Annotated in this window: 47 protein-coding genes and 3 pseudogenes; 5 read left to right on the top strand and 45 right to left on the bottom strand. The window is 37.4% G+C overall.

Annotation, left to right across the window (positions count from 1 at the left end):
* Positions 1-43 precede the first annotated feature (43 nt).
* Positions 44-1,027 (top strand): MATE family efflux transporter, encoded by a 984-nt coding sequence (locus G4417_RS06860; RefSeq protein WP_330598204.1) that lies wholly within the window; start codon positions 44-46, stop codon positions 1,025-1,027.
* A gap of 22 nt (positions 1,028-1,049) precedes the next feature.
* Positions 1,050-1,681 (top strand): annotated as a pseudogene (locus G4417_RS17495) (MATE family efflux transporter); the annotation flags it as partial.
* On the opposite strand, the pseudogene G4417_RS17490 reads toward G4417_RS17495, so the two are convergent.
* From G4417_RS17490 to yfcC, 6 genes and pseudogenes are all read right to left on the bottom strand, one after another.
* A pseudogene (locus G4417_RS17490) lies at positions 1,669-1,854 on the bottom strand (cell filamentation protein Fic); the annotation flags it as partial. The pseudogenes G4417_RS17495 and G4417_RS17490 sit on opposite strands and share 13 nt — an antisense overlap.
* Before the next feature lie 34 nt (positions 1,855-1,888).
* Positions 1,889-2,506, bottom strand: a complete 618-nt coding sequence (gene fic, locus G4417_RS06845; protein ID WP_173683070.1) for a protein adenylyltransferase Fic — start codon at positions 2,504-2,506, stop codon at positions 1,889-1,891.
* Between the two features lie 354 nt (positions 2,507-2,860).
* Complete coding sequence (locus tag G4417_RS06840) at positions 2,861-3,292, bottom strand: flavodoxin family protein (RefSeq protein ID WP_173683069.1); 432 nt, start codon at positions 3,290-3,292, stop codon at positions 2,861-2,863.
* 45 nt (positions 3,293-3,337) lie between these two features.
* Positions 3,338-3,585 (bottom strand): annotated as a pseudogene (locus tag G4417_RS06835) (helix-turn-helix domain-containing protein); the annotation flags it as partial.
* A gap of 39 nt (positions 3,586-3,624) precedes the next feature.
* The gene (gene iadA / locus G4417_RS06830) at positions 3,625-4,782 is read right to left on the bottom strand and encodes a beta-aspartyl-peptidase (RefSeq protein WP_173683075.1); all 1,158 of its coding nucleotides are present in this window, start codon (positions 4,780-4,782) and stop codon (positions 3,625-3,627) included.
* A gap of 32 nt (positions 4,783-4,814) precedes the next feature.
* The gene (yfcC, locus tag G4417_RS06825) at positions 4,815-6,335 is read right to left on the bottom strand and encodes a putative basic amino acid antiporter YfcC (protein ID WP_173683068.1); all 1,521 of its coding nucleotides are present in this window, start codon (positions 6,333-6,335) and stop codon (positions 4,815-4,817) included.
* 380 nt (positions 6,336-6,715) lie between these two features.
* Here yfcC and G4417_RS16925 point away from each other — a divergent pair, with 380 nt between their 5' ends.
* Together G4417_RS16925 and G4417_RS06815 are read left to right on the top strand one after the other, a co-directional pair.
* Positions 6,716-7,186, top strand: a complete 471-nt coding sequence (locus G4417_RS16925) for a hypothetical protein (protein WP_274605760.1) — start codon at positions 6,716-6,718, stop codon at positions 7,184-7,186.
* Positions 7,187-7,556: 370 nt separating this feature from the next.
* The gene (locus tag G4417_RS06815; protein WP_173683066.1) at positions 7,557-8,633 is read left to right on the top strand and encodes a glycosyltransferase family 2 protein; all 1,077 of its coding nucleotides are present in this window, start codon (positions 7,557-7,559) and stop codon (positions 8,631-8,633) included.
* Between the two features lie 77 nt (positions 8,634-8,710).
* Here the strand turns inward: G4417_RS06815 and G4417_RS06810 are convergent, their stop codons facing one another.
* From G4417_RS06810 to G4417_RS06755, 13 genes are all read right to left on the bottom strand, one after another.
* The gene (locus G4417_RS06810) at positions 8,711-9,598 is read right to left on the bottom strand and encodes an ABC transporter permease (RefSeq protein ID WP_173683065.1); all 888 of its coding nucleotides are present in this window, start codon (positions 9,596-9,598) and stop codon (positions 8,711-8,713) included.
* Positions 9,595-10,599 carry an ABC transporter permease gene (locus tag G4417_RS06805; protein WP_173683064.1) on the bottom strand — a complete coding sequence of 335 codons (1,005 nt, stop codon included), beginning with the start codon at positions 10,597-10,599 and terminating at the stop codon, positions 9,595-9,597. The genes G4417_RS06810 and G4417_RS06805 overlap by 4 nt, the downstream gene beginning before the upstream one ends.
* Positions 10,596-11,510 (bottom strand): ATP-binding cassette domain-containing protein, encoded by a 915-nt coding sequence (locus G4417_RS06800; RefSeq protein ID WP_173683063.1) that lies wholly within the window; start codon positions 11,508-11,510, stop codon positions 10,596-10,598. Before G4417_RS06800 ends, G4417_RS06805 begins: the two co-directional genes overlap by 4 nt.
* Positions 11,503-12,516: an ABC transporter ATP-binding protein gene (locus tag G4417_RS06795; protein ID WP_173683062.1), complete on the bottom strand. Its 1,014-nt coding sequence runs from the start codon at positions 12,514-12,516 to the stop codon at positions 11,503-11,505. The genes G4417_RS06800 and G4417_RS06795 overlap by 8 nt, the downstream gene beginning before the upstream one ends.
* 74 nt (positions 12,517-12,590) lie before the next feature.
* The gene (locus G4417_RS06790) at positions 12,591-14,132 is read right to left on the bottom strand and encodes an ABC transporter substrate-binding protein (RefSeq protein ID WP_173683061.1); all 1,542 of its coding nucleotides are present in this window, start codon (positions 14,130-14,132) and stop codon (positions 12,591-12,593) included.
* Positions 14,133-14,357: 225 nt separating this feature from the next.
* The gene (locus tag G4417_RS06785) at positions 14,358-15,347 is read right to left on the bottom strand and encodes a guanosine polyphosphate pyrophosphohydrolase (RefSeq protein ID WP_173683060.1); all 990 of its coding nucleotides are present in this window, start codon (positions 15,345-15,347) and stop codon (positions 14,358-14,360) included.
* The gene (locus G4417_RS17715) at positions 15,331-15,387 is read right to left on the bottom strand and encodes a hypothetical protein (RefSeq protein WP_368197970.1); all 57 of its coding nucleotides are present in this window, start codon (positions 15,385-15,387) and stop codon (positions 15,331-15,333) included. Before G4417_RS17715 ends, G4417_RS06785 begins: the two co-directional genes overlap by 17 nt.
* 144 nt (positions 15,388-15,531) lie before the next feature.
* Complete coding sequence (locus tag G4417_RS06780; RefSeq protein WP_173683059.1) at positions 15,532-16,119, bottom strand: ATP-binding cassette domain-containing protein; 588 nt, start codon at positions 16,117-16,119, stop codon at positions 15,532-15,534.
* Positions 16,120-16,190: 71 nt separating this feature from the next.
* Complete coding sequence (locus tag G4417_RS06775; RefSeq protein WP_173683074.1) at positions 16,191-16,979, bottom strand: ABC transporter permease; 789 nt, start codon at positions 16,977-16,979, stop codon at positions 16,191-16,193.
* Entirely contained in the window at positions 16,957-17,928 is a 972-nt protein-coding gene (locus G4417_RS06770) for an ABC transporter substrate-binding protein (RefSeq protein ID WP_173683058.1), read from the bottom strand. Before G4417_RS06770 ends, G4417_RS06775 begins: the two co-directional genes overlap by 23 nt.
* A gap of 238 nt (positions 17,929-18,166) precedes the next feature.
* Positions 18,167-18,808, bottom strand: a complete 642-nt coding sequence (locus G4417_RS06765; protein WP_055149142.1) for a methylated-DNA--[protein]-cysteine S-methyltransferase — start codon at positions 18,806-18,808, stop codon at positions 18,167-18,169.
* Between the two features lie 259 nt (positions 18,809-19,067).
* Positions 19,068-20,090: a transglutaminase domain-containing protein gene (locus G4417_RS06760; protein WP_173683057.1), complete on the bottom strand. Its 1,023-nt coding sequence runs from the start codon at positions 20,088-20,090 to the stop codon at positions 19,068-19,070.
* Between the two features lie 29 nt (positions 20,091-20,119).
* Positions 20,120-20,392, bottom strand: coding sequence for a hypothetical protein (locus tag G4417_RS06755; protein WP_173683056.1), 273 nt, complete (start codon positions 20,390-20,392; stop codon positions 20,120-20,122).
* Positions 20,393-20,865: 473 nt separating this feature from the next.
* On the opposite strand from G4417_RS06755, the gene G4417_RS06750 reads away from it, so the two are divergent.
* The gene (locus tag G4417_RS06750) at positions 20,866-22,206 is read left to right on the top strand and encodes an MATE family efflux transporter (RefSeq protein ID WP_022380953.1); all 1,341 of its coding nucleotides are present in this window, start codon (positions 20,866-20,868) and stop codon (positions 22,204-22,206) included.
* Between the two features lie 119 nt (positions 22,207-22,325).
* Here G4417_RS06750 and G4417_RS16920 read toward each other — a convergent pair whose 3' ends face one another.
* From G4417_RS16920 to G4417_RS06630, 26 genes are all read right to left on the bottom strand, one after another.
* Positions 22,326-22,499 carry a hypothetical protein gene (locus G4417_RS16920; RefSeq protein ID WP_243872086.1) on the bottom strand — a complete coding sequence of 58 codons (174 nt, stop codon included), beginning with the start codon at positions 22,497-22,499 and terminating at the stop codon, positions 22,326-22,328.
* Positions 22,500-22,518: 19 nt separating this feature from the next.
* Complete coding sequence (locus G4417_RS06745) at positions 22,519-23,349, bottom strand: alpha/beta hydrolase (RefSeq protein WP_243872085.1); 831 nt, start codon at positions 23,347-23,349, stop codon at positions 22,519-22,521.
* Between the two features lie 79 nt (positions 23,350-23,428).
* Positions 23,429-24,787, bottom strand: a complete 1,359-nt coding sequence (locus G4417_RS06740) for an MFS transporter (protein ID WP_173683055.1) — start codon at positions 24,785-24,787, stop codon at positions 23,429-23,431.
* Between the two features lie 16 nt (positions 24,788-24,803).
* Positions 24,804-25,508, bottom strand: coding sequence for an inositol monophosphatase family protein (locus G4417_RS06735; protein ID WP_243872084.1), 705 nt, complete (start codon positions 25,506-25,508; stop codon positions 24,804-24,806).
* Between the two features lie 95 nt (positions 25,509-25,603).
* Positions 25,604-27,193, bottom strand: a complete 1,590-nt coding sequence (locus tag G4417_RS06730; RefSeq protein ID WP_173683054.1) for an AAA family ATPase — start codon at positions 27,191-27,193, stop codon at positions 25,604-25,606.
* A 152-nt stretch (positions 27,194-27,345) separates the two neighbouring features.
* Positions 27,346-28,149, bottom strand: coding sequence for an SDR family NAD(P)-dependent oxidoreductase (locus G4417_RS06725; protein WP_173683053.1), 804 nt, complete (start codon positions 28,147-28,149; stop codon positions 27,346-27,348).
* A gap of 108 nt (positions 28,150-28,257) precedes the next feature.
* Positions 28,258-28,623, bottom strand: a complete 366-nt coding sequence (locus G4417_RS06720) for a PAS domain-containing protein (RefSeq protein ID WP_055057484.1) — start codon at positions 28,621-28,623, stop codon at positions 28,258-28,260.
* A gap of 120 nt (positions 28,624-28,743) precedes the next feature.
* Entirely contained in the window at positions 28,744-29,232 is a 489-nt protein-coding gene (locus tag G4417_RS06715; RefSeq protein WP_173717671.1) for a hypothetical protein, read from the bottom strand.
* Between the two features lie 77 nt (positions 29,233-29,309).
* Positions 29,310-29,498 carry an AAA family ATPase gene (locus G4417_RS06710; RefSeq protein WP_173717670.1) on the bottom strand — a complete coding sequence of 63 codons (189 nt, stop codon included), beginning with the start codon at positions 29,496-29,498 and terminating at the stop codon, positions 29,310-29,312.
* A gap of 294 nt (positions 29,499-29,792) precedes the next feature.
* Positions 29,793-30,380, bottom strand: coding sequence for a group II intron maturase-specific domain-containing protein (locus tag G4417_RS17295; protein ID WP_330598195.1), 588 nt, complete (start codon positions 30,378-30,380; stop codon positions 29,793-29,795).
* Between the two features lie 141 nt (positions 30,381-30,521).
* The gene (locus G4417_RS17290; protein ID WP_330598193.1) at positions 30,522-31,094 is read right to left on the bottom strand and encodes a reverse transcriptase domain-containing protein; all 573 of its coding nucleotides are present in this window, start codon (positions 31,092-31,094) and stop codon (positions 30,522-30,524) included.
* A gap of 659 nt (positions 31,095-31,753) precedes the next feature.
* Positions 31,754-33,946 (bottom strand): hypothetical protein, encoded by a 2,193-nt coding sequence (locus tag G4417_RS16740; protein ID WP_202048499.1) that lies wholly within the window; start codon positions 33,944-33,946, stop codon positions 31,754-31,756.
* 9 nt (positions 33,947-33,955) lie between these two features.
* On the bottom strand, positions 33,956-34,924 hold the full coding sequence (locus G4417_RS06695) for an FRG domain-containing protein (protein WP_173683050.1): 969 nt from the start codon (positions 34,922-34,924) through the stop codon (positions 33,956-33,958).
* Positions 34,925-35,027: 103 nt separating this feature from the next.
* Entirely contained in the window at positions 35,028-36,413 is a 1,386-nt protein-coding gene (dcm, locus tag G4417_RS06690) for a DNA (cytosine-5-)-methyltransferase (RefSeq protein ID WP_173683049.1), read from the bottom strand.
* Between the two features lie 147 nt (positions 36,414-36,560).
* Entirely contained in the window at positions 36,561-37,028 is a 468-nt protein-coding gene (locus G4417_RS06685; RefSeq protein ID WP_173683048.1) for a very short patch repair endonuclease, read from the bottom strand.
* Between the two features lie 40 nt (positions 37,029-37,068).
* Entirely contained in the window at positions 37,069-38,622 is a 1,554-nt protein-coding gene (locus tag G4417_RS06680; protein ID WP_173683047.1) for a MutH/Sau3AI family endonuclease, read from the bottom strand.
* Positions 38,623-39,128: 506 nt separating this feature from the next.
* The gene (locus tag G4417_RS06675) at positions 39,129-40,379 is read right to left on the bottom strand and encodes a restriction endonuclease (RefSeq protein ID WP_173683046.1); all 1,251 of its coding nucleotides are present in this window, start codon (positions 40,377-40,379) and stop codon (positions 39,129-39,131) included.
* Positions 40,380-40,431: 52 nt separating this feature from the next.
* The gene (locus tag G4417_RS06670) at positions 40,432-41,925 is read right to left on the bottom strand and encodes an AAA family ATPase (RefSeq protein ID WP_173683045.1); all 1,494 of its coding nucleotides are present in this window, start codon (positions 41,923-41,925) and stop codon (positions 40,432-40,434) included.
* Between the two features lie 246 nt (positions 41,926-42,171).
* Complete coding sequence (locus G4417_RS06665; RefSeq protein ID WP_173683044.1) at positions 42,172-45,153, bottom strand: DEAD/DEAH box helicase; 2,982 nt, start codon at positions 45,151-45,153, stop codon at positions 42,172-42,174.
* A 126-nt stretch (positions 45,154-45,279) separates the two neighbouring features.
* Positions 45,280-47,775: a DEAD/DEAH box helicase family protein gene (locus G4417_RS06660; RefSeq protein WP_173683043.1), complete on the bottom strand. Its 2,496-nt coding sequence runs from the start codon at positions 47,773-47,775 to the stop codon at positions 45,280-45,282.
* Positions 47,745-48,332, bottom strand: a complete 588-nt coding sequence (locus G4417_RS06655; protein WP_173683042.1) for a class I SAM-dependent methyltransferase — start codon at positions 48,330-48,332, stop codon at positions 47,745-47,747. The genes G4417_RS06660 and G4417_RS06655 overlap by 31 nt, the downstream gene beginning before the upstream one ends.
* Before the next feature lie 254 nt (positions 48,333-48,586).
* Positions 48,587-49,189 (bottom strand): HDIG domain-containing metalloprotein, encoded by a 603-nt coding sequence (locus G4417_RS06650; RefSeq protein WP_173683041.1) that lies wholly within the window; start codon positions 49,187-49,189, stop codon positions 48,587-48,589.
* 84 nt (positions 49,190-49,273) lie between these two features.
* Positions 49,274-49,795 (bottom strand): cysteine hydrolase family protein, encoded by a 522-nt coding sequence (locus tag G4417_RS06645; RefSeq protein ID WP_173683040.1) that lies wholly within the window; start codon positions 49,793-49,795, stop codon positions 49,274-49,276.
* 163 nt (positions 49,796-49,958) lie between these two features.
* On the bottom strand, positions 49,959-50,435 hold the full coding sequence (locus G4417_RS06640; RefSeq protein ID WP_022381391.1) for a DUF1653 domain-containing protein: 477 nt from the start codon (positions 50,433-50,435) through the stop codon (positions 49,959-49,961).
* Between the two features lie 51 nt (positions 50,436-50,486).
* On the bottom strand, positions 50,487-51,008 hold the full coding sequence (locus G4417_RS06635) for a hypothetical protein (RefSeq protein WP_173683039.1): 522 nt from the start codon (positions 51,006-51,008) through the stop codon (positions 50,487-50,489).
* Positions 51,005-52,021, bottom strand: coding sequence for an AAA family ATPase (locus tag G4417_RS06630; RefSeq protein ID WP_020994060.1), 1,017 nt, complete (start codon positions 52,019-52,021; stop codon positions 51,005-51,007). Before G4417_RS06630 ends, G4417_RS06635 begins: the two co-directional genes overlap by 4 nt.
* Positions 52,022-52,076 lie beyond the last annotated feature (55 nt).

Raw genomic sequence — 52,076 nt, 5'->3', positions numbered from 1 at the left:
TTCTACAGGTATAGAATTTACTCTTGCAAGGTAGAATTAAAAAATACATTTAACCAATAACGAAGAAATTTATCAGTTAAGTCTTGCCTATATGAGCATATGTTCGTTCATGCAAATTCCCAACATGGTGCATATCGCAATCCAGAAGATGATACAGGCTACAGGGAACATGATTGCTCCTATGTGGTTCCAGATTGCAGGAGTGGTCGTTAATTTTGTATTTGACCCACTCCTAATTTTTGGTATTGGTGTTTTTCCAGCTATGGGAATCCGTGGCGCTGCGGTGGCTACTGTTGCGGGCTATTTGTTATCCATGATTTTGGCATTTGCCTTGCTGCTGGGCAAAAAGCAAAAAGTGCGGATAAAGATCAAAGAATTTCATATACAAAAGTGGATGATTGCCCGTATATTCGCCCTTGGCTTACCATCTTTCATTATGAATGCCCTCAGTTCGTTTATGGTGACATTCGTCAATCTGTTTCTGGTGGCGTATTCTGATACGGCGATTGCATTCTTCGGTGCGTATTTTAAGGTGCAGCAGCTGATCGTTATGACAGTAAACGGCTTGATTCAGGGCTGTTTGCCTATTATGCGGTTTAACTACGGTGCGGGAAACAGAGATAGGCTGCACTCCGCTTTCCGATACGGAACCGCTTTGGTCTCCGGTATGATGATACTGGGAACATTGACTGTCAACTTCTTTCCGGCGCAGCTTTTGGAATTATTTACAGCGTCGGAAGCCATGCGCTCCTTTGGAATATCCGCTATGCGAATTATGGCGGCAAGCTATCTGTTTTGCGGTCTCTCTACCATGATTTCCACCTATTTTCAGGCAACAGAAAAAGTAGGTTCCAGCATAGCGATTCAATTATGCAGACAACTGCTTTTCCTTGTTCCTGCCTTATGGTGTCTGGACAAATTATTCCAACTGAACGGAATCTGGCTTGCATTTCCTGTTGCGGAAACCGCCACTATGCTCATTGCTCTCGTAATAATGGCATGGCATCGCCACAAAAATATCTTATAACATGTTCCAAGGAGGAGAAATGATGAACGATACTTTTATGAAAGAAAAACCGGTATTGCCGCTGATTTTATCCATGACCCTGCCTATGGTTTTATCCATGCTGGTTAATTCTCTATACAACATTATCGACAGCTTTTTCGTCGCGCAGATCAGCGAGGAAGCTATGACGGCATTATCATTGGTTTACCCGGTTCAAAATTTTATCAATGCCGTTGGAATTGGATTTGGCGTTGGAATCAACGCAGTGATCGCCTTCTATCTAGGCGCTGGAGATAACAAAAAGCAGATCAAGCTGCCACGCAGGGACTTGTGCTTGCCATGATTCACGGCGTTGTTATGACAGTCTGCTGTATTACAATGATGCCGGCTTTTTTAGGAATGTTCACTTCATCCAAGACAGTGATTGAACTTGGCGTCCGCTATTCTGTTATTGCGTTCGCTTTTACATTGATTATCATTGTTGGTGTTACATTCGAGAAACTATTCCAAGCTGTAGGAAACATGAAAACAACCATGATCAGCTTGATGTGTGGGTGTATAACAAACATTGTCTTAGACCCCGTTCTGATTTTTGGCTGTGGTCTATTCCCTGAAATGGGAATCGAAGGCGCCGCGCTGGCAACCGGCATCGGGCAGGCCTTGACTAAGGTAATCGGCTGCTCTTTCTTTTTATTGGAACGCTCCGGCTTCTCTGCATTTTCGGGAATGTTCCAGGTCTTGCCGGTAAGAAACACACCGTCTACCCGTCCCTGAGCGCAGTAATTTCGAACACTTCTTTCCGACATATTCCATTTTTTCGCTATTTCATTAACTGAACGATATTGCATCCATATTCCTCCACTTTTCTAATGCTAAATCAAGTTAATCCTTTGTGTCCGTCAAATTTTCCATCTTAAACACATAATAACCTTCATAGTAATAACTGTGATCGATACCCTTCATATAAATTTCTCGATCATTTACATTATCCGTAAGAGCATTTTTCAGAAAAAACTTTATTTCGATATCTTTGATAGGACTTCGCTCCATGGCAAGCAGATAATCCTCTTTATCCACCTTGCTCCAGTCAACCACATAGCCGATTTCTTTTTTCAACATCAAGTCAAGCCATATTCTCGTACTTCTCCCATTTCCCTTTCGGAACGGATGAGCCACGTTCATTTCAACATATTTTTCGACAATTTCATCAAAAGTTGACTGTGGCATTTTGTCTATACTCTGTAACGCTGTTTCCAAATACATTAACGGAGCAAATCTAAAATTTCCTTTTGAAATATTAACCTTTCGTAATTTACCGGCAAAATTATAAATCTCATCAAAAAGATATTGATGGATCATCGCAAGACTTTTATAAGTCCCCGGTTCTAATGTCTCAAAAAAGCCACTTTCAAACATTTCAAGCGCTTTTTGCTTACTGATTTTTTCTTCCATTCTTGCTAATTCTGTAGAATCTGTAATACCTAATTTATTTTCAAGCATGGTTTACCTCATATTCTTCATGCGATCACTTTTCCAGTCACAAATCTATCTTTATAAGTATACCATAATATCGGCAATGAATCCATTTTATTATGGAATATCCAACTTTTATTTTGCCGTATTTAACCAAATCAAGTAAGTCCCCTGCTTCAATTGCGAAAAGCAATAAGCAGTGGGTGGGGACTTGCTGGTAAATAAAATATCCTATGAATAAGAAAAACCCACCGGGTTGCGCATGAAAATCAGAGGCGTGGTGGGTTCTGTTAAGCTTATTATACAGCTTTTGAAGTTACCGTCAATATTTCTTTTCAAAAAACGATAACTTTCCATTGTTTTTATTTCTTCTTTATATTTTTATAAGTTTTTTACAAATTCCACTGCATTTTGGATATCTTTATCATCCGGATGTCCTTTTGCAATACCTCCAACCAGTTTGAACGGCCCAAATGTATCGTATCCTTTGCATCCAAATTTACCATCTACACTGGCATGTTTTTTATCCAAAATCTGCTCTATGGATTTATAATTCGCACTTCCACCATAAGTACAGATCAAAAAGACCTTTTTGTCATCTGGTAAATTCTTTTCCGCAAATTTCAATATCGACTGATGAAACTTTGAAAAATAGGTTCCTGATGCAAACCCGATCATATCATAACTGCTCAGATCTGCATCTGACTGTTTTACCGCATCAATCAAATCGACCTGACACTCTTCTGCTATGCTCTTTACTAATTTTTCTGTATTTCCATGATGTACCGATGCATATACGATTGCTTTTCTCATACCTATACCCTTTCTATCAACTCAACAATAGAATTAATTATACCATCATTTGTCAGCTTGTAAATCCGTTTTATTGCAAGCAATCAATTCAAAATGATTTCTATTTGTTTTTATAAAACCTTCTTTTTGTAACTTAGATATCTCTGCAGACATTGCTGCACGATCAATGCAAAGATAATCTGCCAACTGCTGCCGGTCAAAGCGAATGTCAAAAGATAACGACTTATGATCAGTATCTTATTTGCCAGGATACAGACCAAGTTACGGATCCGTTTCTGATGATGTTCGCATGCAAAAAGCACCAGCCAACTGAATGACTGGTGCTTTTAACATCAATATACTTTATTTGTATAAACTGTATTCCCTTTTGCAATTACTTCAACAAGCTGAAGTTCCTGGTCAAGAATACAAAGATCCGCATCATAGCCTTCTTCAACCTTACCTTTTCCTTTGAGGCGAAGAATATCTGCAGGATTAGATGTAATTGTAGAAATAGCTATTTCTAAAGGAATTTCTGTTTTAAATACACATTCCCTTACTTCCTTCAGAAGGCAGCTGGACTGTCCAACGCCCATTCCAAGGAATTCGCCATCACTACTGTACATCGGAAGGCTTCCCTGTCCATCAGAAGAAATTGTCATGCGGTCAGGATTTACTCCTGCATCCAGCATCCGTTTGATACCATTACATACACGTACCTCATCACAGATAGTTTCCCAATAGTCAATATCTTCATTTCCGGTAAAGTCTACTGCTCCGCCTTTCAGCGCATACTCAATCGACTTGCCAAAAAGCATCTCATTTCGATTGATATGTGTTGGCAGTATTTGAGAAGCCGGTATCTCTGTCTCATCTACCACTCGTTCAATGAGATCTAAGCATCTCGGACTGTCGCCAAGATGAACATTTACAATACCTGCTTTCCCGGAAAGAACACCGCCAAGTCTTGTATCCGCAACGACACGCGCAAATTCCTCAAAAGTCGGCTGTGAAGAACGATGATCAGAGATCGCGATTTCTCCGGTTCCAATGATTTCCTGAATCATCATAATATCTTTGACAATACTGTCCGTCAGCGTGTGAACCGGAATCTGATAACTGCCTGTATAACAGTATGCAGACATTCCCTGCTCATTCAATCCTTTTGTCTTTGCAACCAGTGCACACATATCACGACCGATTCCATCCGTTCCAAGGCAGCCAACAACTGTTGTTACTCCAAACTTCGTAAGTCCTTCCATAGTTGCTTCCGGAGTACGATTGGCGAATCCACCTTCGCCACCGCCTCCAAGTACATGAACATGACAGTCAATGAATCCCGGAGTTAAAAGTAACCCCTCTCCATTGATCATTTCTGCCTCAGAAAGAAATCCGTCTGCGCATATAGAACCTGCATCTTTAATCTTGACAATCTTATCATTGATTATAAGTACATCTTTTTTCCCCAGATGCTGTGGGGCATAGACATCAATATTCTGAATTAATTTCATCATAAATCACTCTCAATTATCAAATGTATGTTTTAGAATCCAGTTCCAACTGCAATAAGAATTGTAATAATTGCACCAATCATTAATACACCAAGGAATTTCCACATGAATTTAATCCAGTTAGACCATTCAATCTTTGCAATTGCAAGAGATCCGATCAGGCATCCTGATGTAGGAACAATCAGGTTTGTAAATGCATCACCAAGCTGGAATGCAACTACAGCTGTCTGACGTGAAACACCTAACAGGTCTGACAGTGGAGCCATGATTGGCATTGTGATCGCAGCCTGTCCGGTTCCGGATACAACGAAGAAGTTGAATACGGACTGGAACAGATACATAAGTACTGCTGCAACTGCTCCGGAAACTCCAGACAGTGCATTCGAAATATTATACATAATTGTATTAATAACCGTAGGTGTTGTCGGATCAGATCCACCAAGAACCTGCATGATGCCCTGTGCCATAGCAACAACAAGTGCAGCACCGATCAGGTCTTTTGCTCCATCTTTGAATGATGTTGCGATATCATTCAGTTTCATATCGTTCAGTTTAAAGATAACTCCAATCACACCGGAAACAATTCCCATAATGAAGAACTGAGTAGCAATCTCCGGCATGTAGTATCCTTGAGTCATGACTCCCCAAACTACCCATACTACTGTAGCAGCCAGTGTCATAAGAACTAAAATGTGTCCAAGACCAAATGAATGTCCTTCGTCAATTCCTGTTTTTTCATTCTGCTCACGGAAATATGCATCGGTCTTATATGCGATTGAGATTGTCGGAGTCTTTTTGATCTTTGATGCATAGAACATAGTCATTCCACAGCCGAGTGCTGTAAATACTACCCACATTACCATACGGAATCCTGCTCCGGAGAATACGTCAATACCTGCAATACCCTGTGCAATACCTACAGAAAATGGATTCATCCATGATGAACCGAAACCAATCTGTGTTGCAACATAAGTAACAAGAACTGCGATAACTGAATCGTATCCAACTGCAACAAACAATGGACAAAGAATCATAGTAAACGGAAGTGCTTCTTCTCCCATTCCAAAAACTGCTCCACCAAGAGAAAACAGTACGAAAAGTATCGGAATCAGCAGTTTTTCTGCTCCCTTTGCCTTACGGATCAATCCGATCAATCCGGATTCAATCGCACCTGTACGGATCATGATACCGAATGCACCGCCTACTACCATAAGGAATGCGATAATCTCGATTGCAGAACTGCTTACGATTCCGTTATACATATAGTTGAAGAATCCTGTTCCACCATCTCCACTAAAGAGTGCTACTCCCTCTGTTACTACATTTCCTGCATCGTCTGTCAGATACTGGAAACTTCCGTCTTTGATTACTGTACGGGTTTTCTCAACACCATTGATCATGTACGAAATATCCTGTGTTTCGTAAAATCCCTTTGGTACAAGGAAAGTCAGAAGTGCTGCGACAACAACTACTAAAAAGATAATAATGTAGGTGTCAGGCACTTGAAATCCCTTGTTAAAAGACTTTAACCCTTTTCCTTCTTTTTTGCTCATTTTCGAGTTTCCCTCCCATTTTTGATATACTATATCAGTGTACCATAGAATGACTAAAATATAACTAAAAATTTATATATTTTATCAATTTTTGTCATTTTTCTGTATTTTTATACATCAAAAAATAACACCTTTTCAGGCAGTCACAGACTTGCATATAAAACATATACTAATATCGAGAATTGTAATCTGTTATTGTCAGATTTTATATTAACCACCAGAATACTCTGTGGAATCCGCAGACTGCAAGGCGGTTACTGATTCTGACGATATAAGATTTTTTCAGAGGTGATACTTGTCTATGTTGTTTAGTCGCCATACATCAAACGACCCGGAATTATCTGGTGCTTCCTGCTGTAACAATAACAATCGCTGTAACTGTGACTGTCAGGGACCTCAGGGGCCTCGCGGCTGCCCTGGTCCTACAGGACCCAGAGGTTGTCCCGGTCCGGTTGGTCCTATGGGACCTCAGGGTGAACCCGGACTTCAGGGTTATCCGGGTCCTGTTGGGGCTACCGGGCCTACTGGAGCTACTGGACCTGCCGGACCTACTGGATTCACCGGACCTACTGGGGCTACTGGACCCACCGGACCTGCTGGAGCTACTGGCCCCACTGGACCCACTGGAGCTACCGGACCCGTTGGAGCTGATGGCCCTGCAGGACCTGCCGGAGCTACCGGGCCCACCGGACCCACTGGAGCTACCGGACCCGTTGGAGCTGATGGCCCTGCAGGACCTGCCGGAGCTACCGGGCCCACCGGACCCACTGGAGCTACCGGACCCGTTGGAGCTGATGGCCCTGCAGGACCTGCCGGAGCTACCGGGCCCACCGGACCTGCCGGCACTATAACTCCGGCAGCGGCTGTAGCAGATGCCACAGGTCAGACAGATATCATAACCCAGTTTAATCAGCTTCTTGCGAATCTCCGCGCATCCGGATTTCTCGCAAATTAATCATCAGGAGGGGTCGGTGCCCCTCCTGAATATATTTTTAATGTTTTATTAATTTCAACCAAACAGCTTCGCTTTTATTCAGCAGTCTGAAAGTTTCATCTGTGATTATATAATCTATAGTACTTCTATAAATCAAGCCACAATACCTGTAGAATAGATACTTTCTGGTTCATTTTATAATCTGACCGACATATATTATTAAAAAATGGGAATTTTTCCGCTGTCAGCCGGATAACTACCCTGAAAGGTGCTTTAAATTATCTTTTATGATTTCTCTCAGCCTCTGTATGATTGTAAAAAATGAAGAAAAAGTATTGCCGCGTATCCTGACCCCCATAAAAGAAGTTGCAGATAAAATTCTTATCTGTGATACTGGTTCTGCAGACAATACAAAGGAAATTGCCAGAGAATTTACAGCAGAAATTTATGATTTTCCATGGAAAGATGATTTCTCTGCGGCCCGAAACTTCATCTCAGAAAAGGTCAGGACTGATTACTGGATGTGGCTGGATGCAGACGATATAATCACTCAGGAAAATCTGTTCAGACTTAAACAATTAAAAGAAAACCTGTCCCCTGATACAGATATGGTTATGATGGATTATGTCACAGATTTCGATGAATGGAATCACCCCGTATTCTCCTTTTACAGAGAACGCATCTTAAAGACTTCCCGTAATTTCAGATGGCAGGGAAGAGTCCATGAATCCATCACTCCCATGGGAAACATTCTTTATTCCCCCATACAGATTGAACACAGAAAAACAAATAACAATTCATCCTTTAGAAATCTGCATATCTATCAACAGATAATCGAAGACGGAGAAATCCTGGAACCCAGAGATTTATTTTATTATGGCCGGGAACTTTTTTATCATAAGCAATACGAATATGCCATTTGGATTCTGGAAAAATTTCTGAAAGAACCCGGAGGATGGATTGAAAACAAACTGGACAGTTGCCTGGTTCTTTCTCATTGTTATCAGGCATCAGGAGATAATACACATGCTCTTGAGATACTATGTCACAGTTTCATATTAGATATTCCAAGAGCAGAAATCTGTTGTGAAATTGGAAAAATACTTTTCATGGAGCAAAACTTTTCCCTGGCTGCCTACTGGTATCATCAGGCACTTCTTGCACCGGACAATAAACAAAATGGGGGATTCTATCTTCCAGATTGTCACAACTTCATACCATTTCTGCAATTATGTGTATGCCTGGACAAATTCGGGATGCACCAGGAAGCTTTTGAATTCCACCGGAAAACCAAAGCACTGAAACCGGAACATCCTTCTGTTATTCAAAATGAGATTTACTTTCATGAAGTTCTTGGATTCTAATAATTGCTGTTTTCCTGCAAAAAGCGGAAAACTGTTAAAAGCCTCTCTTTCTCATGTTGTTATTTTTTCGCCCGAAATCAGAAATTACTTTCTTTTCTGTTTGTCTGTTCTCTGCAGGCGTTTCCTATATTGGTCAGGCAAAGCACTGTGGCGATCAGGAAAAGTCCCGGTATCAGAATAATCCACCAGGAACCTGTCATTAATGCCTTATCTGACAGAGACAGCATACTTCCCCATGTGATAACCTCTATGGGAAGTCCAATACCCATAAAGCTCAAAGTCGCCTCAGAGATCATTGCAGTTCTTACATTCATAACTACCATAAACATAATGGATGAGAAAAAGTTCGGCACCAGATGCTTCCACAAAATACGGAAGAATCCTGCTCCCATACATCTTGCAGCGATGATATACTCACTGTTTCGTATCTGCCGTACCTCTGTGCGTACTACTTTCGCAATACTGGTCCAGCTGGTCACACCGATCACAAAGGACAGACTCAGGATATTGGCCTCTCCCATGATAGCCTGCAGCAAAATGATCAGAAGCAGAGTTGGTATACTTAAGAATATTTCTGTAAATCTCATGATCAGTTCATCCAGCCAGGCAGGTGCCACCCCACTGAAGGCACCGACTACTACTGCAATAAAAGTAGAAATAACTGTGGCTAATCCACCGATCAGAATTGAGATCCTTCCTCCATACCAGATCATGGAAAAAATATCCCTTCCCATAGTATCCGTTCCAAAAAGGAACTCCCTGTCAGGAGCTTTGTTATAGTTTAACAGATCCATATAAGCAGGATCCTTTGTCATGATCAGTTCCGCACACAGGCATCCCAGTACGATAAGAATCAGGATTGCTGCCGAAACAACCGGTTTTCCCTGATACCACTTTTTCTTTGATTTAGGAATTACGGTTTCTGTCTTTCTGTTTCCTGCCAGTTCAAATAAATGATTGGTCATCCTTCTACTACCTCCGATTTCTCGGTTATTACTTCATCCTTCATACGGGGATCAATCTGTTCATTGATCGTCTGACTGACGATATTACAGAAAATAACCAGGATTCCTGATATCATGCAAAGCAACATCAGCAGATTGTAATCATGATATCTGGCGCTCTCATAGGACAGAGCTCCGATTCCGGGATAAGAGAATACACTTTCTACCACATAGGTTCCTCCAAGTATATGAGGAACTGCAATAGCCATAATACTCAGGTACGCAGGCATTACATTTCGGACACAATGTCTGAACATAAGCTTTTTCTTATTCAGTCCCTTTGCCTTTGCTAGAAGTACATAATCTGCGCGAACCTCTTCCAGAATTTTATTTCGAATCATGTAAGCGTAATACCATAAATGCTCCATGACTATGATGGTCAGCGGCATGATCAGATGTAGCACTCTGTCACCAAAGTTTCCTGCATTTCCTGTACTGTAAGCTCCACTGCTTGGCAGAATCTTAAGATTTACAGAAAAAATAAGGATCAGGACCAGGGCCATCCAAAACTCAGGAATACAGCTGGATATGGTTCCCAGCTTACACAGGATCCTGTCTGCCAGCCGGTTTTCATACCAGGCACACAGGATTCCCAGGAGCAAGGCTCCTGCAAACATAATAATAAATCCGATTCCTCCAAGCACAAGCGTATTGCCAATGCGGCCGCCGATTACTTCCAATACATTCTGTTTATATTTAAATGAAATTCCAAATTCTCCATGAAAGGCATTTTTTACCCACTTCACATACTGCACAGAAATTGGTTCGTTCAGCCCCAGTTTCTCCATAGCCCATTCACGTTCTTCCGGACTCATCTTCTCTGTACGGTCACCATAATAGGAGATCAGCGGATCTCCCGGTGCAAGACGGGCTACATAAAATACAGCTACAGACAATATAAATACTGAGATCAGGAATATCAGGCATTTTTTACCATAGTAGACTAACTTTTTTTGTCTCATGATATACTGCACCCCTTTCCTTCAGCCGGAAGCATTGCAAAATGTCCGGGTGACACTTCTGTCCACACACTGTTTTCCATTCCTTCGCCATCATAGTACTGCAGAACTCTCTTTCTCTCCCTGATGGGGTCAGGAACAGGAATTGCAGACAGCAAGGTTTTTGTATAAGGATGCACCGGATTGGAATACAATTCTTCCGATGGTGCCAGTTCTACCAGTTTTCCATGATACATAACTCCCACACGGTCACAGAGATACTCAACCATAGCCAGGTCATGGGCAATAAACAGAAATGTAAATCCATGCTCCTCCTGCAGATAACGGAACAGATTGACGATCTGTGCCTGTATGGACACATCCAGAGAAGCTATAGGTTCATCAGCCACCAGAAATTCCGGTTCCATACACAGAGATCTGGCTATTGCCACTCGCTGTCTCTGTCCCCCTGATAATTCAGATGGATAACGGTCCAGGAAACTGTTCTCAAGTCCTACATATTCCATCTGAAAAGCAGCTTCCTTCACAAAGCTTCCTCTCGGAGGTGTAATATGCTGGATCCTCATTGGTTCCGTAATAATATCTGACACCTTCATTTTCTGGTTCAGGCTGGATGCGGAATCCTGAAAAATCATCTGGCGGCAGGTCTGCAGCATTTTTTTATGCTTTTTGAATTCCTTTTTGTCGCAGATATTTACATCTTTATACCAGATTTCTCCCTGAGCCGGCTGATATATATTCATCAGACATCTGGCAACTGTGGACTTTCCTGAACCAGATTCCCCTACCAGACCAAAGATCTCACCTTTATGGATCTGAAATGAGACATCATCTACAGCCTTTACCTTGATTTTTTTTGTCAGATGAAACTGCTGAGTCAGATGCCTGACATCCAATAAAATTTCTTTACTCATGGACGATTCCTCCCATAGGTGATTTGATCTGCGGTGCTCTTGGATCCAGCAGCCAGGTTGCCGCATAATGAGTATCTGTTATCTTAAACATAGGCGGCATTTCTTCATAATCAATATTCAGGGCATATTCGTTTCTACATGCAAAAGCATCACCTTTCGGCGGATCTATCAAAGTAGGAGGCATGCCGGGGATAGTGTACAGGCTTTCTTTTCCATTTGCAAATGCAGGCAGTGATCTCATCAGCCCCCATGTGTATGGATGTCTGGGATCATAATACACTTCCTCTGCTGTACCGATCTCTACGATCTTGCCTGCATACATGACTGCCACTCTGTCTGCCACACGTGCAACAACTCCCAGATCATGGGATACCAGTATGGTAGCTGTTCCAAGCTTCATCTGTATTTCCCGCAGAAGATCCAGGATCTGTGCCTGTATGGTCACATCCAGTGCAGTAGTTGGTTCATCTGCAAATAAAATATCCGGATCTGCAGCCAGAGCAATGGCCATAACACATCTCTGGCGCATTCCTCCGGAGAACTGCCAGGGATACTGATGATATCGTTCCTTTGGATGGGAGATACCTACCAGTTCCATAAGCTCCAGAACCTTCTTATTTACCTGTTCCTTCGTGTAGTTCTTATTGTGGATCACCACTGCTTCCCCAATCTGTTTTCCAATTTTAATAGTTGGATTCAGGGATGTCATAGGATCCTGAAAGATCATAGAAAAAACTCTTCCACGCAGTTTCTGCATCTCCTTTTCCCTGTAACAGGTGATATCCTGTCCGTTCACACAGATGCTTCCCTCTTTTATTTTTGCGCTTGGTGGCAAAAGCTTCATGATACTTTTGCAAAGCACACTCTTCCCGCATCCTGATTCTCCAACTATGGCCAGCACCTCTCCCTTTTTTAATGAAAAAGACACATCTCTTACTGCCCGGACTTCTCCGGCAGGACCGTCAATACTGACTGAAAGATTTTTAACCTCTAATAAATGTTCCATTTTTAACCCTTTTTCCGCTCGTGTAAAAAGGGGGGCACCTTTAGTGCCCCCGTCACAACCTTTATCTCTTTTTATTATTCAATAGTCCAGTCTGCTACATTCCAGAAAATACCAACTCCGTGATGTCCCATAATTGTATCAGGATCGATTCCCTTAATATTGCTGTCAGCAACATAGTTGGCATCAATATAGCAGATCATTGCATAAGCCGGATCCTCTGCCAGAGCTTTCTGGAAATTAGCATAGGCTTCTGCACGTACTTTTGGATCAGCTGACTGTCTTGCTTCTTTCAGATACTTGTCAACGTCTGCATTAGAGTAGCCGGAGTAGTTTGCTCCCTTATCTGTTCCGAATACTTTGTATGTATGGTCGTCAGCGTCAAATGGGCTTCCCCATCCGATGAGGAATGCCATCTGTCCTGCCCAGTCTGTCTGTGCAGGGATCTCTACTGATACATCCATGCCGATCTCTTTCAGTTCCTGTGCTGCGATCTGAGCTATATCAATACGTACCTGATCTCCTGCACTTACGCTGATTACAAATCCAACTTTTTCGCCATCACGATAATAAAATCCGTCATCACCCATCTCGCATCCTGCAGCTTCCAGAATTTCTTTTGCTTTTTCAGGATTATAATCATAATGCTCTACATCTTCATAATTGTAGATATTTCTCTGAAGAGGACCATAAGCCGGCATTCCCTGTCCCAGGATAACTGCGTCGACAATCGCCTGACGGTCAAGTCCATAGCATACTGCCGGGATCAGATCACGGTTTTTCTGCCAGTATTCATTTCCAAAGTTAAACATGATTCCACGATAGTCAGATGTCTTCATATCGTAGCATGTATATGCATCATCATCTGCAAAAGCAGCTGCATCCTTTGGTGTTAATAATGCCAGATCAAGTTCTCCGGATTTCAACTGAAGTGCTTTCGCATTGTCATCCGGTACGATCTTGAATACAATTTTATCGATGGAAGGCTCACCCTTGAAATAATCTTCATTCTTAACCAGTGTGATTGCCTGTCCCTCATCCCAGGATTCAATCTTGTATGGACCTGTTCCTACCGGATTACGGAAGAAATCAGAGGTCTGCATATCTTCGCCCTCAAGCAGATGCTTAGGAAGAACTGCCATTGTCATATAGTCAAGGAATGCAACATTTTTGTCCTCAAGCTTAAACGCAACCGTATGATCATCAATCACATTGATCTCTTCTACGTCCTCGTAGTTGGGTGCATTCTCAGAACCATTTTCCGGATTCATGATCGCTTCAATAGTAAATTTAACATCCTCTGCTGTCACAGGTTCGCCGTCCTGCCACTTGGCATCTTCTACCATATGGAAGGTATAGGTATTGGTTTCATCATCAAAATCCCAGCTCTCTGCCAGTCCCGGAACTACCTGATTCTCTCCGTCATGTGCAGTTAAACCGTTGAAGATCAGGATATTGATCTCTCCATGTTCATCCATAGCAGGATTGATCCTGGTATAATCTCCGCTTCCATATACCAGCGTTGTTTCTTCCTCTGCCAGTACAGGCACTGTTGTTCCGGCACTGACCAGTGATACAGTCAGAAGCACTCCGGCCATTGTCAATAAACCCTTTTTCATTTCATGTTCCCTCGCTTTTTCTTTATTGGTAACTGACTTTTATGATATCAGACAATTCTGACATCAGTAAGCCCTGCGGGGGGATATTGACATATTCCTTTTTAGACCTGAGGTATGCTATATATGGCATACCTCTATTATATTCTTTTCTTTTTTACCTTGCAGTAAAAGTCCCAACAGCAAGCCATGATAAAAGTTTTATTTCTGTCCCAATTTTTATTTACTTCAGTCAATCACATCATTCTGAAACCTGGACAAATGCTCATAAGGTAAGATCAGTCTTCCCCTGAACAGCCCGCACCCGTCATTGATCAGACTGTTATTGACTGCTGAAAACATATTTACATCCAGATCTGACAGTTCCAGTTGTAAAAGACGCATGCCCCGTTCATAGGCTTCATCAAAATAAATACACTCACCTTCTGGAATAGCATCACGTCTTGCTCGCTCATCCTGCTGTTTCTTCTCATATCCCAGGTGATTCGCTGAACCAATTTCTGCATTGTCATCCATTTTCTGGGTACGCAGCTGCACTTCCATGAAAGAACGGGAACTGTTATCATAAACTGTGATATGTAATGACTGATATCCTTCCCCACTGGTTCCACAGATATAATCCCGGTAATATAGCTTCACATCTTCATTAAGAAGCAACGACGTACTTTTCTTCACTCCATAGGCAGACTCCACCGTAAACCCTCGCTCTTCCAGAAACCCAGGAAGAACATTGGCAATTTCATAAAGATAGCGGATTGACGCCGTTTCCTGATCTTCTCCTGGTTTCAGATGACACTTGGGCATGCACAACACAATCCTGTATGCAATAAAATCCCGAAAACAACTGAGTTTATTTTTCAGTTCCGCCACAGGAGGATAGGTTCCATGTTTTGTATAATAATCGTAAATATATTCCACAATATAACCGTTAAATTTCTCTTCTGCCCGGATCAGCGACTTGATCCTTCCTTTAAATGTAAACGCAAGAAATGGATATTCATGAGCCATATATTTATAAAATTCCCGAATCTTCTGAGACTGAGCCGTAAGGAAATCATTGTGTTCTAAAAGCTCTGTAATCTGAATCAGAAAATTCACATGCATCAGATCAATCTCATTGTGAGTAATTTTTGCTTCTTTTCTCAGATCCTGGGTATATTTCTGTAAAATTTTTAAAACTGTATTTCCTGAATACAGGTAATCATTTAATGTAATCATAAGCTTTTCCTCTTTTGAAGTTGGAGTGTGTTTGAAAAATGCTTTTCGCAAAATGCGCGTCACAATTTGTGGAAATAATTTTTCAGACACGCTCTAATCTATAACAAAAATTTATAACAATTCCATAAAATAATGAATGCGCAGTTATTCAAATTAAGTACCGGTTTTGGTTTTTTCATTAATTTTAATATTTCATCAATATATCTACTGTTCTGTCAGCCTTTAACCACACTGCTTCTTTTTCCTCATGAGTAACAAAGATCAATGTTTTTCCCTCAGTCTTTTTCAAAATATAATCAATTGTTTTTGCTTTTGTTTTTTCATCAAGGCCCCTGAGAGGTTCATCCATGATCACACAATCTGATTCAGCCAGCAATGCTCTCAGGATAGATACTCTCCTGCGCATTCCTCCACTTAGTTCACGAACCGGTTTTTGCCATACCTCAGTAAGCGCAACTGCTTTATATGCCTCCTCCAATTCTCTGTCGGTTATTGTTTCTATGCATACCAGTCTTATATTGGAAGCAGCACTCAGATTTTCACACAGACGATCTTCCTGAAATACTGCACTGATCTTCCTGTCACTTATCCCTTCTATTTTTCCCTTATCCGGAACATCCAGTCCCAGAAGAAGCCGTATCAGTGTTGTTTTTCCACATCCGGAGTTTCCTCTGATACAAGTGGTTTTCCCTTCTGGCAAAACGCAGGACAAGTCTCGTAGTACCTGCTGTTTTCCGTATGCTTTACTGACATGATCTACCTTTATATCCATTTCTCTTCTCCACCTGTAATGCGTCTCATAAATAATGTATTTAAGAGGATTGCTATCAATCATAATTTCTGTTATCTATGTTCTATCATATAAACTATCCTGCTTACTATTCCAAGAAAACACTTTTCAAATACAAAGCTGATTACAATGATCACAATTGTCCATGCAAAAAGATCCGGAGTATTCAGATATATTTTTGCATTATACAGTTTCTCGCCAATAGAACCTGATGGCACTCCGATAACCTCTGCTGCCACTCCTGCTTTCCAGCACATCCCAAGAGAAAGCCTGCATGCTGAGAGAAAATAAGGCAGTACCTGAGATACATAAATATACCTGATCTGTCTTCTGAGATTCACACGAAATACTTTTGCCATTTCCAGTATCTTTCTGTCAGTCTGTCGTATTCCCTCAAGAATATTTGTATATATTACCGGCAGAACCATAAGAAAAGAAATAAAAACTGACAGATTTCTGGAAGGAATCCATATCAGGCACAAAATAATAAAAGATGCCACAGGTATAGATTTGACCACTGTGATCACAGGTGATATCAGGATTTCCACTATTTTTGACCAATATGCCAATATTGCCAGAAAAATTCCCAGAAGCATAGCCAGAAAAAAACCTGCCACAATACGCACGAAGCTAAATCCGACAGACTTCCAGAAATTTCCGCTGAAAATCAATTCAAAAAGTTTTCGGACAACAGAAACAGGAGATGCCAGAAGGATCTCCTGTTTCAGATACATACTTGCAAACTGCCAGATTACGATCCAGAAAAATACTGCTAATATGCGAATTCCTGTATATTTCGTTCCATTGTCCGTTTTTGCTCTATCGTTTGTAATAGAACGCATCATCCGGCAACTGTCCTCCTATAATCTCAGGATTCTGATCGTCTAAGGTTGCCAGATATCCCGAAAGCATGGTTTTCATTTCATCACCTTCAATAAACACAATACTGCAGTCAGGGATTGCTTTCTGTGCAACCTCCTTTGCAATAATATCATGATCTCCTATGATTTGGGCCGCAGCTTCTGTATCACTGTTAACAAAATCTACAGATTCTTTATAAGCGTCCATAAAATCATTTACTTTATCTGCATGATCCTGAACAAATTCATTGTTTGCGATCACAACACCTGTCACAAGTTTACTTCCGTCATCCATGGAATCTTCCCACAGTTTATTCAGATCCAGAGCAACTTTCAGCTTATCGTTTTTCATCAGCGCAGTAGTTACAAAAGGCTGCGGAAGAAGTCCGACTGCTGTCTGATCCTGCACAAGTGCGGAAACCACTTCTGCATGCTCAGATTTATATTCGATCGTCACATCTTTCTCCGGATCGATTCCATTTGCCTTAAGGACAGAATTCAGGGCATATTCCGGAGTTGCACCCTTTCCACTGGCATAGATGGTCTTTCCTTTGAGATCCTCCACAGATTTTACACTGTCTCCATTCTCCACAAGGTAAAGAACACCCAGCGTATTAACTGCCAGAACACTGACATCCTTATCTGTTTTCTGATACAACGTTGCTGCCAGATTTGCCGGAACAGCTGCAATATCAAGCTTGTCCTGTACTACCATCGGAACAATCTCATCCGGAGATGCAGCAATCGTAAAATCGTATCCGTCTGCATCCAGAAGCTGAGCCATTCCCATTGCTGTTGGTCCCTTTAATGCTCCTATCCGGACAGCATCCGAATCTCCCTCAGAAGCAAATACATTAACCGCTCCTGTATTACCGGTTAGTCCTGCACATATACATACAGCCACTGTCCAAACCATTAATTTTCTTTTCATGTTTCTGTTTCTCCTCTCTGTTCTGTTCAAAGGTATCATTCTCATAAAAGTCTCAGATTTATTTTCTATAGCACCCCCTGTTCTTTCATTTTCAAAGATTGGTGTCATAGCTTTATTATACTCAAAAACAGCAGCCTTGTATATAGCTGCTGTTTCCAAAACTTCAATAATTCTTCGGTTAAAAAAGTAGCATCCAAATGATAATAAGGTAAGTAGGTAATCATCCGTATCTGTTTTTTCACAGTTTATCATCTCTTTGCGTCAATCCATATTTTTTTAAATCCACCGTTCCATTGACAACCTCAATTCCATCTGCTTCCAGTAGCTTTTTCTGTACATCTTTACCGCCGAAGGCAAAAGCCCCTGACAGTTCTCCTCTGAAATTCACTACCCGATAACAGGGAATATGCTCCGGATCCGGATTCTTATGGAGGGCATTCCCTACCGCTCTCGACATTCTCGGATTCCCTGCCATTTCGGCAACCTGACCATAAGTTGCAACGCATCCTTTCGGAATTTGCTTCACTGCCTCATAAATCTTCTTTGTCGGGCTGTATGTTACGAGATCATAGCTTTCGGATATCATTCTTTTAATATCTTTATCCGGTACCGTCCCATTTAGAATAATGGTATTCCAATGTTCCTTATTCTGATGATAACCAGCCTGTACAGATTCATAGGCACTTCGCCAAAAATCACGCCACTCCGGATCTGCTTTTACATTCAGATTAACATAACCGTTTCGTTCATAGATCCATAAAAAAATTTTTTTGTTTTCCCTCGCTCTTACCACTTGCCAGTTCTGATCACGGAAAGGTCTTTCCGTATATGTATTCTGAAATGATAAACCGAATTCCAACGCTGCTTCTCGTGTAATCATGCAATTTTGATTCATTTATTTCACCCTTATTCCCTGAAATTATTTCTGACATCTTCATAATCTCTTGGAAGTCCCTCAAACAAAATTATTGCCTTATCATACTGTTCCTCTTCCATACATGATATAGCTTTCCTATACTGTTCCTGCTTCCTGATTTCTTTTAATTCCCTGTCCCACATCTCGGCTGTTTTCTCACTCTGATCACATTCTTTTAAAAAGCTCTATCCTCACACGGAAAAAGTTAAGCTGTTTATTACATCTATTTTTCCCCTTCATTCGCTTCCTCTATTGTCACACTCTCCTGTACCTGCATATCCGTATACTGAACACGAATAACTGCCTGCGGCCAGTTTATGCTGACCATTGCTGTTTTGTCTTTCTCATCTCCTGCTTTCCGGATAAGCTCCAGCAATTCCTTCAGTACTTCCTTTGTCAGATAACCGCCTCTCCAGTGAAAAATAAGCACCCTGCCTTTCTTCGCCGCCTGCAAAAAACGTTTATACACATCCTCTTTCTTAGTAAAAGAAAGCTTCTTCTCCTTATAGTAAAAGTGCTCATGATCACCGCAGTGAGGCGCTGGCGCAATAAGAGGCTCATGATCCCTGAAAATCTGTGAATCATCCAGATTGAAATAATCATAGCGAATTTCAGAAGTCTCACGATCTTTCCCCAGGGTATTATCAAAGGTCGCATCCAGATGATAATATGTACCTCCTATTTTTACGATATTCCATGTGTGGCGATACTTAATCCCCTTCTCAGGATTATTTCCACAGATTGCAATCACACACCAGACTCCCAGTGCATCTAACAAAACCTTTACTGCTTTTGCGATTCCCTCACAAACACCAACGCCTTGCCCCAACGGTCCGATAATTTCATGGGAATATGATTTTTTCAGTTTGTCATAGCGGATATTTTCACAGATAAAATCATGTACATACTTCTCTTTCTCCCACTCAGACAGCTTCTGAGCCGGACGAATCAGCTTCTCAACTCTGGCAGTCATAGCCTTTTGATGTTCGCAAATCTTCTTTTTATCAAAAAGATACTCCGGAATAAAAATCAGATTCGGAGAGTCTTTATAATACCGGTATTTATAACTGCTCACCCAAAATATCTCCGGATGATCCAGACGCATCTGAAAAAATACATTATAAAGTTCTTCTCCCTCTAATGCCGGAATCTGAAATTCATCCGCCAGGTTTTTCACACCGCTAAGAATGCTGTGATATGCAGCCTGCTGCGCCTTATTCATATGGTTGTAATAATATTGCTCCATTGTTATCTTATCTCCAAGTTCTTCGTCACTTATAATCCCTTCCGGTACATTTCACTGATCACTGCCTGCGCATGTTCAGATTCCTTTTTCTCTATTATCTGTACCCGATCACTTAAAATCGCCAGCATCTCATCTACCAGATCTTCGATTTTAGGATTTGTATACCGATATAAATAACCCAGCATTCTGGTTGCGGTATAATCTGTATTCATATTTTTATATGCAATCTCAGCACAAAGCTCCTTCGGATAGCCCTTGCTGAGCAAAACCCTGTATAGTTCTTCTGTTCTTTCTGATGCCATGTTTTTTACCTTTCTTATCATGTTTCTGTGTCACCAGCCATCTGATTTACCTCGTCAAAAATCATATGATATAGCTATGTTTTTTCTTATAGTAACATGCTTCAACTGATATTCGCAATCAGAACATGGAGCTTATTTGATATGGAAAAGGATTGTTAGTTACTGTTCACACATCACTATCCCGCGAGGTGTTTTGGCATGAATATGCCAAAATTCCGAGACATACAAGCCAAAATCCCATTGCCGCTGGCAATCTGGAATGAATTTTGGCTACGTTACTGTGAACGGAGTGAACAGTAACGATTGTTACAAGGCACTGAGTAAACAGTAACACAGTAACTCCAAGACTTACAAGGTCATCAACGTGACAGTAGAATGTGCTCAATAACTATGTTATACTGATAATATCTAAATGCTTCAGATATAATATCTGCCTATCTGAATCATTCAAGCCACATTCTCAGGAGGAAAAAATGTCGAAAAAAGAAATAAGTTTTACAGAAGGACCTGTGTTCCAGTCTTTGCTTCGGTTTGCTATCCCCGTACTTGGAGCATTGATCCTGCAGGCTGCGTATGGCGCAGTTGATTTACTGATTGTTGGAAAATTCGGAAATGCCTCGAGTATTTCCGCAGTAGGAACAGGAAGTTCCTTTATGCAGATGGCTACTTTTATTATTACAAGCCTTGCAATGGGCTCCACCGTAATAATCGGGCATCACATCGGAGAACAAAAACCAAAAGAAGCAGGAAATGCGGTCGGAACTACGATCATTCTTTTTCTGATCATTGCTGTCATCATGACATTTGTACTGGAATTTGCCGCCGGAGGAATTGCGCATCTTTTACAGGCACCGGCTGAATCCTTTGACAAAACGATTCTTTATATCAGAATCTGTTCTGCCGGTATCGTTATTATCATTGCATACAATGTAATCAGCGGTGTGCTGCGAGGTGTGGGAAATGCAAACCTTCCACTTCTATTCGTAGGAATTGCCTGCGTCATAAATATTCTGGGAGATTTGCTTCTGGTTGGAGTATTTCACATGGATGTTGCGGGTGCCGCCATTGCCACTGTATTTGCACAGTTTGTCTCTGTTGTCTGTTCTGTCGTTGTATTAAGAAAGCAGGATATGCCTATAGAATTTTCCAGAGAACAATGTCGGATTTATAAGGAAGAGTTAGGGAAAATATTGAACGTAGGTGTGCCGATTGCACTTCAGGAGACAACGGTTCAGATTTCATTTCTTGTCGTAAATTCTGTTATCAATCAGATGGGTCTGATGCCATCTGCCGGATATGGAATTGCACAGAAAATCGTTTCCTTTATTATGCTGGTTCCGTCCTCTATCATGCAGAGTGTATCAGCATTTGTTGCGCAGAATATCGGTGCCGGAAAGAAAAGCCGGGCATGGAAGGGTTTTTACACTGCAATCATTACCGGATGTTCCGTTGGAATCATCATCTTTATGGTAGGATTCTTCGGAGGCGGAGTATTATCCTCTTTCTTTACCAATGATTCCGAGGTAATCGCGCAGAGTGCCGCTTACCTGAAAGGTTTCTCTGCCGACTGTATACTGACTTGTGTACTTTTCAGCAGTATCGGATATTTTAATGGCTGTGGAAAAAGTATTCCTGTTATGATCCAGGGAATCACTTCCGCATTCTGCATCCGAATTCCGGTATCTATCATTATGTCGAGATTACCGGAAACATCTCTGACTTATGTTGGAATGGCGACACCTATCACAACTGTATATGGAATTATCTTTTTTGTAATCTGTTTCCGGCTGTTAAATAAAAACTCAGCCAAATAATAAAAATGGTTTCCTGTTATCAGTTCTCTTAGTAGAGATGCTGATAACAGAAAACCATTTCCATTATTTGATTATCCTCCGATACATGAATCGCATAGAAAGTTTCATTAAGATACGAATCACGTACAAATGTCAGATACCATGCCTGAATCCATAAACTTCATAATTTTATCTAAATACATTTCCATCGTCCTGTCGTCACTGCGGTAGGTCTCATGTCTGGTTCCCGGCAGGTAAACATATTTGCAGGAAGTAATTCCTCTGTGATTGATTTTCTCTGCAAATTTTCTCAATGCGTTTACAGATACAAAATCATCTCTTTCTGCCTGAAATAGCAACATAGGTGCTGTCAGTTTCTTCCATCCACAATATTTTATGTACCAACTCATTTTTACAGACGCCAGAAGCCACCCATAAGAAGCTTGCACTAACCTGGAATTTTTTATTCTCTTTACGCATCTCATTATATTTTTCGAATCTTGGTCTGGAAGTACATCCACTGGTTTCGAAAGTCTCACTACCATCATAAGGCTTCTGACCAACCACATAGTCTTCCTCCCTTCCCAAAAGGCACTTCGTCTGTGCAATAGCAATCACCAATGGCCAGGGAACATTTCCGGTGAGCGGGCGGAGCATAGGAGAATTCAATATAATCTTCTGAAACAGTTGCGGCTCCCATGCAGCTGCAATTGTGCCAATCGCCCCACCCATAGAATGTGCAAAAAGAACTAACGGCAGTTCAGGATATGTTTTTTTAATTACATGGCATATTTTCAAAAAATCTCTCACATATCGCTTCCAGGTATCTATATGTACAAGAGATGAATCTGCTGTCAGGCAATAACTTTGTCCATGTCCCATATGTTCCGGAATATACACATGATATCCAGCCTTCAGAAAATAATAAATCATCTCATCATATTTCGGCGCTGCTTCTGTAAAGCCATGACTAATTATAATCACGCCTTTCGGCTTCTCTGCCATGTAACGCTGTACATGAATTTTCCCCACTATCCCCGTATCTTTTCGGTGCAGATGATCCTCTGCACCAGGAATGTATCCCTCCTGACGGTGCGTTGCAAGATATGGTTCTATTTCATCATTCATTTTATACACATATTCATTCTCATGTATTATTTCCATTGTATGTACTCCTGTTACTTTTTCATAATTCTATTGCTATCTGCTTTTCACCATTCGATACATACCTGTATTATAATCTTTACTGGTGCCTGTTAATAATCCCATTAATCTTTTTCTCATTATAAAATACCAGTATAATTCCACCTATACAACAGAATACTGCTGCCCCAAAAGCAGCAACTCTATAACCAATTCCCTCTGCTGCCCCTATCGTCGAGACTGCTGTAAATATCAGCATAGAAATACTCTGCCCAAGTTTAAACGCAAATGTTCTCGCCGCATAAAACATTCCTTCACGATTGCTTCCTGATGTAATCGAGTCGCTCTGCGAAATATCTGCCACAACAGCCTGCGGAAGAATTCCGAAAATTGCCATAGGAAGGGCCGCTACGACTGTCAGGATCAGTCCCTGCACCGATGCCGGAATAAAACTCATTTTTCCCATAAATCCAGTATAAAAATAAGCAAGACTAAATACTGCAAATGCGAACAAGATCATCTTTTTCTTTCCAAGTTTAGGAGTAAGCTTATTTACCGGAATATAAAATACAAGGGACAACGCTGTCATTCCCACAAAATACAAAGTTGTCATTGTTTCCGGAAGTTTCAAAAGACTGGTGACAAAAAATGGAAGACCTGTCTGAAACATGGTAAGTGCAATCCAGTAGAAAATATCAGATGCCACAAACTTGCGAAATTCTGCATTCTTAAAAGTAGCTGCAAGAGATCCAAAAGCTGACTCTTTTGCAGGAACCGTATCTACATAATCCTTTTCACGGATACAAAATACCGGCACAAGCATACAGATAAACGCTATAGCCGCCATCAAAGTAAAGGTCATACGGATAGCACCAACTCTGCCAAAAGCAGGAATAAACATCCCCCATATCGTAGGTGCCAGATACGCCACTGCAGTTCCGGCAATAAATGTAAAGGAAATGACTGTGGAAATATTAAGTCTTTCCTGCTGGGTATGTCCAAGCTCCGGAATCAACGCATTATATGGTGTACAGTAAGCAGTAATGGAAAGATAGTACGCCAGAATCATAACCAGCAAGAACACTCCATTGATCCAGCTGTTTTTATTAACCGGTGACCAGAAAACCAGTACTGTAGAAAGCGCCAGCGGTAAAGATGCCCATTTCAGAAATGGAATTCTTCGCCCATTCTTTGACGTGCATCTGTCAGATAAAGATGCGATCATTGGATCTGTAAAAGCATCAAAAATTCTTCCGAAAGCTGTAATTCCGCCAATAATAGTAAATATGCCGAAGACCACCAGCCCCTGTGGAATAAACACTGTCTGTCCCTGACTGATAGCTGTCTTATCCGGCTGATAAAAATATACAAGCCAGTTAGAAATAATCCCGGACAACATCGCCCATCCAAACTGTCCGGCTGCAAACTGCCATATTTTCCCTGTTGTTAACTTTTTCATCGTGCACCTCCAGATTTCAGAACTGCTGCTTATTTCTTGCAAGAATCGAACTCTTTTCCAGGCATGGAAGTTCTTCTCCTTCAACAGTCGTCACAATTCCGCCTGCTTCTTCAACAATAAGTGCACCTGCCGCAAAGTCCCATGGAGATAAAATAAGCTCGAAATAAATTTCCGCTCTTCCTGATGCTATGGCACATAAATCAAGTGCCGCAGATCCGCTTCGTCGGATATCAAGGCATTTTTGAAAATATTCGTAAGCTAATTCAAAGGATGCCTTCGCAAGCTCCGTATTATACGGTGATGAACCAAACAAAACAATGCTGTTTGCCAGATCATCCTTCGATACATGAATCGCATTTCCATTCATATATGCACCCTCACCGGAAATCGCATAGAAAGTTTCATTAAGATACGGATTATGCACGACTCCCATATATCTCTTTCCATTTCGAATCAATCCAATAGATACACAGCTCATATGATAATCTTTAATAAAATTGGTAGTTCCATCAATCGGATCCACCACAAAAATATATTCTGCATTTCTGTTAATCCGGCAATCCTCTTCTTCCCCCAAAAACTCCGCTTCCGGAAAAATCTCAGACAACTTTTTCTCCAGCATTTTCTGAATTTTGCAATCATACTTCGTAACAAAATTTGCTTTTCCTGCCTTATCCTTAATGCCAAAATTTTCCCTGTCCGCATTTTTTTGCCGCTTCAATTATTTCATTTAATATCGTATGTGGAGTTTTCTCCTTTAGTTCCATATTATCTGTCACCTCTCAATAGAAAATGGTTTCCGTTTTATCAATACTTTTATAATTTCTCATACTTTTCAATCAGACACTGATGTTCTTTTGTCTTCTTGTCATAGTTTATCCCAACCAGCAAAATGTCTCCGGTATAATCCAGAACTGAATCCGGATATTGTTTTTCCTTAATCTGCTGTAATGCTGTCTTGACATTCTTATTCCATTTAAGTTCTACGACAAGCGCCGGATAACTGGAAACGTATTCTGGTTTTGGAATAAATACAAAGTCTGCAAACCCACGTCCTGTCGGCAGTTCACGAACTGGTTTAAAATAATATTCCATTGAACTCAGATATGCAATTGCAAGTACACTGCTCAAAGAATTCTCATTATTATACTGAATATTCGAAACATACTCTGTATGGATTTTCTCAATTCCCTCTTCAACTGCTTCTTCATCCATGTCCAGCGTAGCCTCCAGTAAATGTTCTGATTCCTGCTGAAAAGTAATCATCTCATTCCATTTTCTGCTTTCAACCGCCATTGTCAATTCCTGCCGGATTTCTTCATTTGGAACAAATGCAGTTCTTCTATTCTGGTTATATCCCAAATAACCAAGATGGATCAAATACGTAAGTACATCATCTTTGCTTTGTATATTCACCGTATCATTTTTGAAAGCAGCTGTATTCACTTTAATCGAAGCACCGGAAAGTATTTCAATTATAGCGTTTTTCAAACCATCATAATTCATATTGATAAAAGGAACAATTGCTTCATAAGAAGCAGTCTCAGACCAGTAACTTCTAAACCTGCCCCGCACACAAACACTTACTACTGCTTTAGGATTATATACCTGATAGTCCTCCAGCAAATAACCATCATACCAATATTTTACTTTCTCAAAATCTCTGTGATATCTTTCGCAAAGATCCTTCACTTCAGCTTCTGTAAATCCAATATATGGCGCCATCACTCCTGCATCAAGCATTGTAAACTCATCAAAATTATTTAATGCAGACTGTGTTTTTTCTTTCTTTATCGGCAAAATACCTGTAAGATACGCCAACTGAATATATTTTGTCGGTTCCGTTCCCTTAAACATTGCCCTCAAAAAATTAATGTACTTTTCCTGTACTTTTTTATTTGCCGCTTCATCTCTGATCAGAACATCCCACTCATCAATAATTATAATAAATTTCTGTCCAACAATATTTTTAATACGCGAAAGACTTTCCGACAAACTTATCTCTTCTTCAGGCAGAACACCAGGGTAAATCTCTCTCAATTCAGCCTGTACGGATTTCGTAATAAACGCTACAACATTATCCACATTATCACAATTTGCCAGAAACCACTGAATATCAAGATGAATCACATCATACTTATTAAGATGCGTCTTAAAATCGGATTCCCTGCTTATATCCAGCCCTGAAAACATTTCTTCGGAATTACAGCCTTTACTATAATAAGCGGCCAGCATATTTGCAGCATATGATTTTCCAAACCTGCGTGGTCTGCAGTTACAGATATAAGCTTCTGTTGTATTAAGTACGCTGTTTGTATATTCCAACAATCCGGTTTTATCCACATATATCGGAGAATTCAGTGCCACCTGAAATGCACTGTTATCAGGATTTACAAATCTACCCATTCCTTACACCCCACAATCAAAAAAACAGCTTCACGTTACCAAAATTTTTAATAAAATAATGATAGCATGAAACTATTTTAACGTAAAGCTGAAAAAAGCTGTTATATATCCAGACACCCGGGCTATATCGGGATTCTATAAAATAATCTCAGTTATTTTGCGTAAATAGAACCAACAATCTTTCCCCGTAATGTACACGGCAGAATTTTACATAAGAATCTCAGAATCTTATACTTCACACCCGCCACACAAATTGGTGCGCAGTTCTTTTTCTGTGCAATCCGCGCAATATATGTACCAATAACCTCCGGCGACATCCCACTCAGTTCATCTTTCTCCATCTGACTGACACTGTGTGAAATACGGCCGCCGTATTCATCATCACCCAAAACTGTCTTTTGTCTGGCCTGGGTAAAACCGGTATGAATATCTCCAAGTTCTACTGCTGTTACCCTAACACCATAAGGACTTACCTCATTATCAAGCGCGCAGGAATAAGAAGACACTGCTGCTTTACTGGCAGAATAAAATGCCTGAAACGGAATGTGTGCCACTGCTGCCACAGAACTGATATTGACAATATGTCCACTGTGCTGTCTGCGCATAGATGGAAGAACAGCTCTGCTTACATTGACAGTTCCAAAAAAGTTTACATCAAATTGTGCTTTCGCCTGTTTTAACTCTGTAAATTCCACCGCCCCGGAAATACCAAAACCTGCACAATTTACAAGAATCTCGATACTTCCTCTTTCCAAAAGGATCTGCCCAACGGCTTCCTGCACGGAAGCCTCATCTGTCACATCTACGCACATATGCTTCACGCTTTCTACAGGAACATCCCGGCGACTGAACTCATAGACTATATAGCCAGCCTTACTCAATGCTGCTACAGTACATCGTCCGATTCCGGAACTTCCCCCTGTGACAAGAGCTGTACTTTTCTGTTTTGATTCCATATTGTTACTTACCTCATTCCATTTTTTCTTCTTACCACACGGGTGAGTTTCTGTCGTATTTCCTCATTCTTGAACAACTGCCTGCACCATTCGTCCTGTGCCATAACATCACCACAAATCATATTGTTTCATAGTTTCTGAATTTCGATATTCATGTTTTTCATAATATCCTATCAGTCTTCCCTCTTCTCTGAGTGCCACCATATAAACATCTTTATTTTGCTTCTCATTATGGAAAGTATAGACAAGGTTATGGCTCTCATCTGCCGCAAACCAGTCCACTACCTTCTGTATTTTATCCCTGGATTCCTGATTATGACAATCTAACAGACTTCTTCCAATAAGTTTATCACCGCCTCGCTTCGCATAGCTGTTAACAGCTGCCGGATTCATGTAGATAATCTCATGCTTAAGATTGCATATAACAATCGAAGCTCTGTCCTGGTCAACAATACTCTTATAAAAACTAATCATATATTTTTTTATGTCCTTTCATTTTTTTCTTTCGTCTAATAGTTTACTATCCACATCAAATATCTTTAAATATCTGTTGGCATACATACGGACACCATCAATGGTATTTGTAATAAATCATTACAAAATTTTCGAAACAAAATAATCTGCCTCAATAATATGCTTTACATTCTTCTCCCTGGAGTCAACAATACTCACACGTCCATTCTCCGCTGTCAAAGTCACACTGGAACCATCATTCCGATAAACAGTCATATGTTCCACTGGGCGTTCCAATGTCTCTATTGGATCCTTCATCTTTTTTAATCGCCGATACTCATATTTCGGAATAGAAAATTCAAGTTTTGAAATAGCTCTTTTTTTCTTTAATGGTGTTTTTCTTAATGAACCATTTTTATTCATAAAACGATCCGCAAATTCAACATTTTCCGTCATTTTATCAATTACATCCGAAATCCCTTCAATCTGCTCAATCGGTCTTTCCTGTAATACTCCTGTTATAATTTTCTTATAGTCTTCTTTTGAAATTTCTACTGACAGCTCATTTCTTCGTCTGTCATAAGTTTCCCCTGATTCATAAGTAATTTTATAGCAATAGTTAAAGTTCAAATCTTCCATGCCTCCAATCAAAAATAGCTTCATGCCATCAAAATTTTCAACTAAAATAATGATAGCATGAAACCATTTTAGCGTAAAGCAACATTCTCCATAAAGAATTCAATAATTTTTTCAGCCAATTTATTATGAATACTATTGCCAAATTCATCAATGATCAGCATTCCGGCATTTTCTATTACCCTGATCAGATGAGGAAGCAAATCGGCAAATACCTGGTTTCCCTGCGATTCGCCCTTGTTGCTATAGAGCAATTCCACTTCTTCGTTTCAGGATTAATTCTTAATAACTGACAACTTCTAATATTAATATATTTATGAAAGAATTCTTCCAACAATTCAAGCGATTCACAATATTCAAACTCTATTGCGCTAAACCCCAATGTCACATTACATTTATAGACTTTTCATCAACTTTTTACTAATTCATTATTTTATTTATCGGTTAGTTAGATGTCGAGTAGACGCACCCCTTGCGGTCGTACGCCCCTCACAGAATCCGGACTTGCGGCTTTCCCGCATCCGGCTCTTTGCGAAACGAATCGTTCACATTTATCAATTATATACACTGACATATATTCGGGGTCTTACCAGTGGATAGCTGTTATCTATCATATTCAGAAATTCTACCCAGTTGTAGCTTTTCTTTTGACTCCTCCGATTTAGACAGTAGAATAAACTTTTCATTACGTGGTATCGAAATGCTGTTATTCTTTCTGTATTGTCTGTGATTCCATAGTAATGGTAATAACCAGTCAGTATCTGATTGAGTTTAGCAGTAATCTCTTTCAGTTTCCATGTTTTCATGTGTCCCATCAGTTGATTTATTTCTCTACATTTCTTCGCAAACTTCTTCTTACTGGTTTTCCTCTTCACTCTGAATCTACCATTCTTGCTTTTGGAACAGTAGTGTGTAAAACCTAGGAAAGTAAAGGTACCTGGCTTCGTTCCACTTTTACTGCATCTTTCCTTTGCGTATCGTCCGAACTCTATCAGCCTGCTCTTTTCTTCTTCAAGGCTTAATCCAAAGTGTCCCATTCTATGTTTTAAGTGTTCATAGAACCATACTGCATCTGATTTGTATTGGAATGTCACCACAAAATCATCAGCATAGACCACCAGACCTGCATATCCCTTTAACATCGGCGTTACCACCTCTCTGAACCACCATATCAGCACATAGTGCATATAGATAGATACAGGAAATTATCGGAGAGCAGACGGAACCTTGTCCACTTCCTTCCTCTGTTGCTTCAAATTCATAGTTATTCATAATTCCTGCTTTCAGCATTCGTCTGACAAGGCGGATGATATTCGGGTCTTTATCCTTGATTCTATAAAACGCACAATCCATTCATGGTCAAGATGCTGGAAGAATCCTTTTATATCCGCATCCAGAACATAATTCGTCGGTTTCCTTTCCAGCATTATGTTTAGTTTGCGGATTGCTTTATGGCAGCCCCTGTTGGGTCTGAATCCCATCATCTCATCATAAAACATTGGCTCGAATACTGCTTCCAGTATCCTGCGCAGTGCTTCCTGTACCAGCTTGTCTTCATAACAGTAGATACTAAGTGGCCGCATCTTCCCATTGTCCTTTGGTATTTCTACCAGTCTTGCTGGTTTAGGCTTATAGGATTTCTTCTTCAGACTTTCTATAAGGGCTTCTAGATTTTCTTCCAGATTTCTTCCGTATTCTTCTTTGGTAACTCCATCTATTCCTACGGCTTTCGTTCCATCCATCTGGACATGACAGTTCTCAAGCATCTCCTTATTGATAAGATGCCCCAGTGATGTAAAGACCATATCTGGGTTTTCTTTTGATAATTGTGATATTCTCGCCAATTTCGTTTCCATTAGTTCCCCTATCTCTGTGTATAGCTAATGTTTCCTCTTTGATATAGTTTCGCAGGCCAGAACTGCGAGGCACAGTTCTCTCTCGACTTCCCTCCAGTATTTATTTTGTTCATACCTTCACCGGTACTGTTCGGGCCTCCGACTACCTGCACTTCGTTTGTCTTTCTTCTTTTGGTTGGCGGACATACTTTTCATTTACACACTCTGAAAAGAAAATGCAGGTCCTCTCCAGTTGACATATAGTCCCTGTCTGACATGAATAGTTTCAACAACACCGCAGAGGCATGCAAAATCTCACCATAACGATAAGTGCATATATTGTCTTCCACCCTGACCACGGTGTCGACCCTCTGATACTTTGGGATTTCGGTGCTCCATAGCTATCCCTGCTATCTTGCTGTCTACGCTTAGCCTGCACGTTACCGTAACAGACTCAAGACTCGCTTCAAATGCTGTGGTTAACAGCTTATTTGATGGGGCTTCCACCCACCGGACTATATACCCTTTGCTGGACGCACGGTCAGACCCTTACAGTTCTTTACCAATTTATAGAATTTTCAGTAATCTTTTATTGATTGGTTATTTTATTTATCCACTGATTAGGTGGTCAGATTCTTATGAGCTAATACTCATATCATTTAGAAAACTTGAAATATATTTTACTCTTTTTCATTAACATATAATTGTATTAATTCATTAATCGTCTCTCTATTTGCCCAAAATGTTCTTTTAGTAATTTGTAAACCATTAGTAAACTCAAAAGTATCTTCAGAATTTGCAGCTTTAGGTCTAACATGGAATCCTTTTTTCTCACTTGACTTAGGAAAAAGATTATCATCCCCCTTTTCAAATGCTTCAACAGTTTCATTATATACCATTTCAGCTTTAGCATTTTCTGAAACAAATGAAAAATCTTTTATGAAAGTAATTGAACATATATCTTTTTTCCCTGACTTATTTTCTATGAAATCTAAAACAAATACAGGAATTTTTTTATTTATTTCTTTTGAAAAAAGTGAATTTTCATATTTAATATAACCATCTTTTATTACATTTCTATCTTTTTGATATAACTCTGAAAAAGTAGCATTCGCAAATGGAAATGCTTCTTTTGGAAAAAATTGTTGCTTTTTATTACTATATCTTTTTATCACTCTAAAATATGGAATATCTTGTCCCTCTTGCTTAAAAAAATCTTCTATTTCTTTAGCGTAAGCATATGGTGAAACATCATGTTCAACTAAAAATTGTTTCAATTTTTTTTCAATATCATTATTCCAAATTATATCTTTAGACATAATCTTTCTTCTAGCCATATAATACTTAAATAATTCATCATTTTTAAATGACTCTACTTTTAAATTCTTATCAATGCTTTCTAAGCTCTGTACAAAATTTCCATATAAGACATATATATATTCATCATCTAGTTCTTCCACTTTCTCATTTATCACATAACTTAAAAAGTAATTCTTTCCATAACTATTTATTATATTATATTTATTATACAAAATATTTCTTTTTTCTTTTGAATTTCTCCACCAAACATCCAAAATATCTATAATTTCCAAACATTCAATTATGCTATCTCCTTTGTTTTTTAAATTTTGTAAAGCCTCATTTAATATACTTTCTATTTTACTTTTTTTTAAATTTTTACTCTCTCCTGGTCTTTTATCTACCAATAAATACCGTTTTACAAACTCTATAACTGAAAAACCTTCCCCGTTATATTCTTCTTCACCACGTTTTAAAATTTTCATTCCTGCTTTCATCAAATATGCATTAATTTGATGTACAGTTATATCATCTGCCATTATATCTTCTTGATAAATAGGAATCTGAGTATTCAATCCATATGTTATAGGGCGAACATCTTCCAATTTACCTTCTATACAAATCGTTTTTAACACAATTTCCTTGCATACTACCTCTAAAATTTCCGCAATCTGGTTTTCTTTAATAGTACATACTTCCTTTAATTTTTTCGGCAAATTATGCTTTAAATCATCACATTCTTCAAAAAAATGAGTAAGAGTCTGGGCTCCATTTATCACACTCACTTTTAAAGGATTAAGTTTTATCCTATCTCCCACTCTATCAATTTTCTGATCATATGCATATATTGTAATTCCATTATGATAAAACCAGAATTTTTTAGGTCTATTATTTGAAATTTGCTCATCGTTTTCATCAATTTCTAATATCTCTTGTAATTGCTTAAAGCATCTTTTTAATTCATCTTTTTCTTTCAAATGCTGATATATGCCTATACACAAATACTTTCTAAACTGTCTACGCAAATCCTTTCCTATTGGATTTTTTTTAAGTCCATTTCGGACATTCATTTTAAATAATGTAGTGCCCGTTACATTAAACAGCTTTTTCAGATTATACATTGATACGTTATATACGTATCCTTCTAATTCACTATCCGCTCTATATTCCAAGTAATTAATTCCATCATCAACCTCTATATCTATGTATTCTTTTAAATTTGTATAAAACGAGATACTCTTTGTAAAATATCGATTAAGCAAACTTCTTTCTTGAGCTTTTAATATCTCACTATCATATATCTCCCAATATTTTTGACGTTCATCGTCCCAATCTTTAAAAACTAAAACTTGTGTCGATATCCCATCATCTTTTTCCAATATTTCATGATATTTTTGTAAATTAAACTTACTTTCACTGCAATTATAAATGCTATAGCGCTCTTCATTTCCGTCTTTATTGATTCCATTTATAAAAATAATAGGAATGTCTTTCACTTTTTGTTCTACTTCTATCGTTTCAACATCGAGCTCTACCAATTTTATAATTTTATAAATTATTTCTTCTAAATCCATTCTTTCTCCTTAGTATAATTTAGTTAGAATAAAAAAATGTTTCTCAATCTCGTCTATATATTTCTGCTTTTCCTCTTTTTCTATTTCAAGAAAGTTCACATAAGAAATCAAATCATCTTTTTCTTTACGTAACTTTCTTAATAAAATGTCCCCCTTCACACTTTGCTTGTTTCTAAAAACTTCTATTTCAAATTTAATCCGTTCAAAACATGTATCAATTTCATCATGAACAGATACTTTTCTTTCTTTATATCTTTCATTATACAAAATATCTTTTACTAGCTTTGCACGTGTACTTTTTTCTGGAAATAAAGTTGCTTCTCGTATACTAAATAATTTATTTAGTTCCTCACAAATTTGTTTTTTATCTTCCGCATAAATAAAAACCTCTTCATAATAAACTGAATTTATCGGAATATACTCTTTTCCTGGAAAAAAGATGAATCCACCAGATTGTGCTTGTATCCTATCATTCGAATAACTATGAGTGATAACCTTGAAATTTTTAGAATATGTAATATTATCCTTATCATTCATAAGATTATTATAAAATGCTTCTAAATATGCAGAATGAGGTGAATAATGCTCTGGAAAACAAAACACATAAACTCGTCCATCTTTATCTAATTCATTTGGATTAGAACATGCAAAATATAGTGCCGGTAAAATACTAAATGTTATATCTAACATTCTGCTAATCGCAACATAATGTTGTGATTCAATAGCTTTATCAATAATTCTAGTCTTTTTCGAATCTAACACATTATAATCACTCATAAGCTCAAAAATATATGATTCTTTATTTATCATATCAGGTTCTCTAAAAATTGATGGCATTAATTTTGTTTTTCCGAAATCTCTAGGTTCCCCTCTAAATGCTATCAAAGTTTTTTCGTCAGTATAGCTTTTTTGACTTTCTTCTAAATTTTCCATCTTGTCTCTAATTTCTTTAATATACTGAACCAAATTTTTTTTCATTTTTTCTCCTAACAAAACAATATCAAAAATATATTCTCTACTTATAAGCACCATCTATTTTATGCTAGCATCCGCTCATATCTTTTCTTTAATTCTGATAACTTTATTCATTATCAAATATTTTTTCCAATGTCTTTTCCATATCAGATATTAAATTAACAACTAACGCATTTCCCATCATAAAACGGCGTTTACGCAAAGGCATTTCTACAGTTTCTCCATTAACCAGACAATATTTTGTATGGTCAGTAGGAAATCCCTGAATTCTTTCTGTTTCCGTAGCAGTAAGTAATCTTATCTTTCCGGTTTCTTTATCTTTTACAATATGAGTTGTTCTGCTAAAACCACCCTCTGATGTCAGCATTGTTCGAGCAGGTTTGTCCTCTTGATCAATCATAGAAATCGCTCCCTCGGAGAAAACGTATTCATGACCATTAGCACTTGTACGTAACAATTTTTTTGCCCCTTTAAGATACTGCCAAGTTTGCCTGCTTTCTTTTGGAAGTTTATTTTCAATTTCATTACTATGTGTAATATCCGGATTAGTATAATACAATTTTTCCTCAGGAATAAAATACTGCTCATCAACTCTTCCTGTTTCCATAACATCTCCCAATGTTATCTGTTTTCCATGATAATATGGAATAGTTTTTAATGTATAAATGGTTCCATCTTTCATTATTCCTGAGTTTTCGAATGAACAATTAAATTTTTCAGATACTTCACCTACTTCTATCGGTAATTCTTTCATAACCATTTTAGCATTCTCTGCTTTATTTACCGGAAATGTTTTTGCAAAAAAACCATCTTTTAAAATCACCTTTTCCATTTTACAAGCTTTTTCAGCGTTTTCAAAAGCATCATCATATTCCGCCTTTTTTAATACATCTTTCGCATATTTAGTATCATTTTTGTATCCAAAAATAAAAATTCTACGACGTCTTTGTTGATACCCATATTCTGCTGCATTTATCACTCGCCATTCTACTGTATATCCTTCATCTCGAAAGCAGGCAAGAATGACTCCAAAATCTCTCCCTCTTTGCTTAGCAGGTGATTTTAATAAACGATCTACATTTTCCAGTAATACAAATGGAGGTTTTTTCGCCTCAAGAGTCTCTCGAATCGACCACCATAAAATTCCTTTCTTTCCCTCAAGACCTTTAGAAGTCGCCAATGAAGATGCTACTGAATAATCCTGACAAGGAAAACCTCCTACCAACAAATTAAAATCTGGAATTGTTGTTTTATCTACATCTTCAATGTTATAATTTGTTGTATCTTTCCCGTTTTTATCTAACCGTGTTCCAAAATGATATACGTAACAATCGTGAGCATATTGTGTACTTTTTTCTGCCGGTTCCCACTGACTAAACCAAACAGTATCCCATTTTTCTTCTTTATTAAAATCCTCTAATGTTTTTATATTATTAAGTCCACATCTAAATCCGCCAACTCCCGCAAACAATTCGCAAACTGTTTTTTTCACTTCTTATACCTCTTCTATATTTTATAGTAGAACAATCGTTCTGTTGTTATATAATATCGCATTTTTTAGTTCTTGTAAAGATCCTTAAAAACATAATTTTAAAATTATTTTATGTATCATCTTTCCCACTTATATTGCGCGTCTTATCTATATTTCATCCTCTATGTCACCTAATTTAATATCAAATATCGTCTCTTCAACTACTTTAATACATTGTTCTGTATTTCTCAAAATATCTTTTCCCCAAAAATGTATAACTGTCCATCCCATATAATTTAATTTTTGGTCTTTTTCTTCATCTCTTTGAATATTTCTCTGTATTTTCTTCACCCAATAATCTGAATTTTTTCCTTTCTCTAATTTAGGCTTTAAAACTTCCCAATCCTTTCCATGAAAAAATTCGCTATCACAAAAAATAGCAATCCGATATTTAGTCAAAACAATATCTGGTCTTCCCGGCAAATCTTTGCAATTTTTTCGATAACGATATCCTTTTTCCCATAAAGCTTTTCGAAGAACGATTTCTATACTTGTATCCTTTCCTCGTATCTTACTCATATTTTTATGACTTTTTTCTGTCACTTCTCCATGAAACCGCGGTTCTTTCTCTAGCATCTAACATTCACCTATAAACTTTTTTACAATATTTACCCTCTCAAATTTCCGGTGTCTGATTTAGCTCATTAACTACAGCCAATCCTTTTATCCATACATATTGTGGTAACATACATATTCCATTTACACATTCCGTTTTATGTACCAACGCAGAATCTTGTCCAGAGCCTCTCAGAAACACATCATTATCACTTCCTTTTAAAAAATTGGGTGCCGTACTTATCTCTCCATTTTTTAAAAATACAATAGAACCATTTTTACTCTTTTGCACTACATCTATTAATTTATGGTTTTTAATTTTATCCCGAGTATCTTCCCACAATTTCTTAACCGTTGTATTTATGAATTCTTCTGAAAATACAATCCTTTTAAATCCTACAAAAATGTTCGATGCCAACAATTTTGATGAATCTTTTTTTGTATCATTAGGTGTCGATTCTTTAAATATAATACATAGCAATTCATGATCAGCAAAGTATCCATACATATCAGAATCTTCAAACATAATCTGACGTTTATCTCCATTATCGTCAATAATAGTATCTCTAAGCATTTCTTCAAAATCTACATGATACAATTTCATATCTTCAGTCCGACCACCGTTAGATGTGAATGTTATCGTTTTACCAATAAGGCCAAACTTTTCAAATAAGGCAATCTGATTTAATTTTTTCGCCTTTCCGCCAAACATTGAAACAACTATTTTTTCAGCGATTCCTTTTTGTTCCAAATCCTTTTCTTCTTTAACTTCTAAACCAAGTGTCCTACTAAGTTGTCTAATACTTTTACCCGCATATTTATCTGTTAACTCTTTACATTTAGCATCAATATCCGAAACAGACATATATTTCCCTGGTAACTGTTCTAAATCATACCCAAAATGTTTTGCAATAATGGATGACACCATCGGTTTTTTTAATCGAAATCTTGGAGGAAACTTGGGTGCTAAATCAATATAACTTAATACTCTTCTCAACTGTGTATGTACATCAATATATTCTTTTTTTACAGCTGCTTTCCATTCCTTATTTTTCTCTCCTGGATGATGCGATATAATCTCTTTACATAATGAACGCACATTTTCCCAATCATTTTTCAATATTTCTATATCCTCATTTGAAAATTCGTGGAACTCATAACCAACCATCTGAAAATCTTTGTAGTCATAAGCTGAAACTGCATGTTTCGCAGAATAATGGTAATATATAATAAGCATATGTTCCAGTTTCTCCCAAAAATGGGATGTTTCAAATTCTTGTTCTGCAAGATTATATACTCCCACCGCAGTAATAGACATAGGTTCCTTTGCAATATAGTGTTTTTTAGGTGCTTTTTGAATTAACAATCCTGTTGTTTTAAGTTCAGTTTTTATATATTTGTCCCCTTCAACAATAATTAAGTCTGCTTCTTGTCTTGAATCATGTGGATATTCAAAAATGCACTGTTCTACAACAGCACCCGCTATCCCCTTTTGAAGATTGATGTCTTGCACATGTTCAAACATACCTTTATTATCAATCATTTCAAAAGTTTTTCCTAAATAAGATTCTAACCTATTAATCAATGCCTCTTTTTCATAAATATGTTCCGCCATAAAATATACCATCCTTCATTTTAAGCATTTCTTTTATTATATATAATATTCTTTAATTTTCATATCGTATATCTTTTAATTCTATTCCTACTTAGATAATATTTTTTATATATTATATACACATACATTTTCATAGGCAAATTTTTCTTAATTTCATTTCAACTATATCATGATATCAAAACTAATATTCCGCAACTATTGCACCATATTACTTCAAAAAAATCATAATAATTATTTTAACTACAATGACAGAAAACATATTATGAATCAAATGTTCATCACTATTTATTCCCATCATATTTACTATTAACCTTATATGGGGAATTAAATCAACCGAATGGTTTAGAATACTCCCAGATATGCAATTTTAGTTTAACAAACGTCAATTCTACTGTCAACAGCTATCATCAAAATTTCTTTTAATATGATTGACAAAAAATGTCACAAACCACACTATCAGTTTGTGACATCTTCTCCCATTTTAAATTTTATAGCTTATCCTACACTTACTTGATTGCATTTTCCAAATTATTGTAATAAACCATCAGTCTTCTAGTATTTTCACTTTCAACTGAACATAGCCATTTTTCTATATTAAAAGAATTTATCGCATTATTTCTCAATATACTAGCTATATCTGCCGCAGTAACAATTAAAATCGGATGCCCATCTTCCACTACCTCAGAATATGCCTGACTATCAACAAAACCAGTTGTTATCATAATACCAAATTGACGATATTTAATTCTGGAAATCAACCTTGACATTTCTCGAACTCCAACGCCTCTATTAATCCCATAACATTTCGCCTCAAGCGCACAATCAATAACCAATGGTTGATTTACTTTTCCTCCAGCACTAATAGAATATCTACCTATAGCATCTCGCCCTCCATCCCTCCAAGGTCGTGTTAATGAAAAATCGATAAAATTAGAATCCATTTTACTAATAATATTAACTGCACATTCTTCAAATCCTTGCGGAAATTTTTTGTAATGATCTCTTATAATTTCTACACATTTTCTTCCTTCTTCATCACTAGAGCCTAACTGTTCATATCTTGTCGGAAGTTTAAAAATACGTGACGCTTTTAGTGGTTCAATTCCATTTCTGCCTTCTTTAACAAATTTTTTCCATGCATCTGGCGCATACTTTATACTATTTTTATGATCATAAATGAGCATCTTAATCCACTCTTTCATGATAGGTTTACTTCCTGTATTTAATACAGTAAAATATGCCTCATAATTTTGAAATCGTTTTTCTTTAACAGTTCGCCAAAAAGCCACTAAATCTTTATCCGGTGATATTTTCGGATTTCCGGGTGCTGCAAGCCCTAAAAATTGAACATCTCGTCCCGTTCCTGTTTTCTTAAATATAAAAAATGGTGGAATATCGTTTAAATAGACACCTTCATTTAATAATGCGAAAGTAGTTTCTAAAATCAAATTTCCCTTTTTCTTTGTATCGGTCAAAGCCCTACCAGGTTCTCTGTTATCACCGTAATACCGAAATATCCCTGTTTCCTCATCTAAAAAATCAGGCCATTCTAATTCTTCCATTGATGTATATAAAACTATATATGCATACTTTCTAGAACCATCTTCTCTTAATTTTTTCCTAAATCCCCCTGAGTTCTCACACCCAGGAATCAATTTATGAAATGGTTCGGCTGAAATATTTGGAGTTTTACCGCCTTTATAAATACAATCTACAATTAAATCAGCCTCAGATAAATTTTCAAATTCTATTTCCATAAAATAATTAATCCTTCTATAATTACCACGTTTGATAGACATACTCTTAATATCATTTTAATTTATCTTCCAAAAAAGCGGTTAACTCATTTACTTCCAGACTTTCTGATCTGAATAAATAATCTACAATAATAGCGACTAAATCAGATTCTGTTTTTCTAATCTGTCGTAATTCATGATTCAATGTCTCATACAACATTTTCCCATTATTTATTTTTTCAGAATCCTTATATTGGTTTGTTTTTTCTTTGACAAAATAATCTTTAATAATCGCATCTAAAGATTTTCCCTGAAATAAATAATCATTTAATTCTCTAAACAAAACTGTATCAATATTCTTAGTTAATTTATCCATTAAATATTTTTCTAAGCTTTTAATTGGCAAATAATTAGGTTCAATAGAAAATCCTATATGTTCATTTCTTAAAAATCCAGGGACACTGTCTTTTATATCTCTATCCAATATTATTAGTATTTTAGTAGTACTTAAGGCTAAATTAGATCTTATCGTATCATATGCGAAACGCAATACTTGAGTCCATCCCCCCACTGCAATTACTAACACACGTTTATTAGAAAGCAATCTTTTTTCTCTTAATATTCTTTCAACCATAATTCGTGCCAAATCATCTTCGACCATAATTATATAATCATGTCCATAATTTGAAGACTCAAGATTTCTTGTTGCATATACCGGATAACAAGGATTAATAGATTCTATACTCCCGTTAACATGTCGTTGAAGATAAAATATATGTTCTGGTGTAATACTTCTTATCAATTCTATTGAATGTGTTGAAAATAATACTACTGTATTGTTTTTTTCTGCAATATCCCTCAGAAAAAATACCAATCTTCTTAATGCGGATGAATGCAAAGCTAACTCTATTTCATCAAGGAACATAAACGCTGGTGTTTTTCCATAAACATCTTTTTTCAAGCGTGTTTCAATAGAACTAAGTATAGTTAATAATAAATTCTCACCAGTAGACATATTTAACTGACTTATTAAGGCCCCTTTATTTTCATAATAATAAGGTGTTCTTCTTAAATTCATCTTTTTAGCGATTCCATATTTTAGCACATATAATTCTTTATAATATGTCTCATCATCATGAAGAATATTTCCCAAACTTTTTTTCACAAAATCTGAAGCTGCCTCTAAATCTGATTTTTCAACAGAAGCTAATTTTCCTAACAAGGAATAATCAATATCTTTAAACCTGTTTCCAAACACAATACTTCCTTCGTAAAATCCGGTAATTCCAAGAAATTCTGTTTTAGCCGGAGATTGCCAGCGTCCATCCTTTTCCCTTACGCTTCTACTCTTTCCATCAAATTTAAATTCAATAAAAGCCCCTTCTCTAGGATTTCCAAAATAATCATAAAATGATGGTACATAAAAGGCTGCTGCAGCACACGAAATAACAGTACTTTTTCCTGAACCGTTCTCCCCCGTCAACGCATATAGTCCCTTTTGGGTAGGTATTTCAAATTCAAAATCATCAATATTTTTTACATTATGTATTTTTACACTAATTCCCATCTTTTCTCCTCATTAATCCAATATTTTATCAGTTACAATTCATATAATATGGTAAATCAATCATACTATCTTAGCTTTAAGTTGTTGTTTTCGATAGTAAGTTTTTAATGGTAGTTGTTTTGACTTTGTTCAGACGTATATTGTGCAAACAAACCCGAAATTTTATCTGAATTTCCAAGGTACTCCCCTACTAAAAACAATCGAAAACTTTTCCATCTTACTTGAAATTTATGTGATTGTTTTAATCTAATCACTACATATTAACTTTAATGCAATTCCATATGTATCTAGTAAATACGCTTGCGCACTACACAATATCTGATGCATGTCATCCGTAATTTGATTTTTAGAAACTCCTGGTTGAACAATATAGATATCTAAAGTAGATTTTACAAATTTAAGTTTATTTCTCAAATATGCTATTTTTTTCAAGTCTCCTTTCTCGAATCTACTAACTCCTTTTTCCTTTAATCGTTTACTTTCACGATATTTCATTCTATCAAGTACATTAGTCATGTCGCATTTCCACAAAACAGATTTTTCTGCCTGTCCACATACTTCATATAAATCAGATACTCTACCACCTGGTTTTTCTCCATGCGCATATTTGCAATGATAAAATTCGAAATGAATTTCATCTTTCATTTCTTTAATTGCCACAATATCAGCTATTTCACCTGAAGCATCATCATCAAATACAACATCGTAATCGTATTTTAATAATTGTTGTATTGTAAAATACTGTATTGATTTTATATCTTTTGTAATACCCTGCGATTCTTTATGAATATCTATATCATCCCATTTCCATTGAATAATCTGTTCATCTAAAAACTTAAAGTTTTTGTTATTTTTTATTGTAATATATATATTTCCCTGTAAAGACGATTGATCCACAAACTTAATTTCTGGTGGATTTTCTCTAAAAAAATCAGTTAAACCTACTTTTTTTGTTTTTATACAAAAATTTACTTCTTCACCTTTATTCTTAGATATTGTCCATCCATTTTCATCAATAATCAATTCATACTCCGTCTTGAAACCCTCACCCTTGACATAGAACTTTATATTTTCAAATTCTTTTACATTTATTAGACCTATTTCCAAATCAAATATAGAAGCAACTTTATATGCTGTCTCCACATATATTCCTTTCTCACAGCAAATATCAAGTTCATTTGGCCAATCTATTCTATATGGATGTATTTGCGGTCGCTTTTTGATTATCTCAGGAGTTAATACTCCTTTTAAAATATCTGTTATATTAATATTTGTATTGCATATTTTATCAAAATTCATGTTGCACCAATCTTTCCATATATCTATTGGTTCAACTAATCTTCCCCATACTGTTCCCTTATAAGAACATCCTATACTGGTTTTTCCTGCTCCATTATATCCTCTTCCAAATAAATTTGATTTATAACAATTTCCCTTTTGTGATTCAGAAATAGCCTCAGCGATATCTATTCCGGTAAACATTTTATAACGAATCGGTCCATCTATCGCAGAATTTAATCCCACATTCGCTAACATCAATCTATTAATTCCATATAAACATTTAAAAATCTCTTCTCCACTAATTCTTTGCACATTACTAAATAAGGTTTCTGCAAATTTATTAAAAATTGATTTATTTGTAGAGTTTATAAAAAGAACCTTTTTTCTTTTATTCCAATAAGCAATATGCAAATTCCAATTCAAATTATTAATTTCTTGATAATTTGCCCACTCTATATGACTTTCTTCTGGCTCTACAACAATAAAAATTTTTTCTTCTTCATTGATATAATATTTACACAAATCCTCATTGAAAAGCGTATTCCAATGTTTCCAATTCCAATCCTCATCGTCCGTTTTAAATGCAACCATACTAAGGGCTGGTCGCAACTGTTTTATGTTTATCGACTCTATGCCATTTCCCTTGAATCCATTTGCTAATTTCTGTAGTGATATTTCCTTACCAATACTTGAATCCGACAATTTACTAAGTAAATAATTCCAATCAGAATCTTGCGCATAAAGATCTGCCAAAGCATTTTGGATATCCTCGTTTGCCAAATTTGTAATTACAGTTGCATTACCTAATCCCTTTTTACTACGTGCAAAACGTCCTATAAATTGCAATGTAATTGGCAAAGATTTATATTTATCATGAATAGCAGCTATTTTCAAATTTGGAATATCTATTCCTTCTCCAAACATATCTACACATACCACAATTTTAGATTCTCCATTTTTCAGCAAAGATATATTCTTATCTTTATCTCTTTTAGACATATTTCCCACAATCAAAACAGGATTGTATTCCTGAAATTCTTTTAAATATATTTGCTCATAGAGTTGTTTGGCCCTCTCAACGGTTTTCGCTCTTACAAGAACTATATGCTCATATCCTTTCAATAAATCATCTTTTAATTGATTTACTGCTGCAAACGCTATCGAAACATCACCTAGTTCATCATCATATTCTATAATAGGTTTAAAATCTATCTTTTGAAAATATCCTTGTTTTTGAGCTTTAGACAACGGAAAATTATAGATAATATTACCATCCATTTTCCTTCCATCATTTCTAAATGGTGTTGCCGTAAACTGAAGAATTCTCTTTTTTCTAAAATATGATTTAATTTGATTCCATCTTGTTGCTTCAATATGATGAGCCTCATCTACAACCATCACATCACATATATCACTTAGCAAACTCATATATTCATCTCTAAATCTGCTCACAAGAGAAGCAGTCGAAACTATTATATTAGCTGCATATAAAGCTTTCTCCAATTCTTTTGTACTTTGTGGTAATGATTTCAAAAGTAGCACATTGGGAAATTTGGCACATTGATTGATTACACCTATTTCTTTTAAAATTCCTAATTTACAACAAGACGATACTGTTTGTTTTCTAAGCAAATCAGAAGGAACCAAAATGAAAGTTTTTTTAATTTGTTCAGCAACAATTGTAGTTATCATTGTCTCGGTTTTTCCCGTACCAGTAGGCATAACTATGGTTGAAACCTCATCACTTATAATCCAATGTGCTCGTATTGCAAATATTGCGCCTAATTGTGCTTTTCTAAGTCCCTTTCGTCCTTTCGTCAAATCTTCCATCGTATAATCAACTACATTATCCCAGGAATCTACAATTTGTTCACATGTATATGTTTTCTTATTAACGTCCTCAAAATAGTTCAAAATATTTTTTCCTATTTTTTTACTCGCAAACATATTCACATCTCCTTTACATCAAACAATCCCATCATCATCTAATAGCAATGTAAATTTTTTCACTAATGTAAACCAATTTGTCTCTTTTTATATACATAATCTTCTGTTTCCATACGCATCTCTCCATCACTGTAAAAGACCTGTCATTTGTTCTTTATATCGTCTCTGATAATAATCCATTGCCCTATATTCAATTACATCTTTCATCTGCTCTGCTAATACTGGATTCTTTATGATTTCTTTCATTTCATTCCTTAATGTCAGCGCTGAATCTTCCTTTTTCACAAAAAATCCTTTTCCTGATTTCACTAAGAAGTTCACTGGCATCTTAATAATCCTTTTAATATGATCTTTATCCGAAATTTTGCAATATCTCTCATATGTAATCCCTGTATCCAGATCTTTCCAGTTCGTTCCTGTAGAGAAGAATTCTTTCCAACTTGCCAAAAGTTCTGTTTCTGTCACTTCCATTCTTACATCACCATGATTATAGAAAGCCATCAGTACTGGCATTTTGTATACCTTGGTCATATTGGTGTTTTCCAGCAGTTTTATAAATTCTTTTCCTATTCCCTGGAAGAAAGTTTTTTGTTCATCTGTAAGTTCATTTAATTCATTCAGATATTCCAGATACTTGTTAAATGGATTCTCACTTGAACGTGCAATTGCCTTCTGATAAACGTCATCATCCATATATGTAAATAAGTCCATTCTGGATGGCTGTCTGCCGAGTAATTCTTTTACTCTGAAATATTCTTTTTTTATCTGATCTTTAAGTGATTGTTGTTTCTTGTCCATTTCTGCAAACAAATCAATTAATTTCATATCAAAATCAACAAAACAATCATCCGGATAATCTGTTTTATCTGCTGGAGAATAGGTTTGTTTCTCTGCTTTACTTTTTCCTGTCAGTAAGTATCTGACTCTTCCTGCCTTTTCGTAATTGCCGATGAAGTCCAGGACATTGAGATATTCTTTTCCTTTACTTCTCCGCAATCCTCTTCCAAGTTGCTGCAGGAATACTATTGGAGATTCCGTCGGACGGAGAAACATTACCATATCTACAGAGGGAATATCTACGCCTTCGTTGAACATATCCACCGAAAAGACGACTTTGATTTTTCCACTTTCCAATTTCTCAATTGCTTCTGTTCTGTCCATGGAGAATTCTCCATTTGCATTACTGTAAACTGCTGCTGATGGGATTCCTCTTCTGCTGAATTCCTTTGCCATTTCTTCTGCATGTTTTCTGGAACAGCAGAAGCCTAATGCCTGTTTTGAACCATATTTACAGTAATATTTGTAAATCAGATCATGTCTGTAAGCGTTTCCTATGTATGTTTTGTTCAGTTCTTCTTCCACATATTTTCCTCTGACTATATGCAGTTTGGTATAGTCTGTCTCGTCGTAGATTCCATAATAGTGAAATGGAACCAGCATTCCTTTATTGATGCCATCTTTTAATGAAATCTCATAGGGCACATTATAATCGCAGATTTCATATATATTTTTGCCATCCATTCTTTCAGGTGTTGCTGTCAGTCCGAGAAGAAATTGGGGTTTAAAGTATTCTACGATTTTTCTATACTGATTATTGACTGCATGATGAAATTCATCAATCACTACGTAGTCGAAATAATCCGGTGCAAAATATTTTTCATTCAGGTATTCTGATTTTCCGAGAGTTGCTACAGAAGCAAAGATAACGGATTTATCTGTGCATTTCTCATCTCCTGTAAAGAATCCATAAGCCTCAGAATTTCTTACATTTCTAAAAGAATCTGCTGCCTGTTTCAGGATTTCTTCTCTGTGTGCAACAAACAAAACCTTTTCATATGATTTGGAATCAAATGCCGCCAGATAAGTTTTTCCGATACCCGTTGCAGCATGGATGAGCGCTTTCTTTGCTCCTTCTGCTCTTGTATCTTCCAATGCACAGAGTGCTTCAATCTGTGCCCCTCTTGGTTCATACATTGTTTTAATTTTAGTATCTTCTGTATCCTGTTCAAAGTCATATTTGTCAAGATCTTTTGCAACTGCAGGACGATGCCAGTTCTGGGAATATCTCTTTAATTCTTTATCATCGATTATGATGGAATGGTTTTCAAACAAGTCTTCAAATGTATAAAAAAATTCAGCATAGTTTTCTGGATCTTTTTTGCTGCTAAAACGGTAGTTCCATTCTATTCCTGAAGTCAGTGCACTTCTTGAAATATTGGACGATCCAATGTAAAGTTCACTATGGTCTGCATAATGGAATATGTAAGACTTTGGATGAAAAGAACGGCCTTTTTCGCAGTAAAATCTAAGATCAACTCTGTCACCGAGTTTTCTTTTAATCAGATATAGTGCAGACGGCTGGGTTATTCCGAGATAATTTCCTGTCAGGATTCGGATTTTGGCTCCGCGTTTCAGGGTGTTTTCCAGTTCCTGAAGAAGCATTTTTACTCCTGATTCCATAAGGAATGAAACAATGATATCAACGCTTTCTGCTTTCTTCATACTCTGGATTAACTGATAATATAATTGTCTTCTTTTATCAGGTCCGCCGGTCATGGCATCTGTGGAATATTCATTTTCATATCCGATGTTCATTTTTTCTGCATAATTAAGTTCAGCCATTTTTTCTCACCTCTTCCCGGTCGGACATCTCCTGTGATCCAGTGTTCTTCTATTTGCAGATTGTGTATCTCCTGTACAAAATCCGCAAATGTGTCTATTGTAAAATCTGTAAAGTATCGTCCGTTTCGCTCTCCCTCATACTCTCCATATTTGAAAGAAGTATAAATCCGTCCACCAGGTTTCAACGCTGTGAGCATTTTCTTGAAAACCTCTTTTAGTTCTTTTTTCGGTAAATGAAGAATGGAAGCACAAGCCCATATGCCGTCGTATTTCTCATTCACTTTCAGTTCCTGAAACAGCATCTGTCTAACTTTGATTCCAGTATGTTTACTCGCAATCTGGCATAACTGTTCGGAACCGTCTATTGCCTCTACCAGATAGCCTTGGTCCAAAAAATATTTCGTGTCCCTTCCTGCGCCGCAACCAAAATCGAGTATATATGCTCCCGGATTAAGCTTTTGCAAAAATTTGTCCTGCATTTCTGTAAACTCTACGGAAACAGTTCCAGACGCAAAGGACTGTGCATTTTCGTTATAGTAATTTAAAGTCTTATTCATTATTTTTATCCAATTTCCAAATGTCTCTTCAGACATTATTTCTCTTTTATATTCTTTACTGCCTAAGTCATCTGATAAAGCTAACTACTTTACGTCATATTATACAATTTTTCGACATAAACGGCAACAATTTTCATTCGACATTACCTATTATATTCAATTCACTGTAATACAAAAAGAGACATACCTTCTACCTCTGATATGTCCCTTTCTTTCTAAGCAATTTTTGTTACTTTATTATTCAGTTTTAATATTTACGCTTCCGCGTCCATCTCCGCCTTAATCTCATCCTCGCAGTCTGCCATTGCCTGCAGTGTCATAGTGAGCAGCTTCTGCAGTTCCCAGCCGAGTTGTTCGGCGCCTCGCTCGATGACTTCTCTGGAGCATCCTGCTGCGAAGCCTTTGCTTTTGTATTTCTTCTTGAGGGATTTGAGTTCCATGTCTTTTGTGCTTTTGGATGGTCTCATAAGTGCTGCTGCCCAGATAAGTCCTGTAAGTTCGTCCGCCGCAAAGAGTACTTTTTCCATTTCGTGTTCCGGTGCTACGTCAATGGTTGCACCACATCCTACTGTGATACCGTAGCCGTGGGATACAACTGAATGGATTACGTCTTCACCTACGCCTGCTTCGCGGAGCATTTCCGGAGCCTTCAGACAGTGTTCTTCCGGATATAACTCAAAGTCAATGTCATGGAGGAGTCCTACAATTCCCCAGTATTCTGCATCTTCGCCATAACCAAGCTCATTGGCGTACCATTTCATTACTGCTTCTACAGTCAGGGCATGCTGAATGTGGAATGAATCCTTGTTGTATTTCTTTAATAATGTAAATGCCTCGTCTCGTGTAATTGTCTTCATTTGTCACTCCTCATATCTGAATTGTCAGGTGGATAAAATCATCTGCTTTACTGCTTGTTTATAACTGAATAACTGCTCTGCAGTTTATCTGTCAATCTGAATCTGGCATACTTCCATTGCTTTCAGTGCATTCTCATGGCTTTCCGGTGTTACGCCTGCGCAGTATTTAGCGTCTACGATAATCGGAACTTCCGGGAGAGATGCTTTTGCCAGAAGTGCATTGGAAATAACACAGATGTCTGTGCATAAACCTACGAATGTGATACTTTCGATTTCATCATCCTCATTCATTGCCACCAGGTCTCCTGCAAGATCTGTGGAACCAAAGGTTTCTTTATCAATGGGTTCTGTTTTTCTGAGTGCATCTAATTCGCTTCGGATCTGCCATCCTTCGGTGTCACGGATACAGTGCGGTACAGGAAGCTTCTTTCCTTCCTGGGTGTCAAGATAGTAAGTCTCATGGGTGTCTCTGGTAAAAAGAACAACTCCATCAAAATTTTCGATTTTCTCTTTTACACCAGGTACAATGGCAACTGCCTCTTTTGTTCCAAGAGCTCCGTCGATGAAGTCATTCTGCATGTCTACAACTACTAATACTTTCTGCATATTTCCTTCCCTTTCGTTCTTTCTGCACATTTTTTCAGACAGTGCTATAAAATCTCTGGAAACGTATGCTGTTATTATTTGTTATTACTATACAACGACAAAGTGTTTTTGTACAGGCAAAAGTGCCTGTTTTACTATAGCAATTCCATAAAATATCAATCATCTATTTTGTAGTATATTTCTCAAATCTATACTTTTGTTTAATATCCGGATATTTGTCTCTGTCTACTTCACTCATAAACATATCATAGGGTCTGGCGCAGATTTTGAAAGGTGCGTAGAGCGCCTGGTAAATCATCAGTTTTTCACCATTTTCTGTGTGATGGGCTACTGCAAGGACTTTATAGAGATATTCGGAAGTATCCGGGGATACCCATTCTCTTTTGAAATGCTGTACAATGTCGCCTGCATGAATATCGTGTTCCGGTGTTTCCAAAGTGTTTTCATTTTCCGCACTGTCAGGTTCTTCCGGTTCTGTGTTGAGTTCCATATATTCTTCTTTATCAAGGGAAACCGGGATTCCGGAGCGACCATTGATGTGGACACCACCATACCAGGTACCTGTGACCTCACAAATATCGCCTACTTCGTATTCCATGCTACAGTCATTATTTTTCTTTATGATTCTGATCTTTGCCATTTTATCATCTCCTAGCATATAGTTCTTATTTCATGCAACCAGAAAAACACTCTAACACGTTAGATTATATTCTCCAGCAAGTTCTTCATTTAAAACAACCACCTCAACACCCCATATTTTTCTGACCTTAAGCAATCTGGCTCTTAATTCTGCCAATGGCCCGGCTAGCCACGTAATATCTTCTGCGTTTTTTACAACCAGAATAAATTTTAATTTTACATCTTTCATATTGCTTACCGATTGAAGATTGTCTCCTATCTCTGACGTATCCTGATATCTGTTCATAATTGCCGCCAGATATATCTGCAAAGATGATATAAACTTCTCAGTTATTGAACCATAATATTCTTCGAATTTCAGTTCTTTTTCCTTCGATTCATATCTATTCGCCACATTTGGACAACTTTTCTTTGCTTCCAGAAACACTATATTATTTCCATTATATTTCAGGATAAACTCCACTGTTGGGATTCCATCTCCAAGTTTTTTATAAATTTCAGATGTCTCAATATGAAATAAATCTTTTTCATCATATTTTCCAAAATTCATTCCTGATTCTGGTATAACGCTCACTTTAATGCCACCCCGATTTCTTCTCGATACAACTGACGGAATGTATCCATAATTGCATTATGTTCCAACAATTCAAATTCCGGTGCTATCTCACATAATACTTTGTTGTTTTCATTTTTATATAAGGAAATGTACTGCAGTTTACTGTCCTGTCTCCGCTTTACTTCAATATATTTAGATAAAAAATAGTCATGTGTAGAAACAAAAATCTGTACACCTTCTGTCTCCAGCATGATCAATAATTCAGCCAGCACCGGAATATATTTCGGATTGATATTTGCTTCTGGCTCGTCCCAAAACAAAACGGATCCCTTCTCCAGTGTCCCGTTTTTTATCAACTGCCATAAAAGAGCAATTTTACGTAATCCTTCTGCTACCAAATTAAATTCTAACTTTGCCTGTGTACCAGGTTTTAAATAAAAACGATCCTCATGCAATGTTACTTTCCCATTACTGATTTTCTGTAAAATATCCAGATATTTTTTCCTTACAGTTGAATCCACTCCTCTGGAAATATCAATTTTGGCAGCCGCAATAATATCCAGATACGTATCATCAAATTCCACATTTCCCATTTTTACTGCAGCATCCAGATTCCAGGCATTTGATAAAATCTCTTTTGCCGGAATAAATACGCTTGTGAGATCAGACATCTGCTTTTCCCATTTTTCTTCTGAATTAATCTCTGCATCCCATTTTCGTGTCTTGGTTGAAAATGTCATTCCTATTTTGGCAGTATCAGATTCCACAGAAACCATGGCTTTATTGCTTCCACTCTTTCCTCTGTTTACCAGACGTCCAATTCCAGACTGATCAGGACGAAATAACATTGTTGTTTTCTGCGAAAAAGACACATCATGTTTAGAAGCCTGACATGCTGCATAGGCTAATTTCATAATATGAGTCTTTCCCACACCATTTTCACCAACTAATACATTTAATCCTTCACAAAAAGGAATCTTTATATCTTCAAATACTGTAAAATTCTCTGCTGCAATCTTTGTTAATGGCATTTCCATCACCTCAATATTTCCATTTTTATAAATCAGTTCATTATATCTGTTGCAC

Source organism: Blautia wexlerae, assembly GCF_013300825.1.
Lineage (GTDB): Bacteria > Bacillota > Clostridia > Lachnospirales > Lachnospiraceae > Blautia_A > Blautia_A wexlerae_B.
This window is presented reverse-complemented; position numbering and strand designations above follow the sequence as displayed.

Bases quoted from the DNA above. Each gene is read 5' to 3' on its own strand.
- G4417_RS06720 (WP_055057484.1), bottom strand. From the start codon at position 28,623: ATGATTAGTTTTTATAAGAGTATTGTTGACCAGGACAGAGCTTCGATT.
- G4417_RS06785 (WP_173683060.1), bottom strand. From the start codon at position 15,347: ATGATTACATTAAATGATTACCTGTATTCAGGAAATACAGTTTTAAAA.
- fic (WP_173683070.1), bottom strand. From the start codon at position 2,506: ATGCTTGAAAATAAATTAGGTATTACAGATTCTACAGAATTAGCAAGA.
- G4417_RS06765 (WP_055149142.1), bottom strand. From the start codon at position 18,808: ATGATTACACGAGAAGCAGCGTTGGAATTCGGTTTATCATTTCAGAAT.
- G4417_RS06840 (WP_173683069.1), bottom strand. From the start codon at position 3,292: ATGAGAAAAGCAATCGTATATGCATCGGTACATCATGGAAATACAGAA.
- G4417_RS16740 (WP_202048499.1), bottom strand. From the start codon at position 33,946: ATGGATTTAGAAGAAATAATTTATAAAATTATAAAATTGGTAGAGCTC.
- G4417_RS06660 (WP_173683043.1), bottom strand. From the start codon at position 47,775: ATGGCTGAACTTAATTATGCAGAAAAAATGAACATCGGATATGAAAAT.
- G4417_RS06670 (WP_173683045.1), bottom strand. From the start codon at position 41,925: ATGGGAATTAGTGTAAAAATACATAATGTAAAAAATATTGATGATTTT.
- G4417_RS06810 (WP_173683065.1), bottom strand. From the start codon at position 9,598: ATGACCAATCATTTATTTGAACTGGCAGGAAACAGAAAGACAGAAACC.
- G4417_RS06760 (WP_173683057.1), bottom strand. From the start codon at position 20,090: ATGGAGCAATATTATTACAACCATATGAATAAGGCGCAGCAGGCTGCA.
- G4417_RS06655 (WP_173683042.1), bottom strand. From the start codon at position 48,332: ATGAATAAGACTTTAAATTACTATAACGAAAATGCACAGTCCTTTGCG.
- G4417_RS06665 (WP_173683044.1), bottom strand. From the start codon at position 45,153: ATGTTTGCGAGTAAAAAAATAGGAAAAAATATTTTGAACTATTTTGAG.
- G4417_RS06645 (WP_173683040.1), bottom strand. From the start codon at position 49,795: ATGCAGAAAGTATTAGTAGTTGTAGACATGCAGAATGACTTCATCGAC.
- G4417_RS06725 (WP_173683053.1), bottom strand. From the start codon at position 28,149: ATGGAATCAAAACAGAAAAGTACAGCTCTTGTCACAGGGGGAAGTTCC.
- G4417_RS06630 (WP_020994060.1), bottom strand. From the start codon at position 52,021: ATGCCATTAACAAAGATTGCAGCAGAGAATTTTACAGTATTTGAAGAT.
- G4417_RS06795 (WP_173683062.1), bottom strand. From the start codon at position 12,516: ATGGAACATTTATTAGAGGTTAAAAATCTTTCAGTCAGTATTGACGGT.
- G4417_RS17295 (WP_330598195.1), bottom strand. From the start codon at position 30,380: ATGTTAAAGGGATATGCAGGTCTGGTGGTCTATGCTGATGATTTTGTG.
- G4417_RS06755 (WP_173683056.1), bottom strand. From the start codon at position 20,392: ATGGCATCAGAAAGAACAGAAGAACTATACAGGGTTTTGCTCAGCAAG.
- G4417_RS06730 (WP_173683054.1), bottom strand. From the start codon at position 27,193: ATGGGTAGATTTGTAAATCCTGATAACAGTGCATTTCAGGTGGCACTG.
- G4417_RS06750 (WP_022380953.1), top strand. From the start codon at position 20,866: ATGTCGAAAAAAGAAATAAGTTTTACAGAAGGACCTGTGTTCCAGTCT.
- G4417_RS17290 (WP_330598193.1), bottom strand. From the start codon at position 31,094: ATGGAAACGAAATTGGCGAGAATATCACAATTATCAAAAGAAAACCCA.
- G4417_RS06685 (WP_173683048.1), bottom strand. From the start codon at position 37,028: ATGCTAGAGAAAGAACCGCGGTTTCATGGAGAAGTGACAGAAAAAAGT.
- iadA (WP_173683075.1), bottom strand. From the start codon at position 4,782: ATGAAATTAATTCAGAATATTGATGTCTATGCCCCACAGCATCTGGGG.
- G4417_RS06740 (WP_173683055.1), bottom strand. From the start codon at position 24,787: ATGAAAAAGTTAACAACAGGGAAAATATGGCAGTTTGCAGCCGGACAG.
- G4417_RS06680 (WP_173683047.1), bottom strand. From the start codon at position 38,622: ATGGCGGAACATATTTATGAAAAAGAGGCATTGATTAATAGGTTAGAA.
- yfcC (WP_173683068.1), bottom strand. From the start codon at position 6,335: ATGAGCAAAAAAGAAGGAAAAGGGTTAAAGTCTTTTAACAAGGGATTT.
- G4417_RS06675 (WP_173683046.1), bottom strand. From the start codon at position 40,379: ATGGAAATAGAATTTGAAAATTTATCTGAGGCTGATTTAATTGTAGAT.
- G4417_RS06640 (WP_022381391.1), bottom strand. From the start codon at position 50,435: ATGGCAAAGATCAGAATCATAAAGAAAAATAATGACTGTAGCATGGAA.
- G4417_RS06775 (WP_173683074.1), bottom strand. From the start codon at position 16,979: ATGCGTTCTATTACAAACGATAGAGCAAAAACGGACAATGGAACGAAA.
- G4417_RS06695 (WP_173683050.1), bottom strand. From the start codon at position 34,924: ATGAAAAAAAATTTGGTTCAGTATATTAAAGAAATTAGAGACAAGATG.
- G4417_RS06780 (WP_173683059.1), bottom strand. From the start codon at position 16,119: ATGGATATAAAGGTAGATCATGTCAGTAAAGCATACGGAAAACAGCAG.
- G4417_RS06815 (WP_173683066.1), top strand. From the start codon at position 7,557: ATGATTTCTCTCAGCCTCTGTATGATTGTAAAAAATGAAGAAAAAGTA.
- G4417_RS06800 (WP_173683063.1), bottom strand. From the start codon at position 11,510: ATGAGTAAAGAAATTTTATTGGATGTCAGGCATCTGACTCAGCAGTTT.
- G4417_RS06770 (WP_173683058.1), bottom strand. From the start codon at position 17,928: ATGAAAAGAAAATTAATGGTTTGGACAGTGGCTGTATGTATATGTGCA.
- G4417_RS06805 (WP_173683064.1), bottom strand. From the start codon at position 10,599: ATGAGACAAAAAAAGTTAGTCTACTATGGTAAAAAATGCCTGATATTC.
- G4417_RS06650 (WP_173683041.1), bottom strand. From the start codon at position 49,189: ATGAAGACAATTACACGAGACGAGGCATTTACATTATTAAAGAAATAC.
- G4417_RS06745 (WP_243872085.1), bottom strand. From the start codon at position 23,349: ATGGAAATAATACATGAGAATGAATATGTGTATAAAATGAATGATGAA.
- G4417_RS06790 (WP_173683061.1), bottom strand. From the start codon at position 14,132: ATGAAAAAGGGTTTATTGACAATGGCCGGAGTGCTTCTGACTGTATCA.